Origin of the sequence: Kutzneria chonburiensis (assembly GCF_028622115.1) — a bacterium.
Taxonomy (GTDB): domain Bacteria; phylum Actinomycetota; class Actinomycetes; order Mycobacteriales; family Pseudonocardiaceae; genus Kutzneria; species Kutzneria chonburiensis.
On record NZ_CP097263.1, the window covers coordinates 9134653 to 9192323 of the forward strand.

Annotated in this window: 29 protein-coding genes (2 of these 29 only partly in view); 19 read left to right on the plus strand and 10 right to left on the minus strand. The window is 69.6% G+C overall.

The genetic code is table 11. The features are described 5' to 3' along the window. The 11 genes in view from M3Q35_RS42535 to M3Q35_RS42585 are tightly spaced (at most 19 nt apart) and all read left to right on the plus strand, a layout consistent with a single transcriptional unit that may run on beyond the window. A protein-coding gene (locus tag M3Q35_RS42535; RefSeq protein ID WP_273938253.1) for a hypothetical protein crosses the window boundary here: on the plus strand, window positions 1-1300 show its 3' portion. 986 nt of this gene lie to the left of the window's left edge; only the last 1300 of its 2286 coding nucleotides appear in the window; the start codon falls outside the window, past its left edge; it ends in the stop codon at window positions 1298-1300. Then, entirely contained in the window at window positions 1297-5271 is a 3975-nt protein-coding gene (gene eccCa / locus M3Q35_RS42540; RefSeq protein ID WP_273938254.1) for a type VII secretion protein EccCa, read from the plus strand. The genes M3Q35_RS42535 and eccCa overlap by 4 nt, the downstream gene beginning before the upstream one ends. Then, window positions 5268-6629: a type VII secretion integral membrane protein EccD gene (gene eccD, locus M3Q35_RS42545; RefSeq protein ID WP_273938255.1), complete on the plus strand. Its 1362-nt coding sequence runs from the start codon at window positions 5268-5270 to the stop codon at window positions 6627-6629. Before eccCa ends, eccD begins: the two co-directional genes overlap by 4 nt. Before the next feature lie 7 nt (window positions 6630-6636). Beyond that, window positions 6637-6858 (plus strand): type VII secretion protein EccB, encoded by a 222-nt coding sequence (locus tag M3Q35_RS42550; protein WP_273938256.1) that lies wholly within the window; start codon window positions 6637-6639, stop codon window positions 6856-6858. Window positions 6859-6873: 15 nt separating this feature from the next. Continuing rightward, window positions 6874-9177: a hypothetical protein gene (locus M3Q35_RS42555; protein ID WP_273938257.1), complete on the plus strand. Its 2304-nt coding sequence runs from the start codon at window positions 6874-6876 to the stop codon at window positions 9175-9177. A 19-nt stretch (window positions 9178-9196) separates the two neighbouring features. After that, on the plus strand, window positions 9197-12298 hold the full coding sequence (locus M3Q35_RS42560; protein ID WP_273938258.1) for a right-handed parallel beta-helix repeat-containing protein: 3102 nt from the start codon (window positions 9197-9199) through the stop codon (window positions 12296-12298). A 17-nt stretch (window positions 12299-12315) separates the two neighbouring features. Next, complete coding sequence (locus M3Q35_RS42565) at window positions 12316-12705, plus strand: YbaB/EbfC family nucleoid-associated protein (RefSeq protein ID WP_273938259.1); 390 nt, start codon at window positions 12316-12318, stop codon at window positions 12703-12705. Further along, on the plus strand, window positions 12702-13337 hold the full coding sequence (locus tag M3Q35_RS42570) for a hypothetical protein (protein ID WP_273938260.1): 636 nt from the start codon (window positions 12702-12704) through the stop codon (window positions 13335-13337). Before M3Q35_RS42565 ends, M3Q35_RS42570 begins: the two co-directional genes overlap by 4 nt. A 3-nt stretch (window positions 13338-13340) precedes the next feature. Beyond that, window positions 13341-22367 (plus strand): inositol polyphosphate kinase family protein, encoded by a 9027-nt coding sequence (locus M3Q35_RS42575; RefSeq protein WP_273938261.1) that lies wholly within the window; start codon window positions 13341-13343, stop codon window positions 22365-22367. Window positions 22368-22381: 14 nt separating this feature from the next. After that, complete coding sequence (locus M3Q35_RS42580; RefSeq protein WP_273938262.1) at window positions 22382-22987, plus strand: type VII secretion system-associated protein; 606 nt, start codon at window positions 22382-22384, stop codon at window positions 22985-22987. A gap of 9 nt (window positions 22988-22996) precedes the next feature. Then, a complete protein-coding gene (locus M3Q35_RS42585; protein ID WP_273938263.1) occupies window positions 22997-23362 on the plus strand; it encodes a hypothetical protein in 366 nt (121 codons plus the stop codon). 78 nt (window positions 23363-23440) lie between these two features. Here the strand turns inward: M3Q35_RS42585 and M3Q35_RS42590 are convergent, their stop codons facing one another. From M3Q35_RS42590 to M3Q35_RS42605, 4 genes are read right to left on the minus strand one after another with little or no spacing between them, the layout of a single operon-like run. Continuing rightward, on the minus strand, window positions 23441-24079 hold the full coding sequence (locus tag M3Q35_RS42590) for a response regulator transcription factor (protein WP_273938264.1): 639 nt from the start codon (window positions 24077-24079) through the stop codon (window positions 23441-23443). A gap of 46 nt (window positions 24080-24125) precedes the next feature. Next, complete coding sequence (locus M3Q35_RS42595) at window positions 24126-24728, minus strand: helix-turn-helix transcriptional regulator (RefSeq protein WP_273938265.1); 603 nt, start codon at window positions 24726-24728, stop codon at window positions 24126-24128. 59 nt (window positions 24729-24787) lie between these two features. Beyond that, window positions 24788-27190 (minus strand): helix-turn-helix domain-containing protein, encoded by a 2403-nt coding sequence (locus M3Q35_RS42600; protein WP_273938266.1) that lies wholly within the window; start codon window positions 27188-27190, stop codon window positions 24788-24790. Further along, window positions 27187-29073 (minus strand): helix-turn-helix transcriptional regulator, encoded by a 1887-nt coding sequence (locus tag M3Q35_RS42605; RefSeq protein WP_273938267.1) that lies wholly within the window; start codon window positions 29071-29073, stop codon window positions 27187-27189. Before M3Q35_RS42605 ends, M3Q35_RS42600 begins: the two co-directional genes overlap by 4 nt. A gap of 134 nt (window positions 29074-29207) precedes the next feature. Between M3Q35_RS42605 and M3Q35_RS42610 the strand changes: the two genes are divergently transcribed. The 3 genes from M3Q35_RS42610 (at window position 29208) to M3Q35_RS42620 (ending at window position 36552) form a co-directional block, all read left to right on the plus strand. Continuing rightward, the gene (locus M3Q35_RS42610; RefSeq protein WP_273938268.1) at window positions 29208-29375 is read left to right on the plus strand and encodes a hypothetical protein; all 168 of its coding nucleotides are present in this window, start codon (window positions 29208-29210) and stop codon (window positions 29373-29375) included. A 233-nt stretch (window positions 29376-29608) separates the two neighbouring features. Then, the gene (locus M3Q35_RS42615) at window positions 29609-33064 is read left to right on the plus strand and encodes an ATP-binding protein (protein WP_273938270.1); all 3456 of its coding nucleotides are present in this window, start codon (window positions 29609-29611) and stop codon (window positions 33062-33064) included. Window positions 33065-33105: 41 nt separating this feature from the next. Beyond that, window positions 33106-36552, plus strand: coding sequence for an ATP-binding protein (locus M3Q35_RS42620; protein ID WP_273938271.1), 3447 nt, complete (start codon window positions 33106-33108; stop codon window positions 36550-36552). On the opposite strand, the gene M3Q35_RS42625 is transcribed toward M3Q35_RS42620, so the two are convergent. The 4 genes from M3Q35_RS42625 to M3Q35_RS42640 form a co-directional block, all read right to left on the minus strand. Further along, a complete protein-coding gene (locus M3Q35_RS42625; protein ID WP_273938272.1) occupies window positions 36549-37607 on the minus strand; it encodes a glycosyltransferase in 1059 nt (352 codons plus the stop codon). The two genes, M3Q35_RS42620 and M3Q35_RS42625, sit on opposite strands and share 4 nt — an antisense overlap. A gap of 154 nt (window positions 37608-37761) precedes the next feature. Beyond that, a complete protein-coding gene (locus M3Q35_RS42630; protein ID WP_273938273.1) occupies window positions 37762-39159 on the minus strand; it encodes an FAD-binding oxidoreductase in 1398 nt (465 codons plus the stop codon). 289 nt (window positions 39160-39448) lie between these two features. After that, window positions 39449-40207 (minus strand): DUF3626 domain-containing protein, encoded by a 759-nt coding sequence (locus tag M3Q35_RS42635; RefSeq protein WP_273938274.1) that lies wholly within the window; start codon window positions 40205-40207, stop codon window positions 39449-39451. Between the two features lie 71 nt (window positions 40208-40278). Next, on the minus strand, window positions 40279-40695 hold the full coding sequence (locus M3Q35_RS42640) for a hypothetical protein (RefSeq protein ID WP_273938275.1): 417 nt from the start codon (window positions 40693-40695) through the stop codon (window positions 40279-40281). A 126-nt stretch (window positions 40696-40821) separates the two neighbouring features. Here M3Q35_RS42640 and M3Q35_RS42645 point away from each other — a divergent pair, with 126 nt between their 5' ends. After that, window positions 40822-41805, plus strand: a complete 984-nt coding sequence (locus M3Q35_RS42645; RefSeq protein WP_273938276.1) for a zinc-dependent alcohol dehydrogenase family protein — start codon at window positions 40822-40824, stop codon at window positions 41803-41805. Window positions 41806-42252: 447 nt separating this feature from the next. Next, entirely contained in the window at window positions 42253-42789 is a 537-nt protein-coding gene (locus M3Q35_RS42650) for a GNAT family N-acetyltransferase (RefSeq protein ID WP_273938277.1), read from the plus strand. 1 nt (window position 42790) lies between these two features. Here the strand turns inward: M3Q35_RS42650 and M3Q35_RS42655 are convergent, their stop codons facing one another. Continuing rightward, window positions 42791-43348, minus strand: a complete 558-nt coding sequence (locus M3Q35_RS42655; RefSeq protein ID WP_273938278.1) for a CGNR zinc finger domain-containing protein — start codon at window positions 43346-43348, stop codon at window positions 42791-42793. Window positions 43349-43428: 80 nt separating this feature from the next. Between M3Q35_RS42655 and M3Q35_RS42660 the strand changes: the two genes are divergently transcribed. Continuing rightward, window positions 43429-44601: an MFS transporter gene (locus M3Q35_RS42660; RefSeq protein ID WP_273938279.1), complete on the plus strand. Its 1173-nt coding sequence runs from the start codon at window positions 43429-43431 to the stop codon at window positions 44599-44601. A gap of 431 nt (window positions 44602-45032) precedes the next feature. Further along, window positions 45033-45944, plus strand: coding sequence for a DUF2637 domain-containing protein (locus tag M3Q35_RS42665; RefSeq protein WP_273938280.1), 912 nt, complete (start codon window positions 45033-45035; stop codon window positions 45942-45944). Window positions 45945-46767: 823 nt separating this feature from the next. On the opposite strand, the gene M3Q35_RS42670 is transcribed toward M3Q35_RS42665, so the two are convergent. Beyond that, the gene (locus tag M3Q35_RS42670; RefSeq protein WP_273938281.1) at window positions 46768-52800 is read right to left on the minus strand and encodes a LamG-like jellyroll fold domain-containing protein; all 6033 of its coding nucleotides are present in this window, start codon (window positions 52798-52800) and stop codon (window positions 46768-46770) included. Window positions 52801-53302: 502 nt separating this feature from the next. Here M3Q35_RS42670 and M3Q35_RS42675 point away from each other — a divergent pair. After that, a protein-coding gene (locus M3Q35_RS42675) for an RHS repeat-associated core domain-containing protein (protein ID WP_273938282.1) crosses the window boundary here: on the plus strand, window positions 53303-57671 show its 5' portion. 2483 nt of this gene lie beyond the right edge of the window; only the first 4369 of its 6852 coding nucleotides appear in the window; it begins with the start codon at window positions 53303-53305; its stop codon lies off the right edge, out of view.

The window sequence follows — 57671 nt, forward strand, 5'->3', positions numbered from 1 at the left end:
CTACAACCCGAACTCCGGGCCGGAGAACAAGAATCTCCACGGTCCCGACAAGCTCAACGACCCCGACAACCTGCTGCACTACAAGTCTTCGCCGCCACCCGGCAACACCGGCGGGCCGCCGGTCACGCCGGTGCCACTGACCCTCGGCCCCGGCCCGGCCACGGGTGGTGGCGACAACCTCAAGCTCCCCAACCGCAACCTCGGCCCCGGACCCGGCACGGGTGGCGGCAACAATCTCAAGTACCCGAACCGTGATTTCGGTCCCGGCCCGGGTACGGGTGGCGGCGAGAACCTCAAGTCGCCCGGCGGCGGTGACATCAGGTCGCCGCACATCTCGGACCCGCCCGGCGGCACCGATCACCTGCACGACAACGCCCTGAACCCGACTCAGCTGCCGCCAGGGTTGCAGAACAACAACACCCGCGGCGGAGGCGGCACGCCGTTCATGCCGCCCAACGGCATGGGTGGTTCCGGCCTGCAGAATCCGCCGGTCGCGGACCGTCCGGATTCGTCGGGACTGCTCGGCGGCGTGGAACACGCGTGGACCGGCAACACGCCCGACAACCTCGGCGACCCGAGGGTGCACGGCGAAACCCCGCCGCAGAGCCCGAACTCGTGGGGCATGCCGTTCATGCCCCCTGGGGGTATGGGTGGATCGGGTATGCAGAACCCACCCGTGGCGGAGCGACCGGACTCGGCCGGGCTGCTCGGCGGCGAACACCTTGCCTGGACGGGCGAGCAGCCCGACGGCGTCGGCGATCCCGAGTCCACCGGGGCAACGCCGGCCGGCATCTGGGCCGGGCCCGAGCCCATCATGGGCCTGTACGAGAGCGACCTGCCGAATCTGCCCGCTGCCGTCGAAACCGTTAAGCAGCAACAACTACTGCCGGGCTGGCCGGCTACGCCACCGGCCGGGCGCACAGAACCGGAGGAGCCGGAGATGAACTGGGTCGCCGAAGACGTGCGTGTGCCGGTGGTACGGCCCACTGGTGCGGAAGACATGTCGGCCTGGGATGTCGGTGCCGCCGAGTTCTTCAGCGGCCTGATGCCGTTGTCCGTCACCGAGGAGATCACCACCGACATCGTCGAACGCAGCGACGAGCCATGGGGCGGGACGTACCACCGGATGCGCGTGGGTGAGTCCCTGTCCGAGCCGCTGCCTTCCTGCGGCGGCGATGACTACGAGCCCGACGAGTCCGAAGTGGACGAAGCCGTCGAGGACCGAGCGGTTGCCGACCTGCTCCGTCAGGACGACACCGCATGGGGCGGCGCGAAGAGCTCATTGGGCGTGCTCGAATGAGCACCGAGACGGTGAAGCGGGGCCCGCGCGCGGCCGGCCCCGAGCGACCCGAGGGGCAGGAAGAGCTCCAGGAGCCGCCGGTGCTGGCCGAACCGGCGGTGCGGGACCTGAACTCGCTGCTCATGATGCTGCCGATGGGCATCGGCTCAATGGTCATGGTGCTGGCGTTCTCCGGCATCGCCGGCAGTTCGCCGATGACGTACGTGGTCGGCGGCGGCATGGGGATCTCGATGATCGCCATGAGCCTGGCCCAGCTGACCCGTGGGGCCACCGACCGCAAACGCAAGATGATGGCCGAGCGACGGGACTATCTCCGCTACATCGCCCAGGTCCGTGAGCGCGCGCGGTCGACGGCCGAGCAGCAGCGCCAGGCCGTGGCCTGGAACAACCCGTCGCCGGATGCGTTGTGGTCCTTGGCTTTGGGCCCGCGGCTGTGGGAACGCCGTGGCAGTCACGACGACTTCGCCCGGGTGCGCATCGGGTTGGGCACGCAGCAGTCGGCGCTGGAACTCGTCTCGCCGGTGACCAAGCCGATCGAGGACCTGGAGCCGCTGTCGGCGATCTCGTTGCGCCGCTTCACCGAGACGTACCGAACGCTGTCGGGCATCCCGACGGCTGTCGGGCTGCGCAGCTTCACCAGCGTCGAGTTCGACGGCGGCCTGGACGCGGCGACCGCGCTGGTCCGGGCGATGCTGGCCCAGCTGGTGACCTTCCACTCGCCGGACGAACTCCGCGTCGCCGTGCTGACCACGCCGACCGCCCAGGCCGGCTGGGACTGGGTGAAGTGGTTGCCGCACAACCATCATCCGACGCTGCGGGACGAGGCCGGGCCGCTGCGGCTGCTGGCCGTCGACCACGACGAGCTGATGGACGTGCTCGGCCCGGACGTGGCCGACCGTGACGATCACGACAAGTCGGCGGTGCCGACGACGACCGAGCCGTTCGTGGTGATCGTGGCCCACCTGGCCGTGATTCCCGAGTCGTCCCGGCTGTTGGGCGCGGGCCTGCGCAACGTGGTCGTGCTGGACGTCAGCGGCGCGCTGCCCGGCGGTCCCAAGGTGTTGCGGCTCACCGCCACCGAGGACCGGGTCGAGTTTCCGACCGGCGACACCGTCGGCTCCGCGGTGCGCGACGAGTTGTCGGTGCCGCAGGTCGAGGCGTTGGCCCGGCTGCTGTCGCCCAAGCGGACCAGCGGCACGCTGGAGATCGCCGAGCAGCCGCTGGAAAGCGATTTCGGGCTGACCGCGCTGCTCGGCATCCGGGACGTGCACACCTTCGACGTCGTCGCCCAGTGGCGGCCGCGGGCGGCGCAGCGGGCGCGGATGTCGGTGCCGATCGGCGTCACCGAGGACGGCGAGATCGTCGAGCTGGACCTGAAGGAGTCGGCGCAGGGCGGTATGGGCCCGCACGGCATGCTCATCGGGGCCACCGGCTCGGGCAAATCGGAGCTGCTGCGGACACTCGTGCTCGGCCTGGCCGCCACGCACTCCTCGGAGATCCTCAACTTCGTGCTGGTGGACTTCAAGGGCGGCGCGACCTTCCTCGGCATGGACCGGCTGCCGCACACCTCGGCGATGATCACCAACCTGGCCGACGAGTTGCCGCTGGTCGACCGTATGCAGGATTCACTCAACGGGGAGATGGTCCGGCGGCAGGAACAGCTGCGCGCCAGCGGGTATCCCTCGCTGTTCGAGTACGAGAAGGCCCGCGCGGCCGGCGAGCAGCTGGCCCCGATGCCCACGCTGTTCCTGGTCGTGGACGAGTTCTCCGAGCTGCTCGGCGCGAAGCCGGAGTTCATGGAGCTGTTCGTCTCGGTCGGCCGGCTCGGCCGGTCGTTGGGCGTGCACCTGCTGCTGGCGTCGCAGCGGCTGGACGAGGGGCGCATCCACCGGGTGGAAGGCCATCTGTCGTACCGGATCGCGTTGCGCACGTTCTCGTCCATGGAGTCCCGCAACGTCATCGGCGTCGGCAGCGCCTACGAGTTGCCGTCCGAGCCCGGCAACGGGTATCTCAAGATCGACACGGTGAATCTGGTGCGGTTCAAGGCCGCTTACGTGTCCGGCCCGGTGCCGGCCGGTGCGGGCGAGGGCGTCGCCGTGGACGCCGCGCACGCCGGTCTGGACGTCGTCCCCTTCCATACCCAAGCTCACCCGGCCCGGTTGATCCTGCGGGACAACGACATAGAAGAGTCCGATGTGGACACCGTCGAGGTGGCCGTCGGCGAGATGACGCTGGCCGACGCCTTCGTCGACCGGTTGACCGGGGCCGGCCCGGCGGCACGCCAGGTGTGGCTGCCGCCGCTGGCGGAGTCGCCCAGCCTGGATTCGTTGCTGCCGACCGTGTTGCCCGACCCGGACCGCGGCATGACCGTGCAGGACCCGGCCCACTGGGGCGGGCTGCGGGTGCCGATGGGCATGATCGACCGGCCGTTCGAGCAGGTCCGGGAGCTGCTGATGGCCGACCTGTCCGGCGCCGCCGGCCACGTCGCCGTGGTCGGCGGGCCCAAGTCGGGCAAGTCGACCATGCTGCGGACACTGATGCTGGCCCTGGCCATGACCCACACCCCGCGCGAAGTCCAGTTCTACGGCCTGGATTTCGGCGGTGGCGGCATCATGTCGGTCAGCGGCCTGCCGCACGTTGGCTCGGTGGCCACTAGGCTGGAGCGGGACCGCGTCGTGCGGACGATCGAGGAGATCGCCCAGGTCATGGAGCACCGGGAGGCGGTGTTCGCGTCCCGGGGCATCGAGTCCATCCAGACGTACCGGCAGCTGGTGCGGGACGGCGCGCTCGACGACCCGTTCGGCGATGTGTTCCTGGTCGTGGACGGGTGGTTCACCCTGCGCAACGACTACGCCGACCTGGAGCAGCGCATCGGCGAGCTGGCCTCGCGCGGCCTGTCGTTCGGCGTGCACGTGGTGATCGCCTCCACCCGCTGGTCGGAGATCCGCCCGTACCTGCGTGATCTGCTGCAAACCCGCTTCGAGCTGCGGCTGGGCGACCCGATGGAGTCGGAGATCGGCACTCGCAAGGCCAAGACCGTGCCCGGCCAGCCCGGCCGCGGCCTGACGCCGGAGGGCCTGCACTTCCTGGCCGGGCTGCCCCGGATGGACGGCAGCAGCGGCGAGGACGACCTGGCCACGGCGACGAAGTCGGTGGCGGAGGAGGTCCGGCTGTTCTGGCCGGGCCCGGCCGCGCCGGCCGTGCGGCTGCTGCCGGCGACGCTGCCCATCACCCGGCTGCCGCCGTCCGACGGCGACCTCCGGGTCGCGCTCGGCCAGGACGAGCAGCGGCTTTCCCCGGTGTGGCACGACTTCTCGGCCACGCCGCACCTGCTGGTGTTCGGCGACAACGAGACCGGCAAGACCAACCTGCTGCGGCTGGTGATCCGCTCCGTGCTGGCCCGCTATCAGCCGGGTGAAGCCAAGATCCTGCTGGCCGACCCGAGCCGCATGCTCGACCAGGAGGTGCCCGAGGCGTACCGCGTCGGCTATGCCACGACCGGCGAAGCGCTGAAGTCGTTGGCCACGCAGGCCAGTGTGTCGCTCACGCCGCGAGTCCCGGATCAGAGCATCGCCGCCGACCGGCTCAAGCGCCGCGACTGGTGGACCGGACCCCGGCTGTTCGTCGTGATCGACGACTACCAGCTGCTCACCGACGGCATGGGGTCGCCGCTGGAGCCGTTGCTGCCGTTGCTTGCCCAGGGCGCGTACACCGGGTTCCATCTCGTGCTGGCCCGCAGCACGTCCGGGGCGATGCGGGCGCTGAGTGACGCTGTCGTGCGGCGGGTGTGGGAGTTGGGCAACCCCGGTGCGGTGTTCTCGTACCCCAAGGAGGAAGGCAAGTTCCTCGGCGAGGCGACGCCGCGCAACCTGCCGCCCGGCCGTGCGCAGCTGGTCACCCGGCGTGGCGTCAAGTTGATGCAGACCGGCTTCGTGCCGGAGTTGGCCATGACCGAGAGGACGTCGCGATGAACACGCTGACCGGCGAACAGTGCCGGATCACCGTGTACGGGCCGAAGGGACGGGCCGATCTGTCGGTGCCGCTGTCGGTGCCGCTGACCAGCCTGCTGCCCATCCTGGTGCGCCACACCGGTTCCGATGCCGAGCCGGGGCAGGCATGGGTGTTGCAACGGCTCGGCCAGGCGCCGCTGGACCCGTCGGGCACGCCGGAGTCGCTGGACTGGCAGGAAGGCGAGGAGTTCCATCTCCGCGCCAGCCAGGATCCGTTGCCGGAGCTGGACTTCGACGACATCGCCGAGGGCATGGCCACCATGGTGAGCCGCCGGCCGGGACGCTGGCAGCCGGAGTTCAACCGCCGCCTCTTCCTCGGCTTCGCGATCTTCGCTCTGGTCGTGCTGACCCGCGTGCTGGTTTACCCCGGTGCCACTGGATTGTCGGTCGGTGGGTCCATTGTGGTCTCACTCGGGTTGTTGGTGGCAGCGGTGTCCTGTGGGGTGCGGTCGACCGACCGGGCGCTGCTCTTGCTGCTCGGTCTCGGCGGGTGCGGATTCGCCTTTCTGACCGGGTACTTGGCGGTCGGCGGGATGTGGTCGTTGCTGTCCGGGTGTTTGGCGGCGGTGATCGCCGGCGGGGCGGTGCTCGGCGGGCGGGCGGCGTGGTCGCCCCACGTCCCGTTCACACCGTTCGGCACGGTGGTGGCGACCGGTGTGGCCGGGGCGGTCTCGTTGTGGCTGCACCTGGGGGCCGGTTTCTCACCGGTGCAGGCCAGCGGGGTCGCTTGCACTGTGCTGGTGGGCTTTCTGGTGTTCGCGCCTCGGATCGCCGTGCGGTTCGCCCATATCCGTGGCCCGCAGCTGCCCCGTTCGGCCAAGGAGCTCCAGTTCGACATCGAGCCCGAGCCGGCCGACCGGATGGCCACCCGAACCGGCTACGCCGACGGTTACCTGACCATGGCCTGCGTCGCCGCCGCGGTGGTTTTCGCCTACTGCTACCCGGTTCTGCTGGCCGGTGGGCTGTTCCCGGCGATCACGGGCGGCATGGTCGCAGCGGCGGCGTTGATGCGGTCGCGCAGCCTGCTGGGCGTGTGGCAACGGGTTCCGCTGGCCGTGTCCGGCGCGATCGGGTTGGCGCTGCTCGGTTTCTCGCTGATCTCCCAGCTTTCCGCGCCATGGCGGGGCGCGAGTATCGCCGGGCTGGCACTGGTGTTCTTCCTGCTGGTGCTGGCCATGCTGCGGCCGCCGCCGCGCCGGCTGCTGCCGATCTGGGGACATCTGGCCAACTGGCTGGAGACGCTGAGCGCGGTCGCGCTGGTGCCGATCCTGCCCGAGCTGTTCGGCCTGTACGGCTGGATGGTCGGGCTCGCGGGGTGAGGGAAACATGGTGCAGACACAGAAGGATCACGTCGAGGCGCATTCGTTCCTCATCGGCCGGATCACCTCGGCCCTGGTGCTGGGCAACGCCAGCCACCTGGACGTGCCCGGGAGACGCGCTTGGCACGGACTGCTGATCGGCGTGCTGCTGGCGGTGCTGATCGGCGCGGGCTTTTTCGTGTACGGCCTGCTCGCGCACGGCTTCGGCACACCGCCCGCCGCGCATTGAGACGAAGGGACGACGGTGGACCTCTCACAGGTGCTTCGGCGGGGCAACGGTTCTGCGCGTTCCGGCCTCGGCAGGCACACGGTCGGCAACGCGCTGGTGGTGCATCTCCCGAACGGCATGACCGAGGAGGCACAGGCTCTCGCACTCGGTGTCGCGCCCGACACCGAGCACGACCTCGTCGTGCTCGACCTGCCGGTGGATCTGCCGGTGTCGATCTGGGAGTCGGTGGCCGAGGTGCTGCCCCGGCGACGGCGCGGTGTCCGGCTGGTGATCGGCGGCCGGTCCCGTGAGGGCACCGCGCTGGCCGGGCAGTGGCTGGCCGAGCGCATCAACCGCCCGGTGCTGGCCCCGGACGGCGTGGTATTCCCCAGTGCGGGTGGCGCTCTGTTCGTCCACTCTGGACAGTCGAGCGGTTGGGTGCGGTTCCAGCCCGGCCGGCCGTCGGCCTGGGATTCCAAGCGCTTTCCTCGTCCGGCTTGGGATTCCCGGCAGACCGCGGAGACCACTGTCACCAGTTCGACCGGCGTCGCCGAGCCGCTGCCCGGCGGGTTCTGGATCCGCCCGACCGGCGGCGACACGGTCGCCAACCAGCACCGTCGGGCGTTGATCACCGCGATGCCGACCCAGCACGAGACGATGACGATCGTGCTGGGCTGCCCTGGCCTGCCGGCACTGTCCCTCGACGATGTGGCCCGGCTGTGGATGAAACTGCCGGCCGACGTCCGGGCCAACGCTCGATTCGTCCAGTACGGACCGGTTTCCGCCGATGGGCCGTACGGACAGGCGCTGGCCGACCTGCTGGCCGAGCGCACCGGCGTCTACACGGGGCTGCCTATCGGTTCGCCGGATGCGCCGGTGATACGCACGGTCCTGCCGGACGGCTCGCCCGGCTGGTATCCGTCCGCGCGTGAAATCGGTTACCGGCCAAGGGAATCGCCGGAGCTCCGCGGGTACCGTGCGCCGATCGACGGGCTCAACGAGATCGCCCCCGCGGTCTACTGGTACGCCCCGGACGCCGTGATCGAGGTCGTGCAGTCGGGTCTGCTGGTGCGGCCGCCGCAGGACGGCCCGAACACGCCGGCCGTACGGGCGCTCACCATCGATCCCAGCCTGCACACCCTGGCCTACGACCCCGCGGTCGATGCCGACGAGCCCCGGATGTTGTTGCTGGCCCAGGATGTGTTGGCCCGGCTCGATCAGCGGACCCGTCAGATGAGCCGCGTGCTGCCCGCTGCTGCGCTACTGCACGCCCGAGCCCAGGTACGGCCGGTCGAACGGACCGTGGCCATGCGAGTGATCCCGCCCGCGCTGCCGGCGGCCGAACCGCAAGCCCCGGTGCCGGAGGTCATCGAGAGCGTCGATGCGCACGATGCGCCTCAGGAGATACCCCCGGCCGGTATTCCTCCCGTAGAGATCCCGGTCGGCGTCGCACCCACTGACGTGAAACAGGTTCTGGAGCAGCCCAAGGCCATGACCGTGGCCGCTCGGCTCAACCCCACGCCGGCCGTGGCTCGGCTGCGCGTCCAGTCGACGCCCGGGGCCGACGCGACCGCGCTGCTGCCGGCTCGTGGCGTGGAGAAGGAACGGGAGTGGCTGCGCCGGTCGCTGGGCGCGGAGTTCGGCGTGCGATCCAATGCCGTGGCCCGAATCCTGTCTCAACATCCCGGCTTCCAGGGGGCCTTGTCGACGTCGTCGGCCCAAGTGCTGACCGATGCCGTGGCCGTGCAGCTGTATCTTTCGGCCAGCGGCGCGTCGATCGACCACGAACTGCGCACCGGCGCGAACGGGCCGCACGTGCCCCTCGCCCGCTGCGTGGTGTCCGGGCTGAGCCGGCTGCCGTCGCACCGGGGGACCGCGACTTTCGCGACGACGCTGCCGCCCGAGGCATGGAAGCTGCTGGTATCCCGGCCGGCCTTGACCGAGTGGGGTTTCCTCAACACGCTCACCCGACAGTCGTCCACTCTGGACGGTGACGTCGAGGTGCTGGTGTGGTCGATCACCGGGCGTCGCACCAAGTTGCTGGAACCGGCCGAGGGCGGGGTGGACAACCGGGTGGTGTTCGTGCCCGGCACGAGCTTCAAGGTGCTGCGGGCACAGCAACCGTCGGCGGCCGCACGAGGCGTGGTGCTGCTGCGGGAGTTGACCACGGGCGAGGTCGACGACGACGGTCGGGTGGCCACGGATCGCGTGGCGTTGGACGAGCTGGCGACGACCGCGCTCGACCGCGAGCTGGAGCGGTGGGCCGGACAGGATCCGGCCGGGTCGGAGCTCGACGACCGGGCCGCCGGGCGGTTCGGCGCGTTCCCGGGTCTGGTGTGAGGGTGGAGAGGCGGAAGGGATGAACCGACAGCTGCTTGTGGTCGGCGACGGCGGGTTGCCGACCATCGGCGCGGCGCTGGCGCAGGCGCAGCCGGGGGCGACGATCAGCGTGCGCCCCGGCCGCTACGAGGAGAACCTCGTCGCCGACCGGATGGTGCGTCTCGTTGCCGAGCCAGGCACGGTGGAAGTGTTGGCGCCCAGGGGGAGTGTGCTCGTCGTCAATGCCGAAGCGGTGCAGCTGAGCGGCTTCACCCTGACCGGCGCGGACGAGACCATGGTGGCGGTCGACGTCGTGCGCGGCGAGGCGGCGCTCGACGAGTGCCGGGTCTCCGGCGCGTCGTGGGCGACGTTGTTGGCCCGGTTGCAGGGTAGCCTGGCCGTTCGAGGGTGCACGGTGACCGGCACGGGCGGTGCTGCCGTCGTGATCGCCTCGCCCGCGCAGTCGACCATCGAGGACAGCGAGATCGTCGACGCGGCGTCTACCGGCGTGGTAGTGGCCGAGGTCGGATCCGTTGTGCTGCGCCGAAGTGTGGTACGGGGCGCGGGTGGCAACGGCGTGTGCGTCAACGGCGATGCGGTCGCCGTGCTGGAGCGGTGCGAGATCATCGGCGCGCAGAAGCCGGCCATGGTGGTCGAGCAGCGCGGCCGGGCGACGATCACCGAGCTGACCGTCCGGGACAGCGTCAGCGTGGACCTCTACGTGACCAGCGAGGAACACGTTTCCGTTGCCTCATCAACGTTTCTGTCCGCGCCGCTGCAAGCCGTGCATATCGCCGCGATGGCCGCGCCAGTGCTGCGTGAGTGCTTGTTCTCCGGTGCCGGGCGCAACGCGGCACAGGTCACCGGCTCGGCTGCGCCCCGGTTCCTGGACTGCTCGTTCGACGGCTCGCCGGTGACGATCCTCGTCGACGAACAGGCGCGGCCCCGCTTCGAACGCGCGACCGTGCGCAACTCGACGCAGACGGCCCTGGAGATCACCGGCGACGCCGAGGTGACCGTCAACGGCCTGCGAGTGTCGGCCGGCGACCTTCAGGTCACCGCGACCGCGCGGCTGGCGGCGACCGACCTTGAGGTAACCGCCGGAGTCGTGTCCTTCGCCAGCGGCACCCCGAGCTCGGTCACCTCCCTCTTCGTACGCGGCAGCGTGCATGTGGCCGGCACGGGGGAAATCTCCTTGCACGACTGCGAGGTCGCCGAGTCGCCGACCGACGGGATCACCGTGGAGTCGGGGGCGACGCTGACGGCGTCCCGGTGCCGGGTGACCGGCGCGCGAGCCAACGGGGTTCGGGTTGCCGAGGGTGCTCGGGCCTCGCTTGTCGAGTGCGAAGTCCTTGACGCCGGCCAGGAAGGGTTCCGGGTCGACAGCACCGACGGCGTCATCCTGCGCGACTGCGTGGTGAACGACGAGGCGTCGAACTCGTTCGAACCGCCGGTCGAGCAGAACCTGTCCGAGGCGGCCGGCCAGGTGCTCGACGGGCCGCTGGGCGAGCTGGAGTCGCTCGTCGGCCTGGCCGGCGTGAAAAAAGAGGTCACCGGCCTGATCAATCTGATCAAGATGTCCCAGCTGCGGGAGCGGATGGGGCTGCCGATGCCGCCGATGAGCCGGCACCTGGTGTTCGCCGGGCCGCCCGGCACCGGCAAGACCACGGTCGCCCGGCTCTACGGCGCCGTGCTGGCCGAGCTCGGCATCCTGGCCAAGGGGCACATGGTCGAGGTGGCGAGGCAGGACCTGGTCGGCCAGTACATCGGGTCCACCGCGATCAAGACGACCGAGGTGGTGCAGAAGGCCATCGGCGGCGTGCTGTTCATCGACGAGGCGTACACCCTGGCCGCGGGCGGCGGCGGCTCCGGGCCGGACTTCGGCCAGGAGGCCATCGACGCGCTGATGAAGATCATGGAGGACCAGCGCGACTCGCTCGTGGTCATCGTCGCCGGCTACTCCGAGCAGATGGACGGCTTCCTCGACTCCAACCCCGGCCTCGCGTCCCGCTTCACCCGCACCATCGAATTCCCCAACTACAGCGTGGACGAGCTGGTCACCATCGCCGGCGGGCTGATCCGCAAGCACTACTACGAGCTGACCGAGGACGGGCTGGCCGCGGTCCGCGACTACTTCGAGCGCATCCCCAAGAACTCGACCTTCGGCAACGGCCGCGTGGCCCGCAAGCTGTTCGAGGCCATGGTGAACAACCAGGCGTCCCGGCTGGCGCTGAGCCCGCCGGCCAAGGACTCCGAGCTCAACCGGCTCACCGCCGACGACCTCGGCTCGGAGCTGAGCCAGCTGCCGGCCGCGGGCACGCAGACGTCGGTGCCGGTCACCGCCGACCCGGCCTGTGCGGTCGGCTCGAGCGTTGTGTGGCAGCGGCTCGACGGGCTGGTCGGCCAGGCCGCGGTACGGGAAAGCGCACAGCGGCTGCTGGTTCGGCTCGGTGGCCTGGCCCGGGAGCGTCAACCTATTGGCCACCACGGCAATCTGGTGATCAGCGGCGAACGCGGCAGCGGCCGTACCGAGTTCGCCCGGTTGTATGCCTTGAGCCTGGCCGAACTCGGCCTGGTCCCGGTCGGTCAGCTGGTGCGCCGCCGCCTCGCGAACGAGCTGTCCCCGCGCTGGCCCGGCCAGGCCGAGCACCTGGTCCGGGCCGCGCTGGACGACGCCGCCGGCGGCACCCTCGTGGTGGATCTCGACGGCGACTGGGACACCGGCGCCCACGGTCCAGGTGTGGAGGCGCTGGAGGCACTCGCCGGGTCGGTTGACCGCCGTCCAGCCGACCCGGTCGTGGTGCTCACCGGGCCCGCCGAGCGGATCGGGCTGCTGCGCAAGCAACTTCCAGTGCTGCGGGAGCTGTTCGGCACCGGGTGGGCTCTCGGTCCGTACACAGTGGACGAACTCGCCGAGATCGCGGTGCGGTTGCTGGTCCGGCGGGGCCATGACGTGCCCGAGGACGTACGGGCCGCGCTGGTGCACGAACTTGCCGCCGCGAGTCGGCAGACCGTGCACGCGGCACACGAACTGGCCGGCATGCTCTCGGCCGCCGCCGCTTCCCGCACTTTGGCCGCCGCCGACCTGCGCGGCATTCGCCCGGGGTACGCACTCGGCGCGGGCCTGGCCGCGGTCGGCTGACCTTCAGGAGAAAACGTATGGACACCAACGAAAAGGCCCTGGCCGCCGCGCTCGACGCCTACCAGCGCCAGCGCGCGAACTTCGACCAGGCCCGGGCCTCCCTCGCCAGCATCACCAGCAGCGTCACCTCGCCGCGGCGCGAGGTGACCGCCACCGTCGGGCACGTCGGCGAGTTGACCGAGATCTCCTTTCCCACCAGCGCCTACAAGCGCATGACACCGGTCGAGCTCGGCGCGGTGATCGTCCGCACGGTCGGCGCCGCCCGGGAGAAGTCCGTCACCGCCGCCGCTGACGTGATGGCTCCCATGCTGCCGCCGAGCCTTTCCGCTCGGGATTTGATGAGCGGCAAGGTCGACGCCGACGCTCTGTTCTCCGCCGGCGCACCGCGATCGGGGGAGGGCGCGTGACCGACAAGTTCTTCGTCGATTCCGATGGTCTCAACGACGGCAGCAAGGGCTTCTCCGCGAAGTCCGACGAGCTGCTCGACGTGCTGGCCTACGTCAAGTCCGTGGCCGATCCCGGCCGGATCGCCAAGGCCGTCGGCGGCGACAAGTACGGGCACATGTTCCTCGAGTCCAACCAGCCGTTGGTCGACGGCGTGCTGTCCGGTGTGCTCACCTGGGCGCTGGCCGTCAAGGGCACGTCCGGTGCGGTGCGGGACATGTCGCATTCGTTCGTCGACGTCGACTCCGGCGCACATGACGCGTCCCGCGCGTTGCGGGACAACCTCCTGGAGATCAACGGCCTGCTGATCAAAGGCGGGTCGAACGACTCGCCGCCGGTGGACAAGCACTTGGTGGACACCAGCCACAATCCGCCGCTGCGGGCCGGGATCGTCGTGCGGGAACGCGACGCCCCGGTGCACAAGAAGCCCGTCAAGCTCGAGCCGACCACGAGCACGGTCGTGCACCTGGTCGACGGAAACGCCATACCGGACAAGGCCGAACGAGCGTCGACCGAGGGGTGGGCGCCCGCCTTCCGCGGCCGGGCCCCGGAGCAGCCGCTGCGCGGGACCGAGCCGGTCAAGCCGACGGAGTAGTCGATGAGCCTGATGGTCCCGCCCGACCTGAACTGGGTGTTCTACGTCATTGCCGGCCAGGCGTGGCCGGAGGGTGACGAGGATGCCGTGCGCCTGTTGGCGTCCGAGTGGGACCAGGCCGCCGCGTTGCTCGAGGGCGCGTCCGGGGGCTATTCCCAGTTGGCCGGGAGGGTCGGCGACAACGTCGGCGGAACCGTCGGGAACAACTTCATCGACTTCGCCGGGCCCCTCGGCCGGTCCGGCGCCTCCTTCGCCACCAGCGCCCGCCAGATCGCCGCCGCGCTGCGCGACTACGCCTTGAACATCGAGCACGCCAAGTACAACATCCTCATCCAGATCTCCGTGGTCGCCGCCAACATCCTCTGGGCGGCCCTGGATCCGTTCACCGCCCCCTTGATCCCCGGCATCTGGGCCGCCGGCCGCGATGCCGTGATGGAGATCGAGGGCTCTTTGGCCGAGCGCTTGGCCACCCTCGCCACCGAGCTCGCCAAGGCCGCCGCCTTCGAGGCGTCCGAGGAGGTCGCCGAGGAGATGCTCGCCCAGATCATCCAGATCGGCCAGGGCAACCGCGACGGTCTCGACATCCCTCAGCTGCTTCAGAACGCCGCCCTCGGTGCCATCGGCGGCATCTTCGCCCACGGGGCCCTCGGCGCTCTCGGCCGGGCCGACCGCAAGTTCCACACCCAGTTCACCCCCACCGTCTACGCCTCCGCCGGCGTCCAGGGCGCCACCCAGTTGGTCGTCGGCATTACCGGCGCCGTCCTGTTCGGCGGCGACCTCGACGACCTGGGGTGGAGCGTCGTCAGCGGCGCCCTCACCGGCGCCGCCATCCACAGCGGTTTCCGCGCCGGCAACCACTTCCGCCCCAAGGACAACTCCAGCGGCGGTCCTCAGTCCGGTCCCCACGGTCCCAACACCGTCGGCGGCCTCGACACCAAGATCACCACCAACCCGATCACCGTCGGGTCGTCCGGCCACACGGGGACAGGGCACGACCAGACCGGCAACGGGAACCAGTCTGGCAACGGCCGGACCGGCGATGGACCGGCCGAGAACGAGGATCGGGAAGGCCCCGCCCCGCAGGGAGACCAGCCTGGCCACACCGCCAAGGACACTCCCGATCCCGCCCAGCACAGCGGACCGGCAACGGGCCGGTCCGACTCGACGACCGGCGGCCTGCCCGGATTCGACGACGGTGCACGATCCACGCACCCGGACCAGACCCAACCGCCGACCGGCTCGGGCCCGGCGCTGTTGAATCCGAACCATCCTGCATCCCGGTCGGGCCCGGCCGCGGTGGAGTCGAATCACCCGGCTGCGACTGACCTGAACCACCCCGCTTCGCAGTCAGGCCCCGTTGCGACGGAGCCAAACCGCTCAGCTGCTACTGACCCGAACGGCCCCGGGGCCAGGCCGGATGGGGCGACGACCGACCCGAACCACCCCGCCTCGCAGTCGGGCCCCGCAGTGGTGGAGCCGAACCATCCAGCGGCAACCGACACGCAGCATGCGGGTTCCCAGCCAGGTCCCGCCGATACCAACCGCCCCGCATCTCGGTCGGGTCCCGCCGATAGCAATCGCCCGGCATCTCAGACAGGCCCCGCTGATCCGACCCGGTCGGCCTCTCAAACGGGGCCGAGCGCCGCCAATCGCCCGGCCGCACAGCAGGGGCCCGCCGGTGGCCAATCATCATCCGCGGAGGTCACGGCCAAGAATCCGACCCCGGAGCCGAAGATCGGACACCTGCCAACCCCGGCGCCGAAGATCGGTTGGGCCGAGCAGTTCCCGGTGCTGGACCCGAACCTCGCCGGCGGGGCGGCTCACCATGAAACCGTGGTCGGGTCGAACAACCACGGCCTTGACCACCACCAGGCGCTGACCGCGCCGGACGGCACCTCGTTGTCGTCGGAGAGCTTCCGCTCGCCGCGCGACGGAAACGCTTACTACACCGAGGTCTTCCACCATTTGCGGGCCGTTGATCCCGACATCGACCTCGACACCTGCTTCCAGGTCGTCGTGCAGGCGTCGTTCTCGATCGCCGAGGGCGACGTCTACCTGTCCGGCCCCGGCGGCAAGATCACCCTGGGACACGCCAAGGAGCTGACCGGGGAGCCGTTCCGTCGCGCGACCGCCGACGACATCGTGACGCACATGGAGAACCAGCCGCGCGGGGCGATGGGGGTCGTGTTCCACGCCGGCGACGGCACAACGGGACATTTCACGTTGGCCTACAAGGATCAGCGCGGGGTGACCAACTTCGTCGACGTGAAGCACTCGTCGATGGACGCGCTGCACAGCGGCGACACGACCGGGTTCATGCCGCTGCCCTGGACGGGTGCGCGGCCGCTGGGGTCGTCGGACGTGGTGTTGCGGGCGGAGTCGACCGGCGGGGCCGGCGGCCACGGCGGCCTGACCTTCCGGGCCAACAAGGAGATCATCCAGAAGCCGACCAACGAGCCCGAGGTGCAGACGTACTCGGAGCTGCGCGGCGGGAATCCGGACGCCATCAGCGAGGTGGTGCCGCCGTCGTACGAGGTCGAGCAGGTCGAGCAGCGGGAACGCGACTACGGGCTGGTGCCGCCGCCGCGGGCGGACGGCCCGGAGGTGTTCATCGACAACATCACCGCGACCATGGACGACGTGAAGCTGCTCGACATCAAGATCGGGCGGCGCACCGCCAGCAAGGAAGAGCTGGTGCAGCACGGCATGTCCGAGGCCGACGCGCGCAAGAAGAAGTTCAAGCTGAAGATCAGCGACTTCGTCACCGGTTCGGACCGGCGCGGCTACCGCGTGGTGGACATGACCGGGCTCGCCGAGTCCCGCCTTCAGGCCGGCCGGCATTCCGAGACCCACATCCAGGACTTCATCCCGCAGGACTCGCCCGAGGTCTGGCACGCGCACCACGACAAGATCGTCCAGGAGTTGGACGGGGTACTGGCCGCGGCGGAGAAGTCCGACTACGCGTTCATCGCGGGCAGCGTGCTGATCGCCGTCGGCAAGGACCGCGTCACCGGCGAGCCGTCAACCAAGGTCTCCTTCATCGACCTGGCCCACCCGGTCAAGAAGGCCGACGGTCCGTCATTTGCCAAGTACCACAAGAACCTCGTCGACGGCATGAAGAACCTGATCGAGGAGTTCCAGCACCTGCGCCCGGCGGCGAACACTGTCCTCGGCGAGGGCGCGTTCGACTTCATCGGCGACCCCGAGCCCGCGGAACGGCTGCGCGGCGCGGTGGTCTCGTCGTTCCAGAAGTACGGGGCCACCAAGGAAGAAGTGGCCAACCACCTGGCCGACGGCGCACGGGTCGAGGCGGCCTACAACAAAATCACGTCGCCGACGGAACGGGCCAACACGGACCAGGCGGCGGATCTCGTTGTGCAGCACCTGGTCGACGGTCAACGTGGTTTGCGCGGCGGCGCGCCCGATACGACGGTCGATTCGTTGTTGCGGATGTACCGCGATCCCGGTTTGCGTAGCGGCGATGTAGGGGTGATGGCGTCCGGTCAGCGCGGCGACGGTTTCGGCGATGCACGATCGCTGACCGAGTTCGTCGACCCGAACGGTGGAATGGCGCGGCTGGGCGACCGGATGGGCCCGATGGCGCAGTTCGTCGAGGGCTGGGCTCGTCGGCTGCACACCGACTTCAACTCGGTCGAGGACAAGTTGTTGGTGAGCGTGGCCAATCCGAATGCCCGGACGGTCGCCGGCGTGCGGACGATCATCCACGACGCGATACAACGAGCATCGGCCGCTCATGCTGGGCCAGGTTCATCCACAGTAGACGAAGTGATGGACAACTTCGTGCGGTTCTCCCCTTATCGCGACTCGGGATCGCGTACCGCCGTGCTGCTGGACGTGATGAAACCGGGGTCGCTCGGGGAGATCGAACGGGCGCTGCGCACCGGCATGACCGGCGAATTCCGTGTCCACGACGGGCAGAAGTCCGAGCTGTTCGACGAAGACGCGCGCGCACTGGGCGAGATCGGGCGACTGCTGGGAAACTGGCTTGCCCTGGCGCCGGCGAACGCACTGCCGCCGGACGTGCGGATCTCCGCGGAAGTCGGGTTGCGGCTGAATCGCGGCAGCGGAGGCGTTCCGCACGCCGTCCTCGAGCGGCAGGGCAAGGGCGAGATCCTGCGGCTGCTACGGGACAGCGTCAGCATCGACCGGGACGACTTCGATCGGCTGCCGATCACGTGGTCCCTTGACCACAAGTCCGACAACAACGTGCGGGCTCGGGTGTTCGCCGATGCCGATCGCACCGTTGACCGCATTCGGGATGCGCATGACCTGACGCTGAACTACACGCCGAACAGCCGATCCCGGTTCCCGGCCGCGACCGAGCGGGACCTGAAGTTGGCGCTGGGCGGGTTCGTCGCGCGTTTCCTCGAGGGGCAGGGCGCCGCGGACATCAGGCTGCACCTCGGCGTCGCCACGAAGAGCCCGTACACCCAGGACCGCATCGACGACCTCACTTCCTTGGTACGCAACGAGGTGGCCAAGGCCTGGGACGCACTGCGGGAGTCATACGGGCCGCCGGCGTTCAGCGCGCTGCCGACCAGGGCCCAGGAGGACCTGATCGGCCGGGTGCAGATCGAGCCGGACCCGAATCTGCCCCGCGGCGTACGGTTGACCTGGTCCCCGCCCGCCGAGGTGGAGACCTCGGAGCCGCACCACGAAGTGCCTGGGGAATCGGCGATCGAGCGGTTCCCCGATGACCCGGCGGCAATGGACGCGGCGGCCGAGTTGCTCGGGCAGGGCGACCATTCCAGGGCGCAGTCACTGTTGCGGGACGTGCGGGGCAGCAGTCCGATGGACCTGGACAGTCCCGGCGGCCACCAGGGCTTCGACGACGACCTGTATTCCGCCACGCCCCGGTCGGAGTCGCCGGAACCCGATTCCGTAGTCCGGCGATTCCTCGACGATCCGGACGCGATGCGCGCGGCGCAGGACCTGCTCGGTCGGGGCGACGACGAGCTGGCCGCGTTGGCGCAGTCGTTCCGGCCGCTGCCGGCCCCGGTCGATCCACTCAACCGGTTCATCTCCGCCGAGGTGATGGCGAACGGCACGGAGTTCGTGCCCGGCACGGACGGCGTGCACACGTTCCCGGAGTACCTCGACGGACTTGGTGTGCTGCCGCCGAACGCGTTGCGGCCCGGGCTCTTTGTCGGGCCGGCGGCGCTGGGGGAGTTGGGCCGGCGGGAGCTGTCGATGTCGTGGGCCCGTCGGATGATGCTGCGCCGGAACGACGACGGTAGCTACCGTTACACGGCCGACCAGGTCAAGGACGCTTCCGGGCGACTTGAGATCAAGCGGGACACGCTGGGCCGCTGGCGCCGCGCGGCCGAGGCCGAGCTGAGGGCCGGCCCGCCCCCGGCGGCGGCCCGGCCGTCGCGGGAGCAGTGGGACGAGCTGATCGGTTTCCGTCCGGACGACGGCGGGACGCTGGCCGAGCGGGTACGCGATCTCGGCTTCTCGGACGCGATCGACCGGAAAGCGAGCTGGGTCAAGGACCTGACCTGGGAATGGATCATGCGGTACGACCGCGAACGCATCCAGGGCGGCCGGTATCCCCTCGGCGACCTCGCGATGGGCGAGGCGATCGGTCGTGTCTCCGGCGAGAACGCCGCCGCGTTCAGCCGTAACAACGTGCACGACTTGCGGCACGTGGCCACTGCGTGGACCGCGGCGCCGGAGCCGTCGGCCGATCTGCGCGAGCGGTTCGTGACGGCGGATCCCCGTGGTGAGCCGTCCTCCTGGACGGCACTGAAGCTGGTCGACGAGCTGAAGGCGGAACTGGTCCGCCGCGGCGAGTTCCACGGTCCCGTGTTCGTGGTCGACGGGGACCCCCAGATCATCGCCAAGTACCGGCCCAAGTGGGAATGGGAATGGATCGAGGCGTTGGCCCGCAATCTCAGGGCCAGGTATCCCGAGCGGGGCCGCGACACCATCGCCATCATGCTCGGCGGCCTGGCCAGCACCAAGACCGTCTGGGAGTGGGTCGGCGGGATCGTGCGGCGACCGGCCGACGACTCGGCCCCGATCGATGCCGGCTACGGCTACCCGGAAATCGACCTCAACGAGATCGACTTCGACGATCTCGGCGATCCGGGCGTGCGGTTCGACGGCCCGGCGGGGACTGTGGAAGACCCGATGCCATTGAGTGACCTGGTGTCGCACAACGACTCTGGCGTCCGGTCGTTCCCTGGCGGTGCGTACTTCGTCGGCACCGACGCGGAGACCGAGATCGTGACCGACGCGTTCCACAATGGACTCGGCGATCCGGACGCGTTTACGGTGGCGGTGCACCACAACAGCGAGGGGTTCCTGGTCCGCGGGCAGCGGGTCGACACGGCAGGACTGGGCCGCGCGCTCTCGGCCCTGGAGCAGGAATGGTCGCAGCGGCCGAGGGTGGTGCTGCTCAGCTGCGACGTCGCGGTCGGTGATCGGCTGGACGAGCTGGCGGCGGTGCTGCACGGGGCGGGCTACGAAGGTGAGGTCATCGGCCCGGACGGGCCCGTGGAGGTCTTCTCGAACGGCCGGATCCGCTTGCCGGAAGGCGGTTCGTTCATCGCCATCGGGCCTGACGGCGGCCGCCGCGCAGTCGATCTGCCCGGCCTGCGCCGCCCGACGAGTGGGCCGCCGGTGCGCTCGGTGGTGATGAGTCCCGACGGTGATCGGGCGGCGAAACGGTTGCGCACCAACGATGGCCATGACGCGACGCCGCCCCACGGTGATGGCCCGCAACCGTTCTACGTCTTCGCCAAGCCAGAGGACGACGCTGCCGGGCTGGCGACGCGAGTGTCCGGTGATGCGGCCTATCGCCAGGCCCTGTCGCAGGACCCGAATACGCCGGTCGCGGTGGTCGGCCTGGGCGAATCCAGCCGCGAGTTCGCCGAGGCGTTGCGGGGCAACGGTTCCTACCGCGAGGTGCTGGCCGTGAACGCGCAGGGCCAGTTCGAGCGGGTTTCCCGACTCCGCCCGGGTGACGCCCGTACGGTCGAGCTGGTCGACGCGGCCGGCAAGACCTACGGTGTCGGTTTCCCCGGTTCAGAAGGCACCGAGCAGGCGTGGGAGTCCAACGCGAGCTGGGCGACAGTGCACTCTCGCCGGCTGATCGCGGAGCGCGACGACGACGGTTCGGTCAGCTCCGAGGCGGAGGAGGACAAGGGCGTCGAGACGGTCGCGGGCTGGGCCGGCACGACCGAGGACGGCCGCGCCGAGTCGCTGCACGTGATGCTGGAATCGGCCGGCGGCAGCCATGTCGTCATGCTCGACGACAGCGAACGGCAGCTCCCGGTCAGCAACGAGGAGATGGCCGGTCTGCTCCTGGCCACCGACGTTTTCACGACGGCGCAACAAGGACCGGTACGGCCGGGCGTCGTCATCGCCACGGACGAGCCCAGCGCGGGCCATGACCCGAACCCTGGCCTGCTCAACGCGATGCGCCGACTGGCCGGCCCACAACACGGCTTCTCCTACACGGGAACGGTATCGCAGGGATCGCACGGCGAACTGGAAGTCCGGCCGGGGGAGCACTTCACGCAGTATCCGTTGTCCCTCAACGATGTCAGGCACGTCTCGCACGGATCGACGTTCGGCTTCCCGGCCAGGCCGGCCGACCTCGCGCGGCTCCAGCAGCTCGCCGGCGCGGTCGACGCCGGCCGGGTCCGTGATGACGCCTGGGGTGACCGAAAACCGATCTTCGTCTCGGTCGACGGCGACACCGGCCACGCCAACCTGCGCCTGACCTCCGGTCAGCTGTCCGAACAGGACGGTGGCCAGGTCGCCCGGCTGCTGCTGAAGAACCCCGGCTTCAAGGAACAATTAGACCAGGACCCCGGTCGCCCGATCGTGCTACTGGCGAAGAACGGCGCGGCGCGCAACAACTTTGGTGGATTCGGCTTCGACTTCGCCGGCGCACTGCGCGAGGAAGGCTACTTCCGGGACATCTACGCGCCGCCGGCCGAGATCGGTCGAGGCTTCGAGTCGGTGTCCGGCTGGCGGTCTGGTGATCTCAAGACGACCGTGCTGCTCAGCAACGACGGCACGACCGCGGTCCAGGTCGTGCGCTCGCCGGGGGACGACAACTTCGTCGCGTACCTGCGGGGCTGGGTCAACCACGCCAAGCTGGAAGGCTTTCACGACGAGCCACCGGTGCTCGTCGTCGGTCGGTCCACTGTGGATGGATTTGCGGCCATTCGCCGAGACGGCAACATGGCCACGCTGACCAACGAAGAACTGGCCCACGTCCTGCGAGACGACCGGCAGCTACGCACGCTCATGGGTACGTCCCCCGAACGCCCGCTGATGCTGATCGGCGTCGGCACGCCGATCGACGGCATCGACGGCTTCGCCCAGGCAATGGCCCCGGGCGGCTACTCCCGCACGATGCACATGCCGATCGGCAACGTTGCCTTCGACCAGTCCGGAGCCCTCGTCCTCGCCGGTGGGCTGCGCACGGCCGAGCCGATCATGCCAACCCCCAACGACTTCGCCGGCTATCCGCACGTCAGCCAGGATGGCGTCGTACACGGGCAGTTCTTCCCCAGCCGAGCCTTCGACATCCTGTCCGACGCGCTGAACGGCATGCGTTACGTCGGCGACGCCCAGCAGACCTACCACCGTGAGGTCCCCGGCGACACCGTCGAGGAGAATTCCCCGTGGGCCGGCCAGGATCCGTGGCTGGTCGACGGACACGGCGTCGGCCTGCACGGCCTCAACTTCGCCCTCATCACCGGTCGGCCGCACGTCCGTGGTGACGTGCTGACGTTGACCGGGCCGCAGGCCGCGCGGGCCATCTACGGCAGCGAGATCTTCCGTGCTGCCGGCGGTGGCGACCTGGTCGTGCTCGGCCACTGCGAGAGCAACCGGTCCGCGCCCGGCCAGTTCTCCGTCGCGTACTACATCAAACGGGCCTGGGAGAACGACTTCCGCCCGGTCACCATCTGGGGTGCCGACCGCGAGGTCCTGCTCAGCTCGGAAGGCGAGCGGACGGTGCTGGACGGCGGCTGGTTCGCCGAGGTATGAACAGAGGGAAACCCATGGATACTCAGGACTTCTTCCTACTGATGGACCCGTCCTGGAACCCCGACCGTGGCACACCGCCGGCCGAGGCGGTCGTCGGGCTGTGGCCGGTGGAGGACGGCACGGTCGGCAAGTTCCGGTCCAATCCACAGTACGTTGCCACGGACGGGAATTCGCCGTCGGATCCGCTGGACGCGGTGCTACGCCTTGCCTTGCGCGGCCGGGCCGAGGCCCGTCACATCCAACTGATGCTCCGCGACTCCCTGTTCGACCTGGCCATGAACGGCGACGGCCGCCCGCTGGTCACGACGTCCCCGGACGACGTGCCGTGCGTGGTGGTGGCCAGCGGCGAGCCGCACGGACAGCGGGTCAGTGCGCCGCGCTGGCGGCGCGTCGATCTGGGCGACCTGGTGGTACTGCTGGCCGACGGCGTGGACGTGCTGTTCAATCCGGGCGGCCCGGCCTCGGTCCGGCTCACCGGCGATTTCCTGCGCGAGACCATGATGCTCGGCGACGATCTTGTTGCTGAGGGGTTTCCCGACAACTCGGCGGCCCGGGCTCGGCGACGGCCCGCTGCCGACAACTTCTCCCTAATGTCGTTGGCACACCGGGAAAAGGACTGAGGAGATCACATGCTTTCATTGGTGGCCAAGGCCGCGGCCGCGCTGGCCCTGCCCGTTGTCGCGCTGACGATGGCCCCCGCGGTGGCCGACGCCGCGCCGGCCGGCGGTGGCGCGGCGCTGTGCGTCGACGGCGGCGCCGACTACTCCGCGGTGTTGCAGTGGCCCAACCGTGGCGGCCTGGAGACCACCGTCGTCCAGCCGGGGCAGTGCAGCAGCTGGGGCCCGGACGAGCGTGGCGAGCTCATCGTGGTGCTGGCCAACTACCGCGGCGCGACCATCAACCTCGGCCACTGGTTCGGCGGCGGCTTCTACGAGACCGCCCATGCACACGGCACCTTCGTCGGTGGCACGGCGAACTTCACCGTGAACTTCTGAGCAGCCTTCTGCGGACTCCGCCAGGTTCGCAGTCATGTCGGCGGCGCGTCCGTACCCCCAGTTGGACGCGCCGCCGACCTATACGACGCCGGCGCGCAGCGCATAGGCGACGGCGTGGGCCCGCGTGGTGAGGTGGTAGCGGGTCATCATGCCGTGCAGCACGTACTTCACGGTCCGCTCCGAGTACGACAGCGTGGCGGCGATCTCGTCGGTGCCCATGCCGTCGGCCAGCAGCCGCAGCACGTCGCGCTCACGGGCGCCGAGCCCGGTCATGGTCAGCCCGTTGGGCTCGAGCACGTCACGGCGCATGCGGGCAAGCTCGGTGAGCAACTCGCCCTGCATGGCCGGCGGCAGGAACGCCACGCCGCTGTGCACGGCGAGGACGGCGTGCACCAGCCGCGCCGGCTGAAGGCCCTCGCGCGGCAGTACCGCCGCCACCCCGCACTCCACGGCGATCAGCGGGCTCACCGCGCGGTAGTCGTCGGTGACGAGCACACAGCGCGGCGCCGGCGACAGCTCGCGGATCGCGCGGACCCACGAGTACGTGGCGTCCTCGCCGGTCTCCTCGACGATGACGACGACCTCCGCCTCGGCCGCGTCGGCGACCACGCGCAGGCGGTGCTCGCCGTCGAGCAGGCCGGCGGTGCCGTATGCACTCAGTGGATCGGCGGCGTGCACGGCGACAGTGACAGCGGGTGCGGGGCGCGACGGAATCATGGGATCCAGTGTGCGAGCCGGCACTTCACAGTCGCTCAACCGAGCGTCAGATGACGCCGGTCCGCATGGCGAACGCCACCGCGTGCTGCCGGTTGCGCAGCCCCAGGCGGCTGTTGACGCCGTGGATGATGTTCTTCACGGTCCGCTGCGAGTAGCACAGCTTCTCCGCGATCTCGGCCGTGTCCAGGCCGTCGGCCATCAGCCGCAGCACGTCCACCTCACGCGGCGCCAGGTCGCCGATGCGCAGGCCGCGCGCCTCCAACACCTCGTGCCGCAGGTGCTCGGCGCGGGCCACCAACTCGGCGAGCAGATCGTCCGGCGCGGCGCCCTGGCGTGCGGTCACCGACGCGATGGCGTCTAGCAGCCGGTGATCGGTCGCCGCGACCCGCGGCAGCACCGCCGATATCCGGGATTCGACCAGGTTGACCAGGTCGGACTCGCCGATCCGGTTGGTCACGAGTATCGCCGGGCGGGCCGCCCGCCGTCGCGGCGCCAGGCTCTGCGGGTCGAGCCGGGCCGGCGCCAGCACGACGACATCGGCCTCGGCCGGCGCGACCAGCCGCACCTGCGGCCGGGACGCCAGGTAGCGGGTGATCCCGGTGTGGCTGATCGGGTCGGAAGCCTGCACGGCCACGCGGAAACGCTGCATCGATGCCCCCAGTTCTCGGCTTGTGGGGACCAGTCTCGCGAGCGCCACTTCACGACCTCTCACCGTGGATATTCGCCGGCGTGCACGGCCGCCGCCAGCTCGACCCGTGACTTGTAGCCGGACCGTGTGAACAGGCGGCTCAGCCGGCTCTCCACGCTCTTCTCCGTGGCCTGGAGCACGGTCGCCAGCTGCCGGTTGGTCAGGCCGTCGGCTGCTAGCACCGCTAGCAGCCGCTCGTTCTCGGCCAGCGTCTGCTGCCGTCCTGGCACCGCGACGCCGTGCTCACGCATCAGGTGGCGCAGCCGAGCCCGGCTCAGCAGCGCGTCGAGTTCCTCGAGCGCCTCGTACGCGTGCAACAGCGCCCGGGGATCGACCAGTCCGCGCGCGGCCAGCCGGCCAACGACGTCCGCGAGCTCCAGCGGCTGCCCGCGATCCGTAGCCAGCCCGGCCGCCGCGGCGGCGATCTCCAGGTCACGTTCGACGATGGCCCGGGCGACCAGGCTGCGGAGCAGGGCGCCAGGGGAGTCGGCCGCACGGGCGATGCGCTCGGCTTCACGGCAGCAGCGCATGGCCCCGTCGATGTCGCCGCGTCGGTACGCGAGCTCGGCGAGCTGCGCCCAGAGCCGGTCCGTTTCCAGGACCGCGTCACTGGCTCGCTTGAGCCCCTCCCTGAGCCGCGCACGGGCCTGTTCGTGATCGCCGAAGGCCAGGTCGATGCGCGCCTCCGCCGAATCCAGCAGGTGGGGCAGGGCGGTGTCGGGCGCGCGCAGCAGGTCGCGGCTCAACGTGAGGCGGCCACGGGCGAGGGCCAGGACGGCGGTCTGATGCCGGACCAGCGTGTGCGCGATGTCGGTGGACGCGTCGCCGAGGCGGCGGGCGAGATCCTCGCCGGTACTGACGTCTCCGCGCACCAGGGCGACCGCCGCGCGATGCGCCGGGGCCAGCCGCTCTCCCCGTGCGTCGGCGAGGACCTTGTCCACGACGTCGGCGTCGCCGCCCAACAGCGCGGGGAGCAGACGCAGGTGCAGGCGGTCCCACTGGCCCAGGGCGGACTCCGGTACGACGTCCAGGTCGTCCTCGAACCGGTTGCGGCGGCCTTGCATCAGGTGTTCACGGGCTTGCAGAAGCCGACTCAGATAACCAGCGGCCGGTCGCGCGTGGCCGGCGAGCACGGTGATGTGGGTCAACGTGTCGAGGTCCTCGGTGGGCAGGCCGTCGCGCACCACGCGTTCGGCGGTGCGCAGGCTCTCCTCGTATTTGCGCTGTTGGTAGCACTCACGCGCGTACTGGACGAGGATGCGTTGCCGCCGCCGGTCGTCAGCCGTGATGTCGGCGGCGGCCAGCAGCCACCGCTCGGTACCAACGGCCTCAGCGCACTTGAGGAGCTCGGTGCACGCCCGCTCGCGGTCGACGAGCCGGCCCGCTTCGGCCAAGCGGTCCGCGTAGTAGGCCGTGTCGACAACGGCCCCGTCCCACACTGCCAGCACGGCCGCGCGGGCCAGCTGCCGTCGTTCGAACGGCCCCAGCTGCGCGGTGATCGTCGCCGCCACCATCTCCGCTCGGAACCGCCCGTCACGGCGCAGCACTCCCGTGCTGCGCAGGCGATCTAGCACCGCTAGGACCGCGTCCTGCGACGTCCCCAGGGCTCCGGCGACCGTCGCCGGCAGGGTGTCGCCGAGCGGGTGCAGCACCGCGATCGCCTTCACTACCGGCCAGTCGTCCCGCCGAAGCGTGGCCAGCAGCGGATGGTCCGCCGGCAGCGTGGCACTGACCGGCCCGGCTAGATGCGCACGGCCGGCCGCGAACGACACAGCGTCGCCGCGCGCCACCGCGTTGAGGGCCTCCAACAGCAGCGCGGCCAGCCCGCCCGACAACTGCCGCAGCCGCGCTACCAACTCAGCCGACGGCCGTGCCTGCAATGCCACCCGCGCCGCCGTCACGGTGTCGGCCGCGCCCAGCGGTCTCAGCACCAGCACTCGCGCCAGCCCGTCGCGCCACAGCCTTTGCACCGTCGACCGCGCTGCGGTCGCCGGCAGCTCCGCCACGCACACACAGGTCACGCCGCTGTCCGGCAGCTGCGCCATCGCGGCGAGCACCGCTACCGAGTCGTCGTCCAGCAGGTGCGCGTCTTCAATCAGCAGCGTGTGCACGTCCACGCGCCGCAGCGCCGCAACAATCGCCGCCGCAGCGTGCTCTGCGGCGATGGGCGAGGCCGCTGCCAGCAGCCCCGCGTTCGTCCACCTCAGCGGGTCCGCCGGCGTGGCCCCGCGTTGCGTAAGCGGCGACAGCAGCGCCCGCAGCGATGCCCCGAGCGGATGCGGCGAGCACTGCACCGTCAGCGTCCTGTCCAGCGCCGGCCGCAGCTGCTCCAGCAGCACCTCGTGCCCCGCGCCCGCCGCACCGACCACCGCGACCAGCGGCGCGCCGCTCGCGACCAGCCGTGCGATCTCCTTCGCGCTCATGCGCTGATCGCCTCGACGCTGCGGCATTTGACCATTGCGGTGGCGACATCGACGCGGGTGCGGGCGCCGGTTTTGGTAAAGACGCGGGACAGGTGGTACTCGACGGTCTTCTCGCTCATCTGGAGGGCGACGGCGATCTGGCGGTTGGTGCGGCCGTGTCGGATGAGGGTGGCGATGCGTAGCTCGGTGGCGGACAAAGCGGTGGCGGTCTGGGCAGCGCGGCGAGGTGTGGAGACGCCGCGTAGGCGCATGAGGTCGCGAGCGCGGGCGCGAAGGGGGCGGGCGCCGAGGCGGGTGGCGATCTCGTGGGCCTCGTGCAGCCAAGGACGGGGCTCGGGCGCGAGACCGCCGGCCAGCAGGCACACGGTGAGGAGTTCGGGGAGGTGGCCGCGGAGGCGGGCGAGGTCGGCGTACTCGTGAAGGCCGTCGAGGTCGTGCTGGATGGCTGACCGCGCGAACAGTTCGAGTGACGGGTCGGTGATCTCGTTCAGGACCATGGCAGCGCGGTCGTGGTCGCCGTCGAGGACGGCGATGACGATTAGTCGCATGAGTAGGCGCTTGCGGCCGGGAAGCGTGCCCTGGGCTTGACAGTGGGCCCGCCAACCGAGGTCGAACGCGGCGCGATGCTCACCGAGGCGCATTCGAAGGCCGCTCTCCACCCACGCCCGGAGCACGGCCAGGCGCTCGTCCGTGGGCCCGGCTTTGAGCCACGCCATGGCCTGGCGTTCGTCGCCCTGTTCCGTGCACACCTCGGCGGCGAGCAGGCGGGCCATCCGCAGCAGCTCGGTGGACGGACCCAGCTCCAGTCGTCGGGCCGCGGCCAGCACGGCGGTCCAGTCGCCGGTTCGGAAGTCGTGCACCAAACCGGTATGCCGAGCCGGCACCCGCACCGGCTCGGCGGTTGGCTCGGGTGAGCCATTTTCGAAAATCACCCGCGAGGCCAGCGCGGGAACCGGGCACGTGACCCGTCCATCGGCATCGCACGCGAGCACGTTCCGGCGCACGAGTTCGTCGACAGTGCTGCCGTACTCGGCCAGCGAACCGTCGACCAGCAGCGGCAGGTCGTCGAGGTTGAACGGGGCCATGGCCAGCAGGTGGCGAGCGACCGCGTCGAAGTCACACAGCTGAGCCGGTACGAGGACGGGCTTGTCGTCTGTGATGCACGTGCGGCCGTGTACGACGGCGAGCCGGCCGTCACGGCGTAGCTCATCCACGGTGGACAACAGCGTCGCCGGATGACGGCTCAGCGGACCGAGGGCCGTGAACAGGCGGCGCAGCGTGGACTCGTCGAACGCGGCGCCGGTCGCGCGAGCGAGCAGCGGCCCGACGAACTCCGCTGGCAGGGGACCCACATCGAGCACGTGATCGGCCATGCGGCCGAGCCCGGCATCGTCCGTACAGGTCGCGACGATCAGCGATCGCGGCGGGCAGAGCGCGGCCAACGCCTGGGCTGGCAGCGCATCGACATCGTCGGCCAGCAGCACGAATTCCCGCTGCCGGGAAAGGCGGGCGAACAGCCGGGCCAATTCGGTGAGCAGGGCCGCCCGTCCCTCCGGCGACCGGTAGGTCAGCGGCCGGGTCAATCCGCGCACCGCCTCCACGGACGCGGCGAGGCGTCGCTCAGCGAATTCCTCAAAGTGCCGGTGCGTCATGGCCAGTACCGCCGTCGCGCCGAACTCGTCCCACGGCGGCACGGCGTCCCGAAAAGCCGCCGACAGCACCAGCGCATCGGATGTGCGTCTGGAGAACGCCGTGAGCAGCGCTGATTTGCCGATGCCGCGGGCGCCGCGAATGACGACAAGCACATGACGCCGCGGGCCGACGCCGGCGAATGCCGAATCGAGCGCGGACAACTCGGCGTCCCGGCCGCAGATCGTCGACATGCGCACACCACACTTCCCCACAAGAGTTCCCGGATTGCTGATCCATCGTGCGGCGAGCGAGCTGATGACACGGCGTCGCCGGTGACGGGCGTCCACCGACACTGCCCGAACGAGCCACGATGAGAGGTCGTGAAGTGGTGCTCGACATTGTGGTGGCCGTGACCATGGACGAGACGTTTCACGAGATCAGTGATGTGCTGGACCGGATCGTGCGGGAGCAGGAGGCCGAGCTGGCGGCCGAGGAGAACGCGGCGGTGACCGCGCGGCCGGTGATTGTGGTGGAGGACACGAGAATAAACTGAACGGTGCCGCGCCGGTATTCGGGCGATCACCGGGAATTCGGCGCGTGCCGGCGGTTCGCCGATGTGAACGATCCGGCGCGACCGGCGCGCGACCGGCGTCTGATAGCTGTCATTTCGGGCAGACGACGTTTCACCGCGGTACCATTCCTGGTGGCCTGACGGGAACTCACGTTCCTTTCTTGCGCCATCCGGCAGTGGTCCGGCACCCCGCCGGCCGCTACGATGAACCGGTCATGGAATGTCGAAGCGCCTACCCGGAGCGGATACCGGGGACTTCGACGGAAACCCGGCTGCGGATCCAACTGCTGGGTCCCGTTCGGGCTTGGCGAGGTGCCGCGGAGATCGATCTCGGCAGCGCGCGTCGCCGCGCGGTTTTCGCCATCCTCGCCGCCGGCGCCACCACGGCGGTGGCCCGCGCCGAATTCGTGGACGGCATCTGGGGCGACGCGCCGCCGGCCAAAGCCGTCGGCATTCTGCACACCTATGTCTCGGGCCTGCGCAAGGCATTGACGCTGCCGGGAGAGCGGCCCGACGCCGTGCTCACCACCATCGAGTCGAGCTATTCGCTGGCCCTCGACCCCGACCAGCTGGACGAGCTCCGGTTCGGCCAACTCCAGCGCGACGCCCGGCGGAGCTGGGAAAACGGCGACCTGCACGCGGCGCTGACCGCCCTGGACGAGGCGGTCGGCCTGTGGCACGGCGAGGGCCTGGACGGGCTGGCCGTGCCGTTCGCCGATCTGTACCGGGCGCGGCTGGGCGAGCTGAAGGCCACCGCCCTGGAACGCCGGGCCGCGCTGGGCCTGATACTGGGCCGCCAGGTCGACGCGACCGACGGCCTGGCCGACCTGGTCGCTCGTTTCCCGCTGCGTGAGGGCGCGCGAGGGCTGCTCATGTCCGCGCTCTACCGGACCGGCCGCCGCGACGACGCGCTGCGGCTGTTCGACGAGACGCGCGCGGTCCTGGACACCGAGCTGGGCATCGACCCGGGCCCGGCGCTACAGCGGCTGCGCGGCAAGATCCTGGACGGCGCGCCGCTGTCGACCGAGGACATCGGGGCCACCACCTGGATGCCGCGTCGGGCCCCTGCGACCGTCGACTACCTGGCCGCGCTGAACCGGGGCCGACCGGCCGTGCCACCAGCCTTCGTCGGCCGCCGGCCCGAGCTGGCGCGGCTGGCCGGGTTGCTGGCCGACCTCGACGCCGGGCGGGGCGCGTGCGTGTGGGTCGAGGGCGAGGCCGGCATCGGCAAGTCCGCCCTGCTGGCCAAGGCCTTCGCCGCCGACACCGTCGTCTGGGCGCGGGGCGACGCACTGGCTGACGAACAGGCGGTCGGTCGCCTGCTCGCCGCGACCGAGCAGGCGTGCCGGCGCGGCCCTGTTGTGCTGATCGTCGAGGATCTCCACCTGGGCCGGGACACCGACCTGCTGGCCTGGACACGGCTGTCGCGGCTGACCAGCCACCTCCCGTTGCTGCTCGTCGCGACCTGCCGCACCGCCGGCCCCGAACTCGCCCGCCTGCACAACGCCGTCCGCATGATCGACGGGCACCTGCTGCTGCTCGACCCCCTGACCTGCGATGAGGTCGCCGAACTGGCCGCCGGCCGGTTCCGCGACTCGACGTTGCTGGCCACCGCGGCCGGCAACCCGCGCGACATCAACGACATACTCGACGCGGTCGGCGTCGAACCCGACATGGCGGCGGTGGCGTCCGGGATTGCCGTACGACGGCTCGATTCGCTGGCCGCGAGCACGCGGAACGCCCTGCGCTGGGCCGCGCTGCTGGGCGCCGACTTCTCGGCCGGCGAGCTGACCACGGTGATGCGGGTACCGCCGGCGGCGCTGGCCGGTGCCATCAAGGAGGCCACCACCGCCGGCGTGCTGGTCGAAATACGAGACAGCCTCATTTTTCGTGACGAGGCCGTGCGACAGCAGCTACTGGACAGCGAGCCAGCGGCGCGCCACCGCCAGGCCGCCGAGGCGCTGGCCGAGGCCGGCGCGCCGGTCGAGCGCGTCGCCACGCAGCTGGCCCAGGCGGTGCCGCCGGTCGACCAGTGGGCGTATCGCTGGCTGCTGGCCAACGCCGAGGCCGTCGGTTTCACGGTGCCGCACGTCGCGACCGAGCTACTCACACGCGCGGTCGCCGACCACTCGCTGCCGCAGGACGAGCGTGAGCAGCTTGCGGTGCAGCGCATCCGGCTGCTGTGCGACCTCGGACAGGACCCGCGCGCAGACGTCGCGGAGCTGCTGGCCAGCACCGTGAACGTGGAGATCGCCGGTGAGATGCACTGCGTGCTCGCTCTGCTCGACCACCACTTCGGTGCCGTGGCGGCGGCGCGGGCGCGGCTCGAAGCGGCCGCGCGCGACCGGATTCTGCCGGCGCACTGGCGCGCCCGCTACCGGACGTCGCTGGTGCAGTTCGACCGTGACACGGCCACCGATATCGCCGCCGTGAAGCGGAGTGCGACCGCTGCGCTGGCGTACGCCGTCGCCGTGGCCGACCCCTTCGCCATCTCGGAAGCCCTCGGCGAACTGTGGTACGTCGACACAGTCCGTCGCGACCACGCCGCCGCGCTACGCCACGTGGACCGTGCGCTCGCGGTCACCGCCGGCCTGTCCGATTACCGCATGGACCTGTTGGAGAAGCGCGCCGTCACGCTCGACAACCTCGACCGGCTGACCGAGGCGTCGGCGGCGCTGGCACAGATGCGCACTGTGGCGCAGCGGAAGTCCCACCTCATCGCACGCCAGCACGTCGCCACCGCCGTGCACCACTACTGGCTCGGGCGCTGGGACGAGGCGGTGACCGAGCTCGGCGTCGCCGAGAGCGCCCTGTTCTCCGGCACGGACCCGCGTTGGCCCACGGTGTTGCGGCACCACGGCCTCGCCGCGCTCATCGCCGCGCGGCGCGGTGACACCACCGGGGCGCGGGAACGGCTGCGCGTTCTCGACGCGTACCCGATCAGCGACCGCAAGGACGAAGAAGGCAGCGACTATCTGCTGGCCGCGCGGGCGCTCGTCGACGGCCAGCAGCACCTCGATCCGCTGGCCGACCTGGGTTACGGCTGGGCGATGCCGCGCCACCAGTGGCTGCCGCTGGCGGTCCGCCTCGGGGTCGAGGCGGGCGACGCGCAGCGTGTTGACGCGGCCGTCGATGCCGCGCGCGTCGAGGCCGGCCGGGAACGGGAGCCGGGGCGGGCGCACTGGGCACTGCGCTGGTGCCAGGCGCTGGTCGACCGCGATCCGGACGAGCTGCTGGTCGTGTCCCGACGGTTCACCGATGTCGGACGGCTGGTGGAGGGCGCGGACGCGCTGGTCGACGCCGCGACGGCACTGGCCGAGCGGGGTCGCGCCGCCACGGCCAACCTGAAGTTGCGCAAGGCCCTCACGATCTACGCCGAACTCGGCGCCGCCGCCGACATCTCACGAGCCGTGGAGGCCATGCGCCGGCACGGCGTCCGCGCGCAGGACGACGAGGCACGGCAGCCGATCGTCGCCGGCTGGCACGCGCTGTCGGACATCGAGCGGCGGATCACCACGCTGGTCGCCACCGGCAAGGCCAACCCGGAGATCGCCAGCGAGCTGGCGCTGCCGCGCCGCGACGTGCAATGGCATATATCCCACATCATGCAGAAGCTGGACGTCCGCTCCCGCTCCGAGCTCACCAGTCGGACCGCCGGCATCGCGAACTAGTCAGCTGAACCGTCACGCCGCCGGACTGGGGAAGGGGCACCGTGGCCGAGGATTTGCGGATCGAAGTGCTCGGCCCGCTGCGCGCGTGGCGCGGCGGTGAGGAGGTCAAGCTCGGCCCGGCGCGCCAGCGCGCGCTGTTCACGGCGCTGGTGTTCCGCAACGGCGACCGGATGTCCCGTGAGGAGCTGATCGAGGCCGTCTGGGGCGACGAGGCCCCGGCGACCGCCGGTGGCAGCGTCTTCACGTACATCTCGGGCCTGCGCCGCGTGCTGGAACCGGCGCGCTCCAACCGTTCCGTGAGCGCCACGCTGCCCTCCGACGGCACTTCGTACCGCCTCGTTCTCGGCGCCGACGCCGTGGACGCGACGGCGTTCGAGTCGCTGTCGCACCGCGCGGCGACCGCCCTCGGCGGCGGCGATCCCGAGACGGCCGTGAACCTCGTGAACGAGGCGCTGGCCATGTGGCGCGGCGAGCCGCTCAGCGGGCTGCCGGGCCCGTTCGCGGTGTCGTGCCGGCGAGGGCTGTTGGCTACCCGCTCCACGTTGCTGGAGACCAGGTCGGCGGCGCTGCTGGAGATGGGCCGCCACGCCGAGCTCGTGCCGGAGCTGACTGCGCTGGTCGGCCAGGACCCGCTGCACGAAGGGCTGCGCGGGCTGCTCATGATCGCGCTGTACCGCTGCGGCCGGCAGGCCGACGCGCTCGACCAGTACCAGCAGGCCCGGCAGCTGCTGGCCGACGACTTCCGTGCGCAGCCCGGGACCGAATTGTCGCGCATATATCAGGAGATCCTGGCCAACGCGCCGGCGCTGGACGGTCCGACCGAGCCTGAGCCGCCGGCCCCGCGGCCGGTGCGGCCGCGGGCGCGGGCCCGCGTGCTCGTCGGCCGGGAGACCGAGGCCGTGCAGCTCTCCGCGGCGGTGTCCGAGCTGGTCGCCGGGCAGGGCCGCGCGGTGTGGATCGACGGCGAGCCCGGCATCGGCAAGTCCGAGCTGATCGCCGCCGGCCTGCACGACCTCGACACCGCGCCGGTCGAGGTCTGCTGGGCCTGCGGTGACGAGTTGGCGCAGCGTTTTCCGTTGCGCGCCATGCTCGAATGCCTGTCCGTCGACGTCGACTCGGCCGACCCGCGTCGAGCGCACGCGGCCGAGCTGATCGCCAAGGCCTCGACCAGCCCGACCCTGCTCGGCGGGGCCAGCAGCGGCCTTGTCGCCGTGGACATCCTCGTCGACCTGGTGCACGAGCTGTGCGCCGAGCGGCCGGTCGCGATCGTCATCGATGACATGCAGTGGGTCGACGAGCCGAGCATGCTGGTCTGGAACCGCCTGGCCCGCGCCACCGCACGGCAGCCGCTGCTGCTCGTCAGCACCTGCCGGCCCGCGCCGAAGACGGTGGCGCTGGAGAGCATGCGCGACACCGTGAGCCGCTACGGCGGCACCATGATGCGACTGCCGCCGCTGTCCGACCACGCCGTCAACCGGCTGATGGCCGGCATCGTCGGCGCGGCCCCCGGGCCCGGCCTGCGGCGTATGGCCAACCGCGCCGCCGGCAACCCGCTCTACGTGCAGGAGCTGGTCGACGCCCTGGTCCGTGACAACGCCGTGCACGTCTCCGCCGGTACCGCCGACGCCGGCACCTCGACCGACGCCGTCACGCCGGTCTCGCTCGTGTCGGCGCTGGAACACCGCCTCGGGGTGCTGTCACCGGCCGCCGTGGACCTGTTGCAGCACGCTGCGTTGCTGGGGATCGACTTCGGCATCGACGACCTGGCCACTGTGCTGATGCGGCCGGTGGGCGAGCTCACCGCGGCGGTCGACGAGTCGATCGCCGCCGGCGTGCTGTTCCGTGGCGGGCGGCGGATCGCGTTCCGGCACCCGCTGATCCACCAGGTGCTGTACGAGCGCATCGCGCACTCCGTGCGCGCCGCGATGCACCGGCAGGCGGCCGAGCAGCTGGACCGCGCCGGGGCGTCGGTCGACACCGTGGCCCGGCAGCTCGCCGCCGCGCCGCTGGCCGTGGACGGCTGGACGGTCGGCTGGGTCTTCGCGTACGGGCGTCAGGTCGCCGCGCAGGCGCCGGAGATCGGCGTCGATCTGCTGCGACGGGTCGTCGCGGGGGCCGTGCCGTCCGATCCGCGGCTGCAAGGCGTCACCGTGGACCTGGCCCGTGTGTCGTACTGGCTGGGGGAGTCGCCGGAAGACGAGGCGCGCGCGGTGTTGACCGCCACGCGCGATCCGGAGCTGGCGGGGGAGATGTACTGGATCCTCGGCTGCGCGCTGTATCGCCGTGGGCTGGCCAAGGAGGGCGTGGACGTCCTGCGGTCGGCCGTGGAGGGCACGGACGCGTCCGACGTGTGGCGGGCGCGCTGTCAGGCGCTGCTGGCCGGACGGCTGGGGATGGGGCTCGGTGAGCTCGACGCCGGCCAGGCCGTCGCGTGGGAGGCCGTGCGCCGGGCCGAGGTCGTCGGTGACCCGTTCGCCCGGGCGTACGCGCTGGAGATGCTGTGGCTGTTCCGGAGCATCGAGCGCGACCACGCCGAGGCGCTGCGTCTGGTCGACGAGGCGCGGCGGGTGATCGAGGAAGCCGAGCCCGACACGGAGCTCGCGCACCTCGAGCTCAGCCTGCTCGACAACCGCGTGTTCAGCCTACAGAACCTCGACCGGCTGGCCGAGGCCGACGACACGTTACGGGCGGCCGAGGAGCTCATGCGCCGCGACCGGCTGCCCACGGGGCTCCCCGTGGCGACTGCGGTCAACCACTTCTGGACCGGTCGCTGGGGCGAGGCCATGCGCACGCTCGCCGCCGTCGTGGACGCCCGCGGTCTGGACATGGCGTTCCACGGGCTGCGGGAGAGCGGCCCCATGGTGTTGCTGCTGCACGGTGTCGCCGCGTTGATCGCCGTGCTGCGTGACGAGGGCGACGTGGTCACCGCACACCTCGCCGCGGCCGACGAGCTGCCGCTGCTGACCTCCGCGGACCGGGAGAACTGCGACTTCCTCATCATGGCCGAGGCGCTCGCCGCCGAACGCGACGGTGAGCACGACGCCGCGCTCATCGCCCTCACGCACGTGCTCGACGAGCGGTACGCGCCGATGATGCTGCGGCACCAGTGGTTGCCCGACGCCGTGCGCATCGCCTTGCAGGCCGGCAAGCAGCACATCGCCCGTCGGGCACTGGAGGTCTGCGAGATGGAGGCGCGGCGGGAGACCGTGCCCGCGCGTGCCACGGTGGCCGCCTCACGCTGCCGTGCGCTCATCGACCGCGACCCCACCGCCGCGTTGGCTGCCGCCGAGCACTACGAGGGCGTGGGGCGCACCGTCGAGGCCGCCCTGGCTCTGGAGGACGCCGCCGTGCTGTTGGCCGAGGCCGGACTGCGTGAGGACGCCCTGGACACCCATGGCCGCGCCGTCCGGCAGTTCACCGCGCTCGGCGCGTCGTGGGGCGTACGGCGCGCGACCGCCCGTCTGATCGCCGCCGGTGTGTCCCCTTAGCGGATGTAGAGGGCGGCGATGGAGGTGCCGTCCGACCGCATGCGCGCGGCGAGCGCGCGGGCCCGCGCCGTCACGTCCGGCGTGAGGGCGTGGTCGATCGCGTCGGTCAGCGACTCGGGGTCGGCTACGCCGATCCCGAGTCGCTGCACGCGCTGCGCGAAGTAGAACTGGTCGTCGGTACGGGGAACCACCACCTGCGGCACGCCCGCGCGCGCCGCCGTGGTCGTGGTGCCGGGCTCGCCGTGGTGCACCACCACCGCCATGCGGGAGAACAGCGCCTGGCGGTTGCCGTTGTCGACCGTGTTCGCCCCGTCGACCGGCGGCGTGATCACCCTGCGGTTCTTCGGCGGTGTCGCGCCGTTGAGTCCGATGTAGACCGGCGGCTCGCCCGCCGCTAGGAATTCCCTTGTCTCGGGCGGAAGTGGCCGTCGGTCCGGCAGCACCCAGGCACCCGTCTGCCGGACGTCCAAGCCCGCTCCCGGCCAGGGCGCCAGCACCGGATCCGCCGCCAGCAGCGGACGGTCGGTCAGCACGTGGCGTGTGATGTCGTCCACCGGCCGCAGGCCCAGCTCGGCCCGGAGCTCGTTCAACGCCTTGCGCCACACCGTGTTCCGTTGCTCGGCCGCCCGCTGCCACCACGCTTGGTTCTCGCCCGGCTCTTGCCGGCCCTGCGGCGCGTGATGCCGTGACGGCAGGCTGATCGGGCTCCTCGCCACGTGCAGATACCTCGCCCCGTGGCTCTCCGCCACCGTGCGCGCCGCCACCTGCCCTTGGTTAGCCGCCACGATCGCGTCGCAGCCCTTCGCCGCTTCCTCCAGCGCCGTGAACTGCTCTGCCAGCAGCGTTGGGACCAGGTCTTCCATCGGCCAGCAGGCTCCGTCGCGCGGCTCTCGGCTGATCGCGGTGAACCCCAGTCCGTGCTCCGCCGCCAGGCCGTGGAAGTCCGGCGGGGCGCACACCCTCACCTGCCGGCCCATGCCCCTCAGCCGCACCCCGAGCGCCAGCAGCGGCTGCACCTCGCCACGACCTCCAATCGTGGACAGCAACACTCGCATCCCGGCACTCCCCGGCGGTCCGTCGGTCGAGGGCTCGCCTTCCCCGCGCACCCTCCCACCCTTGTGCGGCCCAGATGCACTTCGCGACCGCCGTTCGCCGCACACCAGGGGTTTCCCTCACGGACCGGACGCCCAGCCCTGCCGCTGCCCCAGCTCAGACGGCCGGCGCCACGTTGTGGTTGATCCGGAACATGTTCGTCGGGTCGTAGCTCTTCTTCACGGCCGCGAGGCGCGCGTAGCGCTCGGGGCCGTAGACCGCGGCGGCGTCGCCGGCCTCCTCGGGGGCGAGGTTGTTCACCAGCCGACGGTCGCCCTGCCAAGGGGCCATGCCGTCGAGCAGCGCGGCGATGGACTTCCGGAGCCGGGCCTGCTCGGGCCGCGGACCGACCTCGACGCCCAACAGGCTGTACGGCAGGCCCCGGGTCGCGACGGCGTTGGGCACGGCGGGTTCGCGGTCCCACGCCCCGCCGAGGGCGCGCAGCTCGGCGATCCACATGGTGGTGTCGGATTCGGGGCCGACGAGCTGGATCAGCTTGTCCTGCGCGCTTTCCGGGAACTCCCGCAGCATGATTCCCCGTTCGTAATAGGGCAGCGGCTCGGTCGGCTCGTCGTGGATCGACGCGACCTCGGTGTACGGCATGTCCCGCACGGTGTCCATGATTGTCGGCGCTATCGCCCGCAGTGGCGCGATCATCCGCTCGCCGTCGGCGGCGGTGCCGTTGTAGGCGAACCGCAACGTCACGGAGAAGATGCCGCGCAACGGTTCCGGGAGTTCGGGAAGCGGCGGCAGGCGCAGGGCGGCGAACGACGAGATCATGGTCTCCGGGATGTCCGGGAGCCAGGCGGTCCACGCCCGCAGCACGTCGGCCATCCGTTCGCCGGGAAAATAGAGTCCGCCGCCGTAGATGCGTGACACCGGGAACACGCTGAATTCCAGCGCGGTCACCACGCCGAAATTGCCTTTGCCGCCGCGGAGTGCCCAGAACAGCTCGGGTTCGGACCCGGCGTCGACATGCCGAAGTCGGCCGTCCGCGGTCACCACGTCGAGCGAGCGCACGTGGTCGGCGGCATAACCGTGGGATCGGCCGAGGGTCGGGCTGAGGCCGCCGCCGAGGGTGTAGCCGGAGACGCCGACCGTGGGGTTCGAGCCGTTCAGCGGGGCCAGGCCGTCCTTGGCCGCGGCAGCGATGACCTCGGACCACAGCGCGCCGGCGCCGACCCGGGCCGTCCGTCGCTCCACGTCGATGATCACGTCGTTCAGCCGGTGCGTGGCGATCACGACGGCGTCGCGGGCCGGATCGACCATCTGGTGGCCCGTGGTCTTCACCAGGACCGGGCGGCCGCGCGCCGCCGCGAAGGCGACCGCCGCCTGGACGTCCGCCGCGTTCTCCGCCACCACGATCAACGCCGGCGCCAGCTCGTGGTTCAGGTTGAAGACGGTGCGTTCCTCGTCGTATCCGGCCGTGCCGGGCAGGAGCACAGAACCGGCCACCGCGAGGGATTCGACGTCATCGGACAGCAACGGCGGCAGTGAAGAATTATGAATGGTCATGGCGACACGATATGTGCCGATTCTTTGAATCGGCTTTTGGTGTAGTCATGCCTGCCTGAACGCCTGTCGGCCGGGTTTGGCACGTCGCAAAAAGTGGGGTCGATGGCGGGATTTGAGGTTGACGTTCCCGGATTTCGTGCTAACCGTGATGGTCCGTGCAGCGGCAGCTGCCCAATTGGACGCCCTGTGTTGTCCGGCGTTTCTGACCGGCCTACCGTAACTGTTGGAGCGTGATACGGCGCCCCTCGAGGGTGGTTCCGATCCCCCAAATCGGAACCACCCTCGCCATTTATGCCCCCAGCTCCGGTGTGCCGAATCTGGCCACGTAGTGCCAGACCCGTTTGAGGGCCTGCTCGTCGTGGAGGCCGGTGCGCGACGCATCGCCGATGATGCGGGGATCGAGGCGGCCATCGCGAGCCAGCGACACGCCGAGACGTACGAACTCGGGCCCGCGGTACTCAGGGTGCCGGCGCAGCTCGGCCGTGGGCAGGCTGAACCCGTCATGCCATTCGATGGGGCAACCCAGCCGTCGGGCCGCGGATTCGGTCGAGGTGCCCTCGTAGCACGGATCGAGGACCAGCGCTTCGACATCACGGCGGAGGTCGACCACACCGTGCACGTGGGCTTCGATGTAGTCGTCGAGCGGATCCTTGTCATCCGCCTCGGCCAGTGCGATCAGCGTCGACAGCGTCGATGCCACGCCGAAGTGTCGTGGCTCGAACACGCTGTCCGGGTAGCAGAACGTGGTGCCGGCCAGCGTGTGATCGGCCAGGCGGAGGTGGGCCGACCCGAAGCGCGATGAGCCGCCGACCCGGCGGCGACGAAAGTTGAGCGATCCGTACTTCGGCCGGTCCGTCGCCGGTCCGTCGTCGTACGTCCCGGCGAAGATCCGGCTCTCCCACCGCCGGCGGTCGCCGCCGGGATGCGCGGTCAGGCCCCCGTTGCTGGTCCCGGTCTCGAACTGCGACCGGTAGACGCCGTCACGGGCCATCAGCTCCAGGATCGGCAGGCCGGCCACGAGCCGATCGGGGTGAAAGTGCAGCGTCACCCGCAACGACGGATCCGCCGGCTCGCCCGTCGCGAGTGATGTGACGTGGGCGATGGCCCGGTCCGCTGTGCTCAGTCGTCCTCATCCTTGTCGGGCGAGTCGCCGAGCCTGGTGAACACGGCGAGGTAGTCGTCGCGGCAGTCAACGTTGTAGACGTCGACGCGGTAGAGCCCGCCGCCGGCCGGCACGGGAAACGGCCCAAACGCGGCGGCGTCGCCGTTGGCCACGACGATGCTGCCGGTCGGCAGGTCCAGTGTCCGCGTGCCGGTCGGCTCACCTGTCCCGGTGCCGTCGGTGGTGCAGGTGACGGTGACCTCGGCGTACTGAGCTGAACCGCGTAGGCACAGCTCGAGGCCATTGCCGGTGACCAGCGCCCCGGGCTCACCCTGCAGTGCCGAGTTGTCGAAGACGTCGACCTGGTCGCCGTACAGGCTGACAAGTCCCCGGGCGGCCGTTGTTCGCACGGTGGCGAACGGAGCGGATGCCATGCCGCCACCCTAGCGGCCCGCTGTGACAGCGGCTATCCGATATAGACCTTTACAGGCGGCGCGGCCGCGCCTAGAGTCGGTAATCGGAGTTCAGGGATAGACCATTACGGACCTTGGGAGACAACGATGGCTCAGCTGGTGCTGGCCGGGATCGGCGACTACGCGGCGAACGCCCGCCTGGACAAGGATCCCGACCTCGCGGTCGGCCCGGACGAGGTGCTGGTCCGGATGGAGGCGGCGCCGATCAACCCGGTGGACACGCTGTTCGCCAACGGCTGGTACCCGATCCAGCCGACGCTGCCGCAGCGGCTCGGCTCGGAGGGAGTCGGGCGGGTGACGGCGGCGGGCGCGGCAGTGCAGCGAGAACTGGTCGGCCGCCGAGTGGTGCTGCGCTCACCATATGGCGGCACGTGGGGCCACGAGATCGTGGTGCGCGCGGCGGACGTGGTCGTCGCGCCGGAAGGCGTCGACGCCAAGCAGCTGGCGATGTTGGTGATCAACCCGGCGACGGCGTACCTGATGCTGAAGCGTCACGCGGACCTTAAGCCGGGCGACTGGGTCGGGCAGAACCTGGGCAACTCGGCAGTGGCGGCGAGCGTGGTGGCACTGAACAAGGCGGCCGGCGTGAAGACGCTGAGCGTGGTCCGCAGCGCGGCGGCCGCGGCGGCGGCACGTGAGCTGGGTGCCGATGCCGTGCTGATCGAGGGCGACGACCTCACGGCGCAGATCGCGGAAGTGTTGGGAGACAAGCGGTTGCGGCTGGTGCTGGACGGTGCCGCGACGGAGACCGTCGGTGTGCTGGCCGGGGCGCTGGAGAACGGCGGCGCGGTGCTCAGCTACTCGTCGGTAACCGGGACGGCGCCGGTGCTTCCCTTGGGCGACGTGGTGTTCCGGAACGTCTCGCACCACGGCGTGTGGGTCGGGGCGTGGCTGCTCAGCGCGTCCGCGGAGGAGGTCGAACAGGTGCTCGGCGAGCTGGCCGAACTGGTGCGCAGCGGCGCGATCGCGGTGCCGGTCGACTCCACGTTCCCACTCGACCAGTTCGCGGATGCCTTCGCCCGCAACGCTTCGCCGGAGCGTGTCGGCAAGGTGCTCTTCACCTTCGACTAATTTTTTTCGACGGAGTGAGACGACCGGTCATTTTCAAGCGCCGGGTGGCCCGAATGGGGTCGCCCGGCGCAGGCCGGGCCGCCGGGAAACCCACCGGCCTGCCGAGAGTGGCGTCCGGAACCCCGCCGCCGGGGTCGGAACTCCGGCCCCGGAAGTCGGAGTCCGGAATCCCGCCGGCCCGGAAGTCGGCGGCCGGAACTCCGGTCCCGAGGGTCGGCGTCCGGAACTCTGGCCCGGGGTCGGCGTCCGGAACTCGGCTCCCGGGGTCGGCGCACGGAACTCCAGCCCCGGGTGCTCGGAGTCCGGAACCCCGCCGCCGGGGTCGGAACTCCGGCCCCGGAAGTCGGAGCCCGGAACCCGCGGGGGCCCCGGAAGTCAGCGCCCGGAACCCCGCCGGCCCGTCGAAACGCGGTTGCCCGGCTGTCACCCCTCGGATAGTCATGCCTGGTGATACGTGGCAAGAAGATCGGGCTGCGGGCCCGGCAGGAGAGCGATGTCCCCGTGCTCCACTCCGAGCTGTACGACGACGTGGCCACCCGGTCGCGCGCCGACACCCGTCCGTGGCGGCCGATCCCGCCGGGTTCGGACCAGTCGCCGTTCGTCGTGACCGGGCCGTCGGACGAGGCGGCGTGCTTCTCCGTGGTCGAGCTGGAGTCGCAGGAGCTGGCCGGCGAGGCCCTGCTCTGGGGCATCGACACCCACAACCGCATGGCGCACATCGGGATGGCGCTGCGGCCGGCGTTCCGCGGCCGCGGGCTCAGTGTCGACGTCCTGCGCGTGCTGTGCGAGTACGGATTCGCCGTGCGCGGACTTCAGCGCCTCCAGCTCGAGACTCTCACGGACAACGCCGCGATGCTCGCGGCGGCAGCCGGCGCCGGGTTCACGCGCGAGGGAACGCTGCGGCGCTCGGCCTGGGTGTACGGCGAATACGCGGACGAAGCCATCCTCGGCCTGCTCACGGACGAGTGGACACCACGGGCCTGAGTCAGGGCTTCGGTGCACCCTTTCGGGCACGGTAGGCGGCCACATTGCTGCGGTTGCCGCACACCTCGTAGGAGTGCCACCGCTGGGTGCGGCTGCGGGTCGTGTCGTAGAACGCGTGCGCGCATTCCTCGTTGGCGCAGACGCGGATCCGGCCCCACGTGTTGCTGGCGACCAACTCGCGCACCGCCAGCACGATCCCGCCGATGATCGAGCTGCCCGACTCCTGCTCGAGCGTCACCGTGTCCGGGCCGGCGAACACCTGTCGAAACCGCACCGAGGCCACCTGCTCGGTGAACCGCGTCCACGCCGCGTCGGTGTCCTCGGCGATCACCGTGTCGAGCAGGTCCGCTCGAAGCTCACGGATCCGGGCCAGCGTGCGCGCCGACGCCGCCTCGTAGCGGACGTCGCCGAACCGCTCGATCACCGGCCGCGCCGACTCGAGGTCGGCCAGCGTGTCCGGCAGCACCGGCGTGGCATGGGGCCGCGAGTTGAGCAGCTCCACGACCGCGGCCGCCGACTCCGGGATATGGTCGCCCATCGAACCGACACTAGTCGACATGGCCTAAAGTGTAAAGCCCATTACGGCGAAAACGGCCACCTCGGCTAAGCTGCCGGTGACGCCATCAGCTGGGGGAGGGCATGGTCAATGTCGAGCGCCGGGCGGTGGTGCTGCGTGCGCGAGTGGCCACCTCCCTGCTGTTTCTGTTGTTCGGCACGGCACTGGGCACGTGGACCAGCCGCATCCCGGCCGTCAAAGCCGGTCTGGGGCTGAGCGACGGCAGCCTGAGCATCGCGCTGCTGGCCTTCGCGGTCGGCGCGATCCTGGGCATGGTGGTGCTGGGCCGGCTCGTGGATCGGTTCGGCAGCACCAGGGTCATGGTGCCGACGGCGGTCCTGGAAGGACTGCTGCTGATCCCACCGGCGTTCGTGCCGAGCCTGCCGACACTCGTGGTGGCGTTGCTGTTGTTCGGCGCGGTCCACGGCACGCTGAACATTGCCATGAACGCCAACGCGATCGAGGTGCAGCGCACGTCGGGCCGGCCGATCATGTCGTCGTTCCACGCCGTGTACAGCATCGGCGGTTTTCTCGGGGCCGGCATCGGCGGCTTGTTCGCGCAGGCCGACCTGAGCGCCGGCACGACGTTCCTCGCGACCGCCGCGCTGGTGATGGCGTTGGCGGTGTGGGCGACGTTGTGGGCGCTGCCGGCGAGTGCGCGGATTCCGGCAGAGCGGCCGCAAATCCAGCCCCGCCAGGGTTTCCGGCAGCGCCACGACCTGCTGCTGCTCGGCGTGCTGGCGATGTTCGCGCTGGTGGGTGAGGGCACCGCCGCCGACTGGAGCGCCGTGTACCTGCGGGACAACCTGCACACCACAGCCGGTTTCGCGGCGTCGGCGTTCGCGGCGTTCTCGATCACGATGACGGCCGGGCGGCTGGTCGGCGATCGTCTGGTCGCCGCGTTGGGGCCGGTGCTGCTGGTGCGGATCAGCGGCATCGTGGCCTCGGTCGGCCTGACCGCGGCGCTGCTGGTCAACCAGCCGATCGCGGCCGTCATCGGCTTCGGCTGCCTCGGCGCGGGCATGTCGTGCATCGCGCCGCAGGTGTATTCGGCCGCCGGCAACCGTGATCCCGCCCGCGCCGGCCAGGCCCTGTCCCAGGTGGTCAGCATGGGCTACGCGGGTTTCCTGATCGGGCCGATCCTCATCGGCGGCGCCAGCACGATCGTCGGCCTGCCACAGGCTTTGGGCATTCCGTCATTGCTCGTGCTGCTCGTCGCGGCGGGCGCGTTCGCACTCCGCCCGGCCACCCGCTAGATGTGGGCCGCAACGTCGCGACCAAGGCACGGCCGTTTCGGAAGTCCACAATGGACGGCGTGGAAATAAAAACACCCAGGCCGACGCGAAGGTCGATCTGGGTGTGGGAAGTGCGGCGCCAGGGACTCGAACCCCGAACCCGCTGATTAAGAGTCACGATCTCGGCCTGCCGCAGGGTGATGCGTGATGTCGCCTCGTACCGAAACGGCACGTCCGATCTACTTCGGTCGGAGTCGTGCTGTCGCCCACTGCCGCGCTGTGTCGCCCGGGGTCATGACGCTCGGGCTCCCCTCGGGCTCGCATCTGGCCTTTGCCGGGGACCGTGGGTCAGGGCGTTTCGCCCTCCGAATCGACGGTCAGGCTTCCCGAGCGATGGGGCGGTTGACGCGTTCCGTTGCCTTGCTGCGTCGCTCTGGACCGAGGTCGACGCGATGAACGTGCCGGACCGGACTCAACGGCTCAGCCGCTGTCAGATCGTTGTGATTGTGTTCGCTATTGTCCTGGGCTTGGCGCTCGCTTGTTACGGCGCTGCCGGGTCGTACGAGACGATTCGTGAGCAGGCTGACCAAAGAGGGCTACCGCTCCCGTTCCTGGTGCCTGTGGGCATCGACGGCGGTCTGATCGGTGCCGTCGTGCTCGACCTACTGCTCGCCTGGACTGCGCAGCCGTTGGGTTGGCTGCGCCAGCTGTCTCGCGTGCTGACGGTGGGCACGGTTGTGGCCAACGCGGTCGCCGGGTGGCCGGATTTGGTCGCGGTTGGTCTGCACGCGGCGGCGCCGGTGATGTTGCTGGCGATGGTGGAGGCCGGCCGGGCGGCATTGCTTCGGCGGCTGGGTGTCGCCAGGTCCAATTCCTTGGATCCGATTCCGACTTTTCGTTGGCTGTTGTCGCCGTCGCGGACCTGGCTCTTGTGGCGGCGCATGACTCTCTGGCAGGTCACCAGCTATCACGCCGCGCTCGACGCCGAGCTGACACTCCGGCGTGCCGTCGCCCAGTTGCGAGTGCGGTACGGGCGTCCTTGGGCGCGGTGCGTTCCTGCTGATCTTGTCTGGATGCTGCGGAGCGGCGTCTTCCTCGACGAGGCATATGCCACGGTAGCTGCGCTGACGTCGGGTCCAGATACCGCTCCGTTGGTCGGTGAGGTGGCCGGTCCGGTCGGGGATGTCGAATTCCAGCAAGACACGCCGGCACGCGTCGATCAGGATCAGCTCGACGAGGTCGTACAACTCAACCAGCGCCACTGGGCTCATCATGGCCGGCCTGTCTCCGCCGAGACGGTCCGAAAGCACCTCGGCATCGGCGCGGAGAAGGCAGCCGATCGCGACGCTCTTCGGAACCTGTAGCGTCGGTCGACACGCCGGGAGGTTCCGAACCTGGGCCTGGCGTGTCATCTCATAGGTTGAGATCATAGCGGCGCGCTGCGCCGTCGTTTTGAGATATGGCCTGGTGGCGCAGGCCAGCGCCGACCGCCCGCGGCCGGCGAGGATCGCAACATCCCTGCGCGAGCAGGGAATCGTGGTGACGTGCGTCCAGCGCCGACCGCCCGCGGCCGGCGAGGATCGCAACCCCCGGCTTCCGGGTGGTACACGCGTTCGTTGAGCCAGCGCCGACCGCCCGTGGCCGGCGAGGATCGCAACCGAGGAGGACAGGAGTGCCCTACTCCCGTAGACGGCAGCACCGGCCCTCCGAGGCCGGTGAGGATCGCAACACGTTCGTCGCGCAGGAAACTGTGGTTTTTCGCGGCAGCACCGGCCGACCGCAGCCGGTGAGGATCGCAGAGACCCGCTGTAGGTCGTCATCAGCGAATCCAGCAGCACGGGCCCGCCGGCACCGGTGAGGATCGCAAAGCCGGCCCGAACGTCGTTTGGTGCTCGGATCGCGGTCAGCGCCGACCGCTCACGGCCGGCGAGGATCGAAACCCGGACATCGCCGCGCGGAATGAATTCGAGCGCAGGCAGCGCCGACTGCTCGCGTGGCCGCGTTCCTCGCCGATGATGCGGTGACGCGACGCGGACTGTTCGCGGCCGGTGTACAGCGCCGACCGAGTTCGCCTTGGCGTACTCAGCCGGCTTACCTGCGATGGCGTTGCCCTGTCCGCGCCGGTTGAGTTGTGGATTGGGTGGTGTCTCCCTGGCGAAGTTGACGCCAGGGAGACCTCTACGCGTATCAGCCGATTCGTTTGTACAGAGCGGAAATCTGGATCGGGGTTAGGGCGTAGTCCCAGACCTGGGTGGTGCTGAGGCTGCCGGGGAAGTAGTTGGCGGCGATGCCACTGGTCTGTCCCCGACCGATGGCCAGTGCTCCCGTGGTGCCGACGGGGTTGGTGTTGGTGGGCTGGCTGGTTTGCTGTTGTCCATTGACGTACAACGACATTGCGTGAGTTGACGCGTTGTACACGCCGACGAGGTGGGCCCAGGAACCGGTGGTCGGTGCTGTGTTGGAGGTAGCACGGACCAACGACCCATCGGTGGTCGGCATCGTGAGCGACCACCGGTTGGAACTCGTGTCGTACTGGAGTTCGAAGCCGGACTGCTGGGTGCCGTCCTGGCTGACGATGTCGGCGGCGTGGCTGGTGGCCGAGAGTTTTGCCCAGGCGGAGACGGTGAAGCTGCCGGTGGTGGTGAGGACCTGGCCGGCGGTGGCGGCGGCGCTGGTAGTGCCGTCGAGGTTGAGTACTTCGCTGAAGGTGTTGTCGGCTGCCCAGGCGGCAGCGCCGGTGAGGGTGGCGGGGTTGGTGCCGGCCTTCTTGTTGTTGATCAGGCTGAGGTTGGTGGCGGTGTTGGCGCTGTCAGCGCCGATGGTGGGGTCGCTGGTCGCGGCGCCGTCGTTGAGTAGCCACGTGTCACGGGCACCGAGGTAGGCGGAGGTGAGTGCGCCGAAGCCGGCGTCGGTGAGGTTGACGTGGTCGCCGCCGTCGGCGTTGGGGTCGAGCTTGGTCTCGCCGTTGGCGGTGTCGGGCACGCCGATCGCGGCGTCGGAGTCGATCGGGATGTAGGCCGGGGTTGACCAGGGCCCGTAGCCGCCGATCTGGCCGGACAGGAAGGTGTTCGTCTTTACCCGTTCCCCGTCGACGGCGGCGGTGCAGGCGTCGTTGGGGTTGCCGCCATCGCCGGCATATCCGTCACAGGGGGTCAAGCCCATGGCCACCACGTTGATGTTGTTGCGCAACAGATATCTGATCAGCGGGTTGAGGCCCTCATCTTCCAGACCGGTCGCGGTATGTCCGAAGAGGATGTCCTCCAGACCCTGGTTGAGCACTACGGTGTTGATACCGGGCTGGTCGAGGACGTCACGATCGATCCGGGACAGCAGCGCGGGGCCGCTGCCGTTGGCTTCGGGGTAGTCGGCCATGATCTGGTTGGATTCGATGCCGGCTTCCAGGGTGCCGTAGGCGGCCTGGGTTGTGGACTCGACCGCGGTGAGCTGGCCGGCGAGGTTTGTGGACGCGGAGGGCTGCCTACCGGTTTGGGCCTGGTCGATGTAGCCGTCGCCGAGGATGAGCTGGGTTGGGGTGCCGATGGTGGCCACGTCGACGCCGGTGACCACGTTGGTGGAGCGGCCGCCGGGCCCGTTCTGTGTGAACGGAGTGCCGGTGGTGTCGGCGGTCTGGTCGCCGGTGCCGTTGAGGGTCACGTACTGATAGCCGCTGTCGTTGGTGTCGGTATGCGTGACGATGAACGGCACCGAGTTGCTGACCTGGAAGGACACCAGTAGATATCGGCCGGCCGGCACCGCCAGATCAATCGGATCGGAGTAGGCCATGCCGCCCTCGGGGAGAGTCACGCTGGCCGAGCCGCCGAAGGTCAACGGCTTGGGCGCGGCGGCCGGCACCGGCGATGGTGAGCCGTTGCCGGAGTCGAGTGCCACGGTGGCGTGGTCGACCTGGAGTTTGGTGATGCCCAGCGCGTTGTCGAACTTGACGCGCACGGTGTTGCCCGACAACGAGGGCTTGACCGCGTCGCGGAAGGTGACGTTGGAGAAGGTCGAGCCGTAGTTGAACACGCCTTCGGTCGGGGCGGACCAGGCGCCGGTCCAGGTCTTGCCGGCCGGGGCGTTGTCGGTGGTGGTGTTGCGGGTGGACATGCCGAAGATGTGCAGCGCCTGGGTGCCGTCCGCGGTGGTGCTGACGTCGGGCAGCGTGACGGAGTCGATCTGCTTGCCCGGCTGGACTGGAACCGAGAACGGGAAGATCTTCGGTTGCTTGGTGTCCTGACTGCCGTCGAGGTAGTCGCGGTGCGGAAGTGTGACCGCCGCCAGTGACGCAGGACCGAACACCCAGTCGGGCGCGGTCAAGGAGTAGGTCTGCTGGGTGCCGTCGTGATAGTTGATGGTGCCGGTCGGCGCGCACCAGGCCGCCGGGTCGGTGGAATCGAAGCAGTAGCTGCTGGCGATCGCGGTGCCGGCGGGAACGAACGGAGTCGTGTCGTTGTGGTTGACGTCGCCTGGTGTCGAGGACTGGGAGGCGTGCGTCGCGGTGACGAGGAATTCCAGCGCGCTCGTGCCGGTGGCTGACACCTGGGCGTTGTAGGCGATGGTCTGGTTGGCGGCGAGGACGTTGTCGGGTGCGCCGGTGCCGAACTGCGGCAGGGTGAATGTCGCCCCGTTCACGGTCAGCTTGCCGCCGGGGTTCCAGCCGACGGCCTTGAGGTCGTCGGAGGAGAACGAGGCCAGGCCATCGGCGGTGCCGACCGGCCGCAGGCCGCTGTCCGGCATGCTCGCGGTGTTGTTGAAGCAGGCGGCAAGTGACGCGCATTGCGTGTTCGGGTTCTTGCCGGCGACGAAGGAGTAGCTCTGGTAGCCGGACACGTTGCCGGCCGGGTCAGCGGCGTAGCCGTACAGCGTGTGTGGCCCGGGGTACTTCGGGGTGACGGCCTGGGTGGCGGAGCTGTAGGTCTCTGCGATCTCGGATGAGCTCAGAGCAGTCTGGTATGCCTGCACATAGGAAATCGATCCGTTGAAGGAGGCAGTCATGGCGTCACCGAAGAAGGTGCCGCCGATCAAGAACGGCCCGGCCGCCGGGATCACGGTCGTCACGGTCTTTTGCGAGACCGGCTTGCCGTTGACGTAGAGACTGATCTGTTTGGCCGCGGCATCGTAGACGCCGGTTACCTGAGTCCACAGGCCGGCCTGCTGGACGCTGTTGTCTACATAGGTCCACTGATAGTTGTCACCGCTGCCGTCCACTGTGGGCATGCCGAAGATCCACGCCTTGACATCAGGCGAGTAGCGGATCTGGAATCCTGATGTGTGCGTGGCCCGCTGGCTGGCGACTGCGGAGAAGGCGTTGAGGTCTTTGAGTTTTGCCCACGCTGACACGGTGAAGCTGTTCTGTGTGTTGAGGATTGGCCCGTTGGTTGCGGCGTAGCTGTTGCCGTTGTTGAACGTCACCGCCGGGGTGTCGTCAGTGGCCGCAGTCCATGCGGTGCTCCCGTTGAGGGTGGCCGGATGGTTCCCGACACTCGAATCGGACAGTGTGGTCCCGTTGCCGTCGATGGTGCGCCACAGGCCGGCCGGCGCCACGGTTTTGCCGGCGTAGACCTGGGCGATGTCGGTGGCGCTGAGGGCCGCCTGGTAAGCCTGGACGTCACTGATCGAACCGCTGAGGAAACCGCCCTGAACGGAGTTCCACTGTGCCCTGCCGATACTGAACACGCCATCAGCGGCGTAGGGCGTGTTGTCGGTGCCGGTGCCCTGGGCCTGTCCGTTGACATACAGGGTCATTTTGGCGGTGGCGTTGTCATAGACGGCGGCTAGATGCGTCCATACACCGGGTTGAGCCGGGCCGGTCGACTCTGCTCGGATGGTCGGGCCGGCGGCGGAGTCCGTGCCCAGTCGGGAGAACGACCACTTGTTGTCGGACATGATGTGCTCAAGGAGGAAGCCGCTGGCGTACACACTGTCCTGACCGAGCACCGAGCCGCCGGTATCGTTGGCGGCCAGGTTCACCCAGGCCGACACGGTGAAGCTGCCATCGGTCTTGACCACCGGCGCGGCAGTGGACGCGTAACCGTTGGTCCCGTTGAAGGTCACGACCTTGCCACGTGTCGGGTCAGTGGTCCACGTGGCACCGCCGGCCAGCGTGGCGGGGGCGCCCCCGGCCGCATTGGCTGCGGACTGTCCACTGCCGTCCGACAATTGCCACCGCCCGGCAGGTGCAATGTCCGCGCCACCGTTGAAGGACAAGGTGCTGCTCGCAGGCGGGTTGCTGGTCGGTGGCGCCTGATCGAGCCCGTCGACCAGTTTGGACACGTTGCCACCGGTCGAGGCGACCGTGAACCGGCCGGGCGAGCCGGTGAGCGCGCCAACCTTGCCCCCGCTTGGATAGAGGCCATCGGTGGACGTGATCGAAGGAGCTGAGGGCGCAGTGGGTTCGGCGATGAAATGACAGACTGGAGACCAGCCGCTCGTGTCCTGGCCGTCGGTGACCTGCGCCTGCCAGTCCACGACCTGCCCATTGGACAATGACGTGGTGAACGACGCCGGAAGGTGCATGCCGGCGACCGCGCCGGAGGCGAGATTGTCCTCGCTGGTTCCGGTGTTCGCGTTGGAGCTGCCATCCACCCAGTACTTGAAGGTGGCCTGCAAGTGGTCGCCATCGGGGTCGGTGATGTTCGCGGACAACACTGGCGTGTTGGTGACGATCGTCTTGCCCATGTAGGGATACGGCGTGGTCGTGGCGCAGCCGGCGTTGTCCGAGCCGGAAAACGCCGACATCTGGTTCGCGCCGGGTGTGTTGGGCGCGCGGTTGAAGTAGATCTGCAGGGTCGGACTGATGCTCAGTCGCGAGAAGCCTGCGGTGCTTCGAGTTCGCTCGGCGTCATCTTCGGCGATGGCGAACGTGATCTGGCCGGCGTGCGCGGCTGCGGACTGGGCGATCGCCCCGGTGACGTTGAATCCGAACGGAATCGAGCCGGGCCCGCCACACCAGCCGATGGGGCCAACCGTCTGCTGGTCGAGCGAGCCGCCGTAGCCCGGCTGGTTGCTCCACGCGGTACCCGAGCCGATGCTACCGGCCACGTGCAGGTTGTACGTGGAACTGTTACAGGAAGCCGAATAGACCTTGGTCGCGAGGACGCTGGCGCCGTGCTGGTTGCCGACGTTGCCGATGTGCGCGCCCCAGATGACCGACGGCAGTTGCCACTGGTAGTACGTCCGCATCGTGCCGAAGCAGGAATCCCAGCCGTTGACGCCGACACCGAGTCCGATATCGCCCCGCAGCGTGTTGTAGTACGACGTGTTGGTGCAGGGCGCCCCTTGCTTCACCTCGTCATAAGCCGGAGTGGACATGTTGTCGGTCGGGTTGTGCCAGCTGAACGACGGGTCGATGTAGACCGGGAACACCGTGGACTTGTCGGCGAGTAGGCGCTTGTCCGGGACGAGCGTCAGGTCCGAGTCTCCGGGCCGGGCCTGGATCGGCGCGCTGCGCGCGGCGAGTCCGGCGTGCGCGGCATCGGAGGCATCGGGGTGCACCTGTATTCCTGCCGGCGTCCGCGGCGCGTTCTTGCCCTGCGGTGGGGTCACCGTGGTGGTCGAGTCCCACATGAACGGCGTGCCTGCGGTGAGGGTGTTGCCGCCATCCGAGCCGATGACCGTGACGCCGCCGTGCGGTCCGGCTTCGGCATGGCCATTGGCGACGGTGGTCGGGAGTTTGAGGCTGGCCAGCGCGGGATTCGCCGCCGCCTGGGCGTTCTTGACGACCAGCACCTCGGAGAAGCCGCCGGTGGTCGTGGCCGACGCGACCAGGTCGACATCGGGCAATACGTTGGCGTACGTGGCGGTGGTGCCGTTGACCGTCGGTGCCGGCAGCGGTGTCGGCCAGGACAGCGAGTACGTTGTATGTCCAGAGGTCGTTGTCACCAACGGCCCTTCGCCGCCCGGGGACAGGGTGACGGTGCCGTAAGCGGTTGCCACGGGGGTGAATCGACCGCTCGCCCCTCGATGGAGCGTGGTGTCGATGGGCACCCAGACGTCGTTCTGTTTGGTGCGTACGGGCTGCGGGTTGGCGGTGAGTTCGAAGCCGCCCTTGGGCTGCGCGACGACCTGCTGCGTCTCGCTGGTCAAGCTGTCCACGGTGATCGCTTGGCCACCGGTGCGAGCCTGTGCCGCGGCCGCCGTCAGCGCGGCGTTCTCGGCGGCCGTGGCGCCATAGCCGTCCTTGATGGGCTGCAGCCCTGCTGGACCCGCCGGAGACTTCGGCACAGGTCCCGGTTGCGGGACCAATGGCCCGGCGGCGGCCACCGCGGTCACTGGCATCGCAAGACCAGCCACGGTCATGACGGCTACGGCCAAACAGACCACTGTTCTCGTCCGAATCGCCTTACGACGCGCAGGGCTGTTCCCGTGCACGACGCCCCCTTAATTCGTTGTGCAAATCCGCTCAACACCGCGTTGTGACACACGGCATCGAAATTGCAAGCGAAAACGGGACACGACCGCAATGTGATCTGCATCACGTAATGCCGGCGTTAGCTGTGGACGATGATGCAGGTCAAGAGCGTCCAGATTGTCTGTTATGTGTTAATTATCCTATATATCTGATTAAGAAAACAACCCGATTGCACCAATGGCGCTCGATCAAGCAATACGGACAGTGAGTGTGCAGAAATGCTGGGAACTTGTACTTCCGCGGCGTGACTTCGGCTGCTAGCTTGCTGGGTTGTTTGAGCTTTTTGTTTGGCCAGGGTGCAAGGGGGAGGGCGCTGTGGCTTCGTTGAAGTTCGCTCTGCGCAAATTCCATGGTCGAGTCGCCACGGCTGCCGTGGCGGTGGTCGTGAGCGTCGCGCTCGTGCCGGCCATCGCCAGTCCGGCCGTTGCGAGCAGCGGCGATCCGGCGCCGTTTCACCCGAACGACAAGTCCATCCCCGTGCACGAGGTGGCCGGCCACTACGCGGCGCCGCCGCGGATGCCGGAGTGGCAGCCGACCGCACCCAGTTGGCCGTCAGGTAGCGCCGATGTCACGTTGAGCGGGACGTCAATGGCTGCTGTTCGCGCCGGTTCCCTGCCCGTGCGCCTGGCGAAGGCCGATGCCGGCGACGCGGCGCCGGCGGCCAAGGTCGAAGTCGGCAGCAGGCAGACGGCGGATGCGGCTGGCGTGCACGGCGTCGTCTTCTCGGTGCAGCGCACGGATTCCGGCGCCACGCCGAGCAAGGTGCACGTCAACGTCGACTACGGTGCCTTCCGCGACGCCTACGGCGGGGACTGGTCCTCCAGACTCCGACTCGTGCAGCTGCCGGCATGCGCGCTGATTACGCCGTCCAAGGCGGAATGCCGTAGGGAGACTCCGGTCTCCTCGACAAATGATGTCAAGGCCAGCACGGTAGGCGGCGATGTCAGCCTGCCGTCAAACGTGCGGTCCGCCAAGACGGCTCAGGTTGTGCTGGCCGCGGACGCGTCACCATCCGGCAGTGGCGGCGACTACGGCGCGACCTCGCTGAAGGCGTCCGGGGCGTGGCAGGCAGGCGGCTCGGCCGATGCCTTCACCTGGTCCTACCCCATCCCGGTGCCCAGCGTGCCCGGCAACCTCACGCCGAAGATCGGGCTGAGCTACAACTCCCAGTCCGTGGACGGTCGGACGTCCTCGTCGAACAACCAGGCCTCGTGGATCGGCGACGGTTGGGAGTACTCGCCGGGCTACATCGAGCGCTCATACCAGAGTTGCTACCAGAACCCTGCCGGCGCGACCAAGACCGGGGACAACTGCTGGTCGGACAACAACGTCCTGTCCCTGTCGCTCAACGGCAGCTCCGCCACTTTGATCAAGGACGACGCCACCGGCGTCTACAAGGCGCAGAACGACCCGAACGAAAAGGTCGAGTACAAGGCCGGCGCGAGCAACGGCGCGCAGGGCGGCGAGTACTTCACGGTCACCACCGCCGACGGCACCCAGTACGTGTTCGGCCTCAACCATCTGCCCGGTGTCACCCCGGACGACCCGAAAAGCACGGCGACCAACTCGGTGTGGACCGAGCCCGTGTACGCCACGACCAGCGGCCAACCCTGTTACAACGCGAACTTCTCAGCGTCGCACTGCATGCAGGCGTACCGGTGGAACCTCGACTACGTCAAGGACACCCACAACGACGTCGTCTCCTTCTTCTACAACACCGAGTCCAACAACTACGCCGCGGACCTGGCTGACCAGGCCAACAGCAGCTACATCCGCGGCGGTTACCTGACCAAGATCCAATACGGTCAGCGCGACGGCCAGGTCTACACCACGTTGCCGGCCGCGCAGGTCATGTTCACCTCGACCGGCCGCTGCAAGGGATTCACCTGCGACCCGAGCAAGGACCTCACCTCGGCGACGGCCGACAACTGGCCGGACGTGCCCTACGACCTCAACTGCGCCGCCGGCACGAGCTGCGACGTGAAGGGACCGGCGTTCTGGTCCAACTACACGTTGCAGAGCATCGAGACCGATGTCCTCGTAGGCACGACCGAGACCAAGACCGACACCTGGTCGCTCGGGCACGACTTCCCGGCCACCGGTGACTCCACGAAGCCTGCCGTGTGGTTGTCCTCCATCACCCACACCGGTCAGGACACGACGGCCGGCGGCTCAACGACTCCGATCACCCTGCCGCCGGTGACCTTCACCGGCACTCCGCTGGCTAACCGGGTCAACCTCAACACCAACTCGCCGATCACCCGCCAGCGCCTCACAACGGTGACCACCGAGACTGGTGAGGTCATCACGGTGGGGTACTCAACTCCGGGTTGCGCATCGAGCGTGCCGGCGAGTCCGGACGCCAACACGTCGCTGTGCTACCCGGCGTACTGGCTGGCTTCGCCCAGCCAGGGCACGCCCACCATGGACTGGTTCAACAAGTTCATCGTCACCGCTGTGACCGAGGACGACCCGCTGGACAATACCAGCGGCCAGAACGCCATCCGGACCACGTACACGCCCATGGGTACACCGGCGTGGACACGCAACAACAGTCCGCTCACGCCGAACGATCGCCGCACGTACGACCAGTGGCGCGGCTACCAGGGCATGGTCGTCACCAAGGGAACCAGCCCACAGACGAAGACGGCATCCACCTACTACCGTGGCATAGCGGGAGAAACGCCGCCAAAGCCGGCCGGCGTCTCGGCTGTGCGTACAGCGACTCCAAAGGCGGACGCCGAGCAGTACCAAGGGGTCACGTACGAGACAGTGACGTACAACGGCAATGACATCGTCAGCGACACCATCAATGATCCATGGACCAGTGACGCTCTTGCGACGCACGCACTGACCGGGCTGCCGTCGCAGCAAGCGTTTCTCACAGGCACGGCGGACACGAAGGTGTTCACGCCGATGACCGATGGCAGCGTTCGGGAGACCGAGACGGACAACACGCACGACAACTACGGCCGGGTCACGAAGGTCAACGACCAGGGCGATGTGTCGACGACGGCCGACGATCTGTGCACCACCACGGCGTACGACGACAACCCCGGCTTGTCGATCCTCGACAAGCCCTCGGAGGTCAGCACCGTCTCGGTGAACTGCGCCGCCACGGCGACGCTCCCTGACGACGCGGTGTCAGACATGCTCACGTTCTACGACGGGGCTCAGTCGATCACCACCCCGCCGAGTGTTGGCGATGTGTCGATGTCGCAACAGATCGCGTCTTACACCAACGGTGTCGCCGACACGCCGGTGACGCTGTCGACCACCGCAACCGATCAGTACGGCCGGCCGATCAAGTCCGTCGACGGCAACGGCAACGAGGCGACCACCGCATACACGCCCACCACCGGGGCGACACCGACCAGTCTGTCGACCATTGATGCCATGGGCCTGACGACCGGCGTGACGTTCGATCCGCTGCGGAGCCTGCCACTGGTCAAGACCGACACGGCCGGCTACAAGACGCGGCTGCAGTACGACGCGCTCGGCCGCCTGACCACCGTCTTCAAGCCCGGCATGGCCGATGCCGCCCTGAAGTACACCTACGCCGTGTCCAACACGGGTCCGTCCGTCGTGGACACCTACTCGTTGAAGTTCCGCAACGGGTACAAGCTCAGCGAGACCCTGTACGACGGGATGCTCCGAGCGAGGGAAACACAGACCGAGACCCCGAACGGGCGCCTGGTCACCGACACCGAGTACAACAACACCGGCTTGGTGTCAGTCAGCACCGCCCCGTACTTCAACGCCAGCCCGGTGTCGACCAGCTACGTGCGTGCCGCCCCCGACGTTGTGCCGTCGGCGACGGGCTTCGTCTACGACGGTGTCGGCCGCAAGACACAGGCCATCGCCAACGCGAACGGTAGCCAGACCTGGCAGACCACCTACGTCTACGACGGCAACTCCACCACCACGATCCCGCCCGCCGGCGCTCCGGCCACCACGACGATCGTGGACGCCCGCGGGCACACCACCGACCTGTTCACCTATCACAGCGGAGTGTCGCCGAACCCGGCCGATCCGCCGGCCGACTACAGCGCCACCCACTACACGTACTACCCGAACGGCAAACAGCACACGATCGTCGACGCCGCCGGCAACAGCTGGTCCTACCAATACAACGTGCGGGGTCAGCAGACGTCCGCGACCGACCCGGACGCCGGCACCAGCGTCAGCACCTATGACAACGGTGGCCGGTTGGCCACCCAGACCGACTCGCGCGGCAAGCAGATCACCTTCGCCTACGACCGCGACAGTCGCAAGATCGGCACCTTCGACACCACCAGCACCAAGACGACGTCGACCGCCAACCAGATCGCTGGCTGGACCTACGACGCCGCCAAGAAGGGGTACCCGGACAGTACGACGTCCTACTCCGGCGGCGACGTCTACACCCAGACCATCCGGGTCTACAACCAGTTCGGCACACCCGGGGCCATCACGACGACGCTCACCGGGGAGCCTACAGGGCTCGTGCCGGCCACCGGCGGTCTGACCACCGGATACAGCTTCAACTCCAATGGGTTCCCGACCGACGTGAACTACCCGGCGGTCGACGGTCTGCCCAGTGAGGACGTGCAGACCGACTACGACGACTTCGGCGAGCCGAACTACCTCAAAGCCAATGTCACGAACGGCAGCCCCGGCAACGGGGCAACGTGGCTGCTCGTCA

Coding starts and splice junctions, on each gene's coding strand:
- eccCa (WP_273938254.1), top strand. CDS start 1,297: ATGAGCACCGAGACGGTGAAGCGGGGCCCGCGCGCGGCCGGCCCCGAG.
- eccD (WP_273938255.1), top strand. CDS start 5,268: ATGAACACGCTGACCGGCGAACAGTGCCGGATCACCGTGTACGGGCCG.
- M3Q35_RS42550 (WP_273938256.1), top strand. CDS start 6,637: ATGGTGCAGACACAGAAGGATCACGTCGAGGCGCATTCGTTCCTCATC.
- M3Q35_RS42560 (WP_273938258.1), top strand. CDS start 9,197: ATGAACCGACAGCTGCTTGTGGTCGGCGACGGCGGGTTGCCGACCATC.
- M3Q35_RS42565 (WP_273938259.1), top strand. CDS start 12,316: ATGGACACCAACGAAAAGGCCCTGGCCGCCGCGCTCGACGCCTACCAG.
- M3Q35_RS42575 (WP_273938261.1), top strand. CDS start 13,341: ATGAGCCTGATGGTCCCGCCCGACCTGAACTGGGTGTTCTACGTCATT.
- M3Q35_RS42580 (WP_273938262.1), top strand. CDS start 22,382: ATGGATACTCAGGACTTCTTCCTACTGATGGACCCGTCCTGGAACCCC.
- M3Q35_RS42585 (WP_273938263.1), top strand. CDS start 22,997: ATGCTTTCATTGGTGGCCAAGGCCGCGGCCGCGCTGGCCCTGCCCGTT.
- M3Q35_RS42590 (WP_273938264.1), bottom strand. CDS start 24,079: ATGATTCCGTCGCGCCCCGCACCCGCTGTCACTGTCGCCGTGCACGCC.
- M3Q35_RS42595 (WP_273938265.1), bottom strand. CDS start 24,728: ATGCAGCGTTTCCGCGTGGCCGTGCAGGCTTCCGACCCGATCAGCCAC.
- M3Q35_RS42600 (WP_273938266.1), bottom strand. CDS start 27,190: ATGAGCGCGAAGGAGATCGCACGGCTGGTCGCGAGCGGCGCGCCGCTG.
- M3Q35_RS42605 (WP_273938267.1), bottom strand. CDS start 29,073: ATGTCGACGATCTGCGGCCGGGACGCCGAGTTGTCCGCGCTCGATTCG.
- M3Q35_RS42615 (WP_273938270.1), top strand. CDS start 29,609: ATGGAATGTCGAAGCGCCTACCCGGAGCGGATACCGGGGACTTCGACG.
- M3Q35_RS42625 (WP_273938272.1), bottom strand. CDS start 37,607: ATGCGAGTGTTGCTGTCCACGATTGGAGGTCGTGGCGAGGTGCAGCCG.
- M3Q35_RS42630 (WP_273938273.1), bottom strand. CDS start 39,159: ATGACCATTCATAATTCTTCACTGCCGCCGTTGCTGTCCGATGACGTC.
- M3Q35_RS42640 (WP_273938275.1), bottom strand. CDS start 40,695: ATGGCATCCGCTCCGTTCGCCACCGTGCGAACAACGGCCGCCCGGGGA.
- M3Q35_RS42645 (WP_273938276.1), top strand. CDS start 40,822: ATGGCTCAGCTGGTGCTGGCCGGGATCGGCGACTACGCGGCGAACGCC.
- M3Q35_RS42655 (WP_273938278.1), bottom strand. CDS start 43,348: ATGTCGACTAGTGTCGGTTCGATGGGCGACCATATCCCGGAGTCGGCG.
- M3Q35_RS42660 (WP_273938279.1), top strand. CDS start 43,429: ATGGTCAATGTCGAGCGCCGGGCGGTGGTGCTGCGTGCGCGAGTGGCC.
- M3Q35_RS42665 (WP_273938280.1), top strand. CDS start 45,033: ATGAACGTGCCGGACCGGACTCAACGGCTCAGCCGCTGTCAGATCGTT.